Source organism: Citrobacter sp. wls708 (assembly GCF_005281255.1).
Classification (GTDB): domain Bacteria; phylum Pseudomonadota; class Gammaproteobacteria; order Enterobacterales; family Enterobacteriaceae; genus Citrobacter; species Citrobacter werkmanii.
This window is the reverse complement of the sequence record NZ_SZXE01000016.1, coordinates 57,672-115,003: the sequence shown is the minus strand read 5'-3', so window position 1 is coordinate 115,003 and position 57,332 is coordinate 57,672. Positions and strand designations below refer to the sequence as shown.

At 53.8% G+C, this 57,332-nt stretch carries 55 protein-coding genes and 1 riboswitch (2 of these 56 cut by a window edge); of the genes, 29 read left to right on the top strand and 26 right to left on the bottom strand.

The genetic code is table 11. From position 1 onward, the window contains the following. Positions 1–250: the 5' portion of a pyridoxal phosphatase gene (locus tag FDW97_RS10230; RefSeq protein ID WP_085047480.1), read on the bottom strand. It extends 569 nt beyond the left edge of the window; the window shows 250 of its 819 coding nt (coding positions 1–250); the start codon lies at positions 248–250; its stop codon lies beyond the left edge, outside the window. A gap of 165 nt (positions 251–415) precedes the next feature. Here FDW97_RS10230 and pgl point away from each other — a divergent pair, with 165 nt between their 5' ends. Continuing rightward, a complete protein-coding gene (gene pgl / locus FDW97_RS10225) occupies positions 416–1,411 on the top strand; it encodes a 6-phosphogluconolactonase (protein WP_038639009.1) in 996 nt (331 codons plus the stop codon). An 82-nt stretch (positions 1,412–1,493) separates the two neighbouring features. Here the strand turns inward: pgl and FDW97_RS10220 are convergent, their stop codons facing one another. Next, complete coding sequence (locus FDW97_RS10220) at positions 1,494–2,777, bottom strand: putative acyl-CoA thioester hydrolase (protein WP_137351002.1); 1,284 nt, start codon at positions 2,775–2,777, stop codon at positions 1,494–1,496. Positions 2,778–3,001: 224 nt separating this feature from the next. Here FDW97_RS10220 and hutI point away from each other — a divergent pair, with 224 nt between their 5' ends. The 5 genes from hutI to hutH all read left to right on the top strand — a co-directional run bounded on the left by hutI (position 3,002) and on the right by hutH (position 9,314). After that, a complete protein-coding gene (gene hutI / locus FDW97_RS10215) occupies positions 3,002–4,225 on the top strand; it encodes an imidazolonepropionase (protein WP_137351001.1) in 1,224 nt (407 codons plus the stop codon). Further along, on the top strand, positions 4,222–5,163 hold the full coding sequence (gene hutG / locus FDW97_RS10210; RefSeq protein WP_137351000.1) for a formimidoylglutamase: 942 nt from the start codon (positions 4,222–4,224) through the stop codon (positions 5,161–5,163). Before hutI ends, hutG begins: the two co-directional genes overlap by 4 nt. Before the next feature lie 86 nt (positions 5,164–5,249). Further along, positions 5,250–5,969, top strand: coding sequence for a histidine utilization repressor (locus tag FDW97_RS10205; protein ID WP_038639017.1), 720 nt, complete (start codon positions 5,250–5,252; stop codon positions 5,967–5,969). Between the two features lie 137 nt (positions 5,970–6,106). Continuing rightward, the gene (hutU, locus tag FDW97_RS10200; protein WP_121528785.1) at positions 6,107–7,792 is read left to right on the top strand and encodes a urocanate hydratase; all 1,686 of its coding nucleotides are present in this window, start codon (positions 6,107–6,109) and stop codon (positions 7,790–7,792) included. Position 7,793: 1 nt separating this feature from the next. Further along, a complete protein-coding gene (gene hutH / locus FDW97_RS10195; RefSeq protein WP_121528786.1) occupies positions 7,794–9,314 on the top strand; it encodes a histidine ammonia-lyase in 1,521 nt (506 codons plus the stop codon). A 95-nt stretch (positions 9,315–9,409) separates the two neighbouring features. On the opposite strand, the gene FDW97_RS10190 is transcribed toward hutH, so the two are convergent. After that, positions 9,410–9,886 (bottom strand): kinase inhibitor, encoded by a 477-nt coding sequence (locus FDW97_RS10190; protein WP_038639028.1) that lies wholly within the window; start codon positions 9,884–9,886, stop codon positions 9,410–9,412. A gap of 57 nt (positions 9,887–9,943) precedes the next feature. Further along, a complete protein-coding gene (gene bioA / locus FDW97_RS10185) occupies positions 9,944–11,233 on the bottom strand; it encodes an adenosylmethionine--8-amino-7-oxononanoate transaminase (protein WP_137350999.1) in 1,290 nt (429 codons plus the stop codon). A 76-nt stretch (positions 11,234–11,309) separates the two neighbouring features. On the opposite strand from bioA, the gene bioB reads away from it, so the two are divergent. The 5 genes from bioB (at position 11,310) to uvrB (ending at position 17,573) form a co-directional block, all read left to right on the top strand. Then, positions 11,310–12,350 (top strand): biotin synthase BioB, encoded by a 1,041-nt coding sequence (gene bioB / locus FDW97_RS10180; RefSeq protein ID WP_038639034.1) that lies wholly within the window; start codon positions 11,310–11,312, stop codon positions 12,348–12,350. Beyond that, on the top strand, positions 12,347–13,504 hold the full coding sequence (gene bioF, locus FDW97_RS10175) for an 8-amino-7-oxononanoate synthase (RefSeq protein ID WP_038639037.1): 1,158 nt from the start codon (positions 12,347–12,349) through the stop codon (positions 13,502–13,504). Before bioB ends, bioF begins: the two co-directional genes overlap by 4 nt. Continuing rightward, entirely contained in the window at positions 13,488–14,243 is a 756-nt protein-coding gene (bioC, locus tag FDW97_RS10170; protein ID WP_137350998.1) for a malonyl-ACP O-methyltransferase BioC, read from the top strand. The genes bioF and bioC overlap by 17 nt, the downstream gene beginning before the upstream one ends. After that, entirely contained in the window at positions 14,236–14,934 is a 699-nt protein-coding gene (gene bioD / locus FDW97_RS10165) for a dethiobiotin synthase (protein ID WP_137350997.1), read from the top strand. Before bioC ends, bioD begins: the two co-directional genes overlap by 8 nt. Before the next feature lie 617 nt (positions 14,935–15,551). Further along, positions 15,552–17,573, top strand: coding sequence for an excinuclease ABC subunit UvrB (uvrB, locus tag FDW97_RS10155; protein ID WP_038639047.1), 2,022 nt, complete (start codon positions 15,552–15,554; stop codon positions 17,571–17,573). Positions 17,574–17,665: 92 nt separating this feature from the next. Here uvrB and yvcK read toward each other — a convergent pair whose 3' ends face one another. Continuing rightward, complete coding sequence (gene yvcK, locus FDW97_RS10150; RefSeq protein ID WP_038639050.1) at positions 17,666–18,574, bottom strand: uridine diphosphate-N-acetylglucosamine-binding protein YvcK; 909 nt, start codon at positions 18,572–18,574, stop codon at positions 17,666–17,668. 289 nt (positions 18,575–18,863) lie between these two features. Continuing rightward, a riboswitch (molybdenum cofactor riboswitch) is annotated at positions 18,864–19,009 on the top strand. On the opposite strand from yvcK, the gene moaA reads away from it, so the two are divergent. The 6 genes from moaA (at position 18,997) to FDW97_RS10120 (ending at position 22,443) form a co-directional block, all read left to right on the top strand. Continuing rightward, the gene (gene moaA, locus FDW97_RS10145) at positions 18,997–19,986 is read left to right on the top strand and encodes a GTP 3',8-cyclase MoaA (RefSeq protein WP_137350996.1); all 990 of its coding nucleotides are present in this window, start codon (positions 18,997–18,999) and stop codon (positions 19,984–19,986) included. It overlaps the preceding riboswitch by 13 nt. Positions 19,987–20,004: 18 nt before the next feature. Beyond that, positions 20,005–20,517, top strand: a complete 513-nt coding sequence (gene moaB, locus FDW97_RS10140) for a molybdenum cofactor biosynthesis protein B (protein WP_003035187.1) — start codon at positions 20,005–20,007, stop codon at positions 20,515–20,517. 2 nt (positions 20,518–20,519) lie between these two features. Then, positions 20,520–21,005: a cyclic pyranopterin monophosphate synthase MoaC gene (gene moaC, locus FDW97_RS10135; protein WP_079224905.1), complete on the top strand. Its 486-nt coding sequence runs from the start codon at positions 20,520–20,522 to the stop codon at positions 21,003–21,005. Further along, positions 20,998–21,243, top strand: a complete 246-nt coding sequence (moaD, locus tag FDW97_RS10130; protein WP_038639062.1) for a molybdopterin synthase sulfur carrier subunit — start codon at positions 20,998–21,000, stop codon at positions 21,241–21,243. Before moaC ends, moaD begins: the two co-directional genes overlap by 8 nt. Position 21,244: 1 nt before the next feature. Then, on the top strand, positions 21,245–21,697 hold the full coding sequence (gene moaE, locus FDW97_RS10125; protein WP_038639065.1) for a molybdopterin synthase catalytic subunit MoaE: 453 nt from the start codon (positions 21,245–21,247) through the stop codon (positions 21,695–21,697). A gap of 41 nt (positions 21,698–21,738) precedes the next feature. Further along, positions 21,739–22,443 (top strand): Bax inhibitor-1/YccA family protein, encoded by a 705-nt coding sequence (locus FDW97_RS10120; RefSeq protein WP_038639068.1) that lies wholly within the window; start codon positions 21,739–21,741, stop codon positions 22,441–22,443. 51 nt (positions 22,444–22,494) lie between these two features. Here the strand turns inward: FDW97_RS10120 and FDW97_RS10115 are convergent, their stop codons facing one another. The 3 genes from FDW97_RS10115 to FDW97_RS10105 are packed head-to-tail and all read right to left on the bottom strand — an operon-like array spanning position 22,495 to position 25,456. Continuing rightward, positions 22,495–23,457, bottom strand: a complete 963-nt coding sequence (locus FDW97_RS10115) for a YbhN family protein (protein ID WP_038639070.1) — start codon at positions 23,455–23,457, stop codon at positions 22,495–22,497. Continuing rightward, entirely contained in the window at positions 23,457–24,698 is a 1,242-nt protein-coding gene (gene clsB / locus FDW97_RS10110; RefSeq protein ID WP_137350995.1) for a cardiolipin synthase ClsB, read from the bottom strand. Before clsB ends, FDW97_RS10115 begins: the two co-directional genes overlap by 1 nt. Beyond that, on the bottom strand, positions 24,695–25,456 hold the full coding sequence (locus FDW97_RS10105; RefSeq protein WP_087857602.1) for an endonuclease/exonuclease/phosphatase family protein: 762 nt from the start codon (positions 25,454–25,456) through the stop codon (positions 24,695–24,697). The genes clsB and FDW97_RS10105 overlap by 4 nt, the downstream gene beginning before the upstream one ends. 132 nt (positions 25,457–25,588) lie before the next feature. Between FDW97_RS10105 and FDW97_RS10100 the strand changes: the two genes are divergently transcribed. Further along, complete coding sequence (locus FDW97_RS10100; RefSeq protein WP_006685384.1) at positions 25,589–25,999, top strand: YbhQ family protein; 411 nt, start codon at positions 25,589–25,591, stop codon at positions 25,997–25,999. On the opposite strand, the gene FDW97_RS10095 is transcribed toward FDW97_RS10100, so the two are convergent. The 5 genes from FDW97_RS10095 to cecR are packed head-to-tail and all read right to left on the bottom strand — an operon-like array spanning position 25,961 to position 31,602. After that, the gene (locus FDW97_RS10095) at positions 25,961–27,067 is read right to left on the bottom strand and encodes an ABC transporter permease (protein WP_003831543.1); all 1,107 of its coding nucleotides are present in this window, start codon (positions 27,065–27,067) and stop codon (positions 25,961–25,963) included. The two genes, FDW97_RS10100 and FDW97_RS10095, sit on opposite strands and share 39 nt — an antisense overlap. 10 nt (positions 27,068–27,077) lie before the next feature. Then, on the bottom strand, positions 27,078–28,211 hold the full coding sequence (locus FDW97_RS10090) for an ABC transporter permease (protein WP_038639081.1): 1,134 nt from the start codon (positions 28,209–28,211) through the stop codon (positions 27,078–27,080). After that, positions 28,204–29,940 (bottom strand): ATP-binding cassette domain-containing protein, encoded by a 1,737-nt coding sequence (locus tag FDW97_RS10085; protein ID WP_137350994.1) that lies wholly within the window; start codon positions 29,938–29,940, stop codon positions 28,204–28,206. Before FDW97_RS10085 ends, FDW97_RS10090 begins: the two co-directional genes overlap by 8 nt. Beyond that, positions 29,933–30,928: a secretion protein HlyD gene (hlyD, locus tag FDW97_RS10080; RefSeq protein ID WP_069323206.1), complete on the bottom strand. Its 996-nt coding sequence runs from the start codon at positions 30,926–30,928 to the stop codon at positions 29,933–29,935. The genes FDW97_RS10085 and hlyD overlap by 8 nt, the downstream gene beginning before the upstream one ends. Beyond that, complete coding sequence (gene cecR / locus FDW97_RS10075) at positions 30,925–31,602, bottom strand: transcriptional regulator CecR (protein ID WP_121528794.1); 678 nt, start codon at positions 31,600–31,602, stop codon at positions 30,925–30,927. The genes hlyD and cecR overlap by 4 nt, the downstream gene beginning before the upstream one ends. A gap of 221 nt (positions 31,603–31,823) precedes the next feature. On the opposite strand from cecR, the gene rhlE reads away from it, so the two are divergent. Further along, positions 31,824–33,164: an ATP-dependent RNA helicase RhlE gene (rhlE, locus tag FDW97_RS10070; protein WP_069323207.1), complete on the top strand. Its 1,341-nt coding sequence runs from the start codon at positions 31,824–31,826 to the stop codon at positions 33,162–33,164. Positions 33,165–33,231: 67 nt separating this feature from the next. On the opposite strand, the gene FDW97_RS10065 is transcribed toward rhlE, so the two are convergent. Then, complete coding sequence (locus FDW97_RS10065) at positions 33,232–33,966, bottom strand: GntR family transcriptional regulator (RefSeq protein WP_079224891.1); 735 nt, start codon at positions 33,964–33,966, stop codon at positions 33,232–33,234. Between the two features lie 202 nt (positions 33,967–34,168). Between FDW97_RS10065 and FDW97_RS10060 the strand changes: the two genes are divergently transcribed. From FDW97_RS10060 to FDW97_RS10040, 5 genes are all read left to right on the top strand, one after another. Beyond that, on the top strand, positions 34,169–35,521 hold the full coding sequence (locus tag FDW97_RS10060; RefSeq protein ID WP_085047469.1) for an adenylosuccinate lyase family protein: 1,353 nt from the start codon (positions 34,169–34,171) through the stop codon (positions 35,519–35,521). 33 nt (positions 35,522–35,554) lie between these two features. Next, a complete protein-coding gene (locus FDW97_RS10055) occupies positions 35,555–36,976 on the top strand; it encodes a DASS family sodium-coupled anion symporter (protein WP_121528796.1) in 1,422 nt (473 codons plus the stop codon). Between the two features lie 177 nt (positions 36,977–37,153). Then, positions 37,154–39,304, top strand: coding sequence for an ATP-dependent DNA helicase DinG (dinG, locus tag FDW97_RS10050; RefSeq protein ID WP_137350993.1), 2,151 nt, complete (start codon positions 37,154–37,156; stop codon positions 39,302–39,304). A gap of 28 nt (positions 39,305–39,332) precedes the next feature. After that, positions 39,333–40,301 carry a DNA-binding protein YbiB gene (ybiB, locus tag FDW97_RS10045; RefSeq protein WP_137350992.1) on the top strand — a complete coding sequence of 323 codons (969 nt, stop codon included), beginning with the start codon at positions 39,333–39,335 and terminating at the stop codon, positions 40,299–40,301. Positions 40,302–40,464: 163 nt separating this feature from the next. Then, complete coding sequence (locus FDW97_RS10040; RefSeq protein WP_087857596.1) at positions 40,465–41,595, top strand: malate/lactate/ureidoglycolate dehydrogenase; 1,131 nt, start codon at positions 40,465–40,467, stop codon at positions 41,593–41,595. A gap of 52 nt (positions 41,596–41,647) precedes the next feature. Here the strand turns inward: FDW97_RS10040 and ybiJ are convergent, their stop codons facing one another. The 3 genes from ybiJ to mcbA form a co-directional block, all read right to left on the bottom strand. Continuing rightward, positions 41,648–41,908, bottom strand: coding sequence for a DUF1471 family protein YbiJ (ybiJ, locus tag FDW97_RS10035; protein WP_006685371.1), 261 nt, complete (start codon positions 41,906–41,908; stop codon positions 41,648–41,650). Between the two features lie 301 nt (positions 41,909–42,209). After that, positions 42,210–42,476, bottom strand: coding sequence for a DksA/TraR family C4-type zinc finger protein (locus FDW97_RS10030; RefSeq protein ID WP_085047465.1), 267 nt, complete (start codon positions 42,474–42,476; stop codon positions 42,210–42,212). Positions 42,477–42,619: 143 nt separating this feature from the next. Beyond that, positions 42,620–42,880 carry a DUF1471 family periplasmic protein McbA gene (gene mcbA, locus FDW97_RS10025; protein WP_069323210.1) on the bottom strand — a complete coding sequence of 87 codons (261 nt, stop codon included), beginning with the start codon at positions 42,878–42,880 and terminating at the stop codon, positions 42,620–42,622. Positions 42,881–43,091: 211 nt separating this feature from the next. Here mcbA and rlmF point away from each other — a divergent pair, with 211 nt between their 5' ends. Further along, positions 43,092–44,018 (top strand): 23S rRNA (adenine(1618)-N(6))-methyltransferase RlmF, encoded by a 927-nt coding sequence (gene rlmF, locus FDW97_RS10020; RefSeq protein ID WP_137350991.1) that lies wholly within the window; start codon positions 43,092–43,094, stop codon positions 44,016–44,018. On the opposite strand, the gene ybiO is transcribed toward rlmF, so the two are convergent. The 6 genes from ybiO to rhtA all read right to left on the bottom strand — a co-directional run bounded on the left by ybiO (position 44,015) and on the right by rhtA (position 50,691). Continuing rightward, positions 44,015–46,252: a mechanosensitive channel protein gene (gene ybiO / locus FDW97_RS10015; protein ID WP_038639109.1), complete on the bottom strand. Its 2,238-nt coding sequence runs from the start codon at positions 46,250–46,252 to the stop codon at positions 44,015–44,017. The genes rlmF and ybiO overlap by 4 nt on opposite strands. A 117-nt stretch (positions 46,253–46,369) precedes the next feature. Then, on the bottom strand, positions 46,370–47,092 hold the full coding sequence (gene glnQ, locus FDW97_RS10010) for a glutamine ABC transporter ATP-binding protein GlnQ (protein WP_042309588.1): 723 nt from the start codon (positions 47,090–47,092) through the stop codon (positions 46,370–46,372). Beyond that, positions 47,089–47,748: a glutamine ABC transporter permease GlnP gene (glnP, locus tag FDW97_RS10005; protein WP_006685364.1), complete on the bottom strand. Its 660-nt coding sequence runs from the start codon at positions 47,746–47,748 to the stop codon at positions 47,089–47,091. Before glnP ends, glnQ begins: the two co-directional genes overlap by 4 nt. A gap of 136 nt (positions 47,749–47,884) precedes the next feature. Then, complete coding sequence (gene glnH / locus FDW97_RS10000; protein WP_038639115.1) at positions 47,885–48,631, bottom strand: glutamine ABC transporter substrate-binding protein GlnH; 747 nt, start codon at positions 48,629–48,631, stop codon at positions 47,885–47,887. A gap of 365 nt (positions 48,632–48,996) precedes the next feature. Further along, positions 48,997–49,500, bottom strand: a complete 504-nt coding sequence (dps, locus tag FDW97_RS09995) for a DNA starvation/stationary phase protection protein Dps (protein ID WP_038639118.1) — start codon at positions 49,498–49,500, stop codon at positions 48,997–48,999. 303 nt (positions 49,501–49,803) lie between these two features. Next, complete coding sequence (gene rhtA / locus FDW97_RS09990) at positions 49,804–50,691, bottom strand: threonine/homoserine exporter RhtA (protein WP_085047462.1); 888 nt, start codon at positions 50,689–50,691, stop codon at positions 49,804–49,806. Between the two features lie 400 nt (positions 50,692–51,091). Between rhtA and ompX the strand changes: the two genes are divergently transcribed. Then, a complete protein-coding gene (gene ompX / locus FDW97_RS09985; RefSeq protein WP_003035257.1) occupies positions 51,092–51,607 on the top strand; it encodes an outer membrane protein OmpX in 516 nt (171 codons plus the stop codon). 63 nt (positions 51,608–51,670) lie between these two features. On the opposite strand, the gene FDW97_RS09980 is transcribed toward ompX, so the two are convergent. Together FDW97_RS09980 and mntS are read right to left on the bottom strand one after the other, a co-directional pair. Next, a complete protein-coding gene (locus tag FDW97_RS09980) occupies positions 51,671–53,257 on the bottom strand; it encodes a phosphoethanolamine transferase (RefSeq protein ID WP_137350990.1) in 1,587 nt (528 codons plus the stop codon). Between the two features lie 276 nt (positions 53,258–53,533). Further along, a complete protein-coding gene (gene mntS, locus FDW97_RS09975) occupies positions 53,534–53,662 on the bottom strand; it encodes a manganase accumulation protein MntS (protein WP_003831584.1) in 129 nt (42 codons plus the stop codon). Between the two features lie 186 nt (positions 53,663–53,848). Between mntS and mntR the strand changes: the two genes are divergently transcribed. Further along, complete coding sequence (gene mntR, locus FDW97_RS09970; RefSeq protein WP_038639127.1) at positions 53,849–54,322, top strand: manganese-binding transcriptional regulator MntR; 474 nt, start codon at positions 53,849–53,851, stop codon at positions 54,320–54,322. Continuing rightward, the gene (locus tag FDW97_RS09965) at positions 54,319–55,428 is read left to right on the top strand and encodes an anion transporter (protein WP_137350989.1); all 1,110 of its coding nucleotides are present in this window, start codon (positions 54,319–54,321) and stop codon (positions 55,426–55,428) included. Before mntR ends, FDW97_RS09965 begins: the two co-directional genes overlap by 4 nt. Positions 55,429–55,522: 94 nt before the next feature. On the opposite strand, the gene ldtB is transcribed toward FDW97_RS09965, so the two are convergent. Further along, entirely contained in the window at positions 55,523–56,443 is a 921-nt protein-coding gene (gene ldtB / locus FDW97_RS09960; protein WP_038643088.1) for a L,D-transpeptidase, read from the bottom strand. A 232-nt stretch (positions 56,444–56,675) separates the two neighbouring features. Here ldtB and FDW97_RS09955 point away from each other — a divergent pair, with 232 nt between their 5' ends. Beyond that, positions 56,676–57,332: the beginning of an ABC-F family ATPase gene (locus FDW97_RS09955; protein ID WP_038639134.1), read on the top strand. The gene runs 939 nt beyond the window's last position; the window shows 657 of its 1,596 coding nt (coding positions 1–657); the start codon lies at positions 56,676–56,678; the stop codon falls past the right edge of the window.

The window sequence follows — 57,332 nt, the reverse complement described above, 5'->3', positions numbered from 1 at the left end:
GATCGGATTCCAGTACCTTTTTTGCATGATAATCATACAAGTAAGTGCCGTTGCAGCAAATTGCAGGTGTATCCAGCGCCAGTGCCTGATAAAAAGGATGAATAGCAACGTGATGGCGACCTGTGACAATGATAAGTTGGTAGCCTGCTTCTCTGGCGCGTGAGAGCGCTTCAAGAGAGGATGGCAACAAGGTCTTTTTCGGGGTCAGCAAGGTACCGTCTAAATCCAGGGCAATCACGCGTGCGGTCATAGGTTTTTCCAGATTAAGGTTGAGAATTGTGTCTGCTGGAATGGTACACCGAGACGGGAGCCGGACAAAATTCTGAGTCTTGATTAAGCATTCACCGTTAAAAGCGTCTACCTTAGGCGTGTGTCAGGCAATTGCAGCCACCTGCCAACAAGCAAAGGAGTATTCATGAAACAAACCGTTTATACCGCCAGTCCTGAGAGTCAGCAAATTCATGTCTGGAGCCTGAATCACGATGGGTCTTTGACGCTGACCCAGGTGGTTGATGTACCGGGTCAGGTACAGCCGATGGTCGTCAGCCCGGATAAGCGCTATCTCTATGTCGGTGTGCGTCCGGAGTTTCGTGTTCTGGCATATCGTATTGCGCCTGATGACGGTGCGCTGACCTTTGTTGCGGAGTCTGCGCTGCCGGGTAGTCCGACGCATATTTCTACCGATCATCAGGGGCGCTTCGTGTTTGTCGGTTCCTATAATGCGGGCAGCGTCAGCGTCACGCGTCTGGAAAATGGTCTGCCGGTGGAGCTCCTGGATGTGGTTGACGGTCTGGATGGTTGCCACTCGGCCAACATCTCTCCGGATAACCGTACTCTGTGGGTTCCGGCTTTGAAACAGGATCGTATCTGTCTGTTTGACGTCAGCGATGATGGCCATCTGGTCGCGCAGGAGCCGGCAGAAGTGACCACCGTGGAAGGCGCGGGTCCGCGTCATATGGTGTTCCATCCGAATAAGCAATACGCCTATTGCGTGAATGAGCTGAACAGCTCTGTTGACGTCTGGGAGCTGAAAGATCCGCACGGCAAAATTGAATGCGTACAGACGCTGGATATGATGCCTGCTGATTTCTCCGATACCCGATGGGCGGCAGATATTCATATTACGCCGGATGGTCGTCATTTGTATGCCTGCGATCGTACCGCCAGTCTGATTACGGTGTTTAGCGTCTCAGAAGACGGAAGCGTGCTGACTAAAGAAGGCTTCCAGCCGACCGAAACGCAACCACGCGGTTTTAATATCGACCACAGCGGTAAATACCTGATTGCCGCCGGGCAAAAATCTCATCACATCGCGGTGTACGAGATTGCTGGCGAACAAGGGTTGCTGACGGAGAAAGGTCGTTACGCGGTAGGACAAGGCCCGATGTGGGTGGTGGTTAACGCGTACTAATATTGCGTCTAATGCCGGATGAGTATCCGGCACATTGCCCGGCAGAGCATGAGTCTGCCGGGTTTACATCAGAGAATGGCAATTACTGCTTAGGCTCTGCAACCACTTTGCTACCAATACCGCGGTTGTTGTATTCCCACATGCGGTTGAAGTTAGTGTCGTTCAGGTTGCGCTGGATTTCGCCTTTATCATCTTCCGTGCCGGTATTACCGGTAAAGGGATGTTTCGAGATAACGCTTTCAGCCCACGGTTTCGCCATGTTAAAGCCTTCGTTAATCACGCTGTCGCGAATAACCACCTGTCCATTGGTGTTAGAATCAACATCCAGCGAGCGGCCCAGCTGCGCCACGCCATCACCACTTGCCGTGAAGCGGCTATTGATAGCCAGGAAACCGTAGTAGATGTTTGACAGGGTAGCCGGTGCAAACACGTACGATTCCTGCTGGGTACGGGAGTTCACAACGCGGAAATCGGTGTTATCGAATACCACCGCGCCACGACCAGACACGATATCCACATCGCCTTCAATGTAGCTGTTCGTCACCAGCGTACGCGGCTGACGATCGTTTTCCAGACGGTTTTGTACGCCGCTATTGGTCACGAAGAAGGTGTTCTGGCGACCCAGGATGTTGACGTTGTTGATCTGTACTTTATCGCCATCGGTACGCAGTGCGACTGCCGGATGGTTACCTGCATCAACGCTATCACCGAGGTTGTTTTCAATGGTCAGGTTCTGCAATTGCAGACCGTTATTTTGCGACCAAACGACCGCAGAACACATCACGCCAATATTGGTGCCGCGCTTGCTCTGGCAATTATCAAACATATACCACGCTGGTTTGCCCGGCATATATTTACCGCCCGGGTTCACCGTACGACGCCAGTCAGCGGTGCTCATATCACCGTCAATGGCCTGGCCAATTTTCACATCCAGCGGTTTTTCGCCAGTACCGTAAAGCGTCAGGCTACCTGTCGCTGCCGGGATATAGACCGTGCCCTGATATTCGCCCGGCATGATCGCGATGTACTGACGTTTGTTGGTACGTTTGATGATTGCCGCATCAACCGCGGCCTGAATGCTGGTATGCGTCACGCCCTGGGTACCTGCCGGGCCAACGACAAAGTCAGGCTGCGCGGGCAAAGTAATAGCAGAAGGGCTCCACGGCGCGGTGTTTGGCGTCAGCGCGGAAAAATAGTGCGCGGCGACGAAGTTTTTCGCTTCATTGGCCGACAGAATCGGGCGCGAAGCGGTGCCAGGCGCGGTCTGATCGGAAGGAATTTGATCGGGCGGTGTAGAGCTACAGGCGGTCAGCGTCACGCCAAAAGCCATTGCCAGCGCCAGACGGGAAACTGATGATATGTTCACAGGTTGCTCCGGGCTTTGAAAGTTATCCATTGAAGCCTGCTTTTTTATACTAAGTTGAGCGAAACGGGAAGGTTAAAAGGTAAAAAGTTCTTTTTTATCGCCGTAATGCCCGGCGCGGAGAGACCTTATATCACAAATAGATAACAATTATGCTCATCCAGGTTGACAACATCCGCTGAATCAAAAATAAATGTCTATACAACCTATGACAAGTGGTGAGTCAAATGCAGCAATTCTTCCCTGATGATGTTATCTGGCGCAATGTTCGCCTGGCGACCATGGATCCTGAACGTGATAACCCGTATGGGCTGGTGGATGGACATGCGTTGATCGTCCGCCAGGGTAAGATTCGCGCTATTGTGCCGGAGTCTTCGTTATACCTCACACATGACAATACCTTTGATTTGCAGGGCCGGCTGGTGACGCCTGGCCTGATCGACTGCCATACGCACCTGGTTTTTGGCGGAAATCGCGCAGGTGAATGGGAGCAGCGGCTTAACGGTGTTTCCTACCAGCAGATAAGCGCCCAGGGGGGCGGTATTAATGCCACCGTGTCGGCGACCCGTAGCGCCACTGATGAACAACTTCTTCATATAGCGCATCAGAGAATGGAGAGGTTAATCAAAGAAGGCGTTACGCTACTGGAAATAAAGTCTGGTTATGGTCTGGATTTGCAGACAGAAGAGAAAATATTACGTGTGGTGGCAGCGCTGGCGGCGGAAGATGTGATTGAAATAAGCCCGACGCTGTTGGCCGCGCATGCTACCCCGGCGGAATACCGGGGCGATCCTGACGGCTATATTACGCTGGTATGCGAGACTATTTTGCCGCAGTTGTGGGAGCAAGGGCTGTTCGAGACCGTCGATCTGTTCTGCGAAAGCGTCGGTTTTACGCTGGCGCAGAGTGAGCGGGTGTTCCAGGCAGCACAGGCGCTGGGCATCCCGATCAAAGCGCATGTTGAACAACTGTCACTGCTCGGCGGCGCCCAGTTGGTGAGCCGCTACCACGGTTTATCTGCCGACCATATTGAATATCTTGATGAAGCGGGCGTGGCGGCGATGAGCCAAAGCGGTACGGTTGGGGTGTTGTTGCCCGGCGCTTTCTATTTCCTCAAAGAGCAACAGCGTCCGCCGGTAGAGCTGTTACGGCAATATCAGGTGCCGATGGCGGTGGCGACCGACTTCAACCCTGGCACCAGTCCGTTTATCAGTCTGCACTGGGCGATGAATATGGCTTGCGTCCAGTTTGGCTTAACGCCGGAAGAAGCGTGGGCTGGCGTCACCCGTCATGCGGCCCGGGCGCTGGGACGTCATGCCTCTCACGGTCAATTGAAGGCCGGGTTTGTGGCCGATTTTGTGGTGTGGGATGCCGAACTCCCGGTCGAGATCCTCTATGAGCCAGGGCGTAACCCGCTCTACCAACGTGTATTCAAAGGACAACCTGCATGACTAACTGGCAACCTGCTTCTCCTGCACTATGGCAGGGGCGAGATGACCGCGCCGAGTCGCCGACTGCGCTGCGCCTGTTTCAGACGATTACGCTGAGTCCGGCGTTTTCCCCGGAAATGTACTCTGAGCAGATAGCACTGCTTGGTTTTGCCTGTGATGAAGGCGTTAAACGTAATCAGGGGCGTACGGGAGCCGCCGGAGCGCCAGATGCGCTACGTAAAGCGCTGGCGAATTTAGCCAGTCACGACGGGCATCAGCGGCTGGTGGATCTGGGAAATATTGTGGCGCAGGCCCCCGATCTTGAGGGCGCGCAGCAGGCGCTACGCAAGGCGGTACAGCGCTGTCAGCAGACGAAAATGCGTACCCTGGTACTGGGGGGAGGACACGAAACCGCGTTTGCCCATGGCGCTGGCGTGCTGGATGCGTTCCCACAGGCAAAAGTGGGCATCATCAATCTCGACGCGCATCTCGATTTGCGTCATGCCGAACAGGCCACATCTGGTACGCCGTTTCGCCAGCTGGCGCACCTTTGCGATGAACAGCAACGCGGATTTCACTATGCCTGTATCGGCGTCAGTCGGGCGGCAAATACCCAGGCGCTGTGGGATGAAGCGCAGCGGCTTGGTGTCACGGTGGTGGAAGATTTGCACTGTGATTCGGCACAGGCCCAACTGGCGCAGTTTGCCTCTGGCGTGGATGTCATCTATCTGACTATCGACCTTGACGTGCTGCCGGTTTGGGAAATGCCCGCGGTGTCAGCTCCCGCCGCGCTGGGCGTACCGTTGGCGACGCTGTTGGGGCTGATTGAACCCCTTTGTCGTAGCGGTAAACTGCAGGCGGTGGATATGGTTGAATTTAATCCACGCTTTGACGATGATGGCAGAGCGGCACGCGTTGCGGCGCGATTAGGCTGGCAAATCGCGCACTGGTGGCGCTGACATGCCTGAGGGCGTTACGCTTATCAGGTTCGGGTAATGTCTGTAAACTATACCCATTCACATTTCAGCTTAAGGAAGGCACACGCATGCTCCCATCCCGTTCTGCTCCAGCTCCTTTTTACGAAAAGGTAAAACAGGAGATCAGCGAAAAGATTGCCAGCGGTATCTGGCAAGCTCACGATCGTATCCCGTCTGAAGCAGAGCTGGTGGCACAGTATGGTTTTAGCCGCATGACCATCAATCGGGCGCTGCGTGAGTTAACGGATGAGGGGTTGCTGGTGCGTTTGCAGGGGGTGGGGACGTTTGTCGCCGAGCCAAAAGGCCAGTCTGCGCTGTTTGAAATTCGCAGTATTGCGGATGAAATCAACGCGCGTCAGCATCAGCACCGCTGTGAGGTTCTGACGCTGGAAAGAACCCAGGCAAATGCGCAGCAGGCTTTAGTGTTAAACGTTAAAGAAGGCACCCCCATTTTTCACTCCATCATGGTGCACTACGAGAACGATTTGCCGGTACAAATTGAAGATCGCTGTGTGAATGCGGAGATTGTGCCGGAGTATCTGGCGCAGGATTACAGCCAGACCACGCCTCACGCTTACCTGTCGCTGATCGCCCCCTTAACGGAAGGTGAGCACATTGTCGAAGCGGTACGCGCCAGTGCGGAAGAGTGCGCGTTGCTGAAAATCAAAGAACACGATCCCTGCTTGCTGATCCGCCGCAAAACCTGGTCCGCATCATCCATTGTCTCTCATGCCCGTTTGCTGTTTCCGGGTTCCCGCTATCGCCTGCAAGGACGGTTTATGTCCTGATGTCGGGATACCAAAACCGTGATTGCTGACGCAATATAATAAAAATGTATCTTAATTGTTAAAATCACCCTTGCGGCAACTTGTATAGACAAGTATATGTTACTTATCTATCCGACGTTCGCGAGGAGTTTTCTGTCATGTCCCATAGCAAATATCGTCAGCAGGATATTCGTGCCCCGCGTGGCACTACCTTAACGGCCAAAAGCTGGCTGACCGAAGCGCCGCTACGCATGTTAATGAACAACCTGGATCCCGACGTGGCGGAAAATCCGCATGAGCTGGTGGTATACGGCGGGATTGGTCGCGCTGCACGTGACTGGGCGTGTTACGACGCCATCGTCAATGCGCTGACGCAACTGGAGAGCGATGAGACCCTGCTGGTCCAGTCGGGTAAACCGGTCGGTGTGTTCAAAACCCATGACAATGCCCCGCGCGTACTGATTGCTAACTCCAACCTGGTTCCGCACTGGGCAACCTGGGAACACTTTAACGAGCTGGATGCCAAAGGGCTGGCGATGTACGGTCAGATGACCGCCGGGAGTTGGATCTACATCGGCAGCCAGGGCATCGTGCAGGGGACGTATGAAACCTTCGTTGAGGCCGGACGTCAGCATTATCAGGGTAACCTGAGCGGACGCTGGGTGTTAACCGCCGGGCTGGGCGGCATGGGCGGGGCGCAGCCGTTAGCCGCGACGCTGGCGGGCGCATGCTCGCTGAATATTGAATGTCAGCAAAGCCGCATTGATTTCCGTCTGCGTACCCGTTACGTGGACGAGCAGGCGACATCGCTGGACGATGCGCTGGCGCGTATCGATAAGTACACCCGCGAGGGGAAAGCGGTTTCCATTGCGCTGTGCGCGAATGCCGCCGACGTTGTGCCGGAGCTGGTGAAACGTGGTATGCGCCCGGATATGGTGACCGACCAGACCAGCGCCCACGATCCGCTGCATGGTTATCTGCCGTCCGGTTGGAGCTGGGAAGAGTATCAGGCGAAAGCGGTGTCCGATCCGCAGGGTACGGTGCAGGCGGCGAAACGCTCAATGGCAACACATGTCGAAGCGATGCTGGCGTTTAGCAAAATGGGCGTACCGACGTTTGATTACGGCAATAACATTCGCCAGATGGCCAAAGAGATGGGCGTGGAAAACGCCTTTGATTTCCCCGGTTTTGTGCCAGCGTATATTCGACCGCTGTTCTGTCGTGGCATTGGCCCGTTCCGCTGGGTGGCGCTTTCCGGCGATCCGCAGGATATTTATAAAACCGATGCCAAAGTGAAAGAGATCGTGGCTGAAGATAAACACCTGCATCACTGGCTGGATATGGCGCGTGAGCGGATTAACTTCCAGGGCTTACCGGCGCGTATCTGCTGGGTCGGCCTGGAATGGCGGCAGAAGCTGGGGCTGGCGTTTAATGAAATGGTGCGCAGCGGCGAAGTGTCCGCGCCAATTGTTATTGGCCGTGACCATCTGGACTCCGGCTCCGTTGCCAGCCCGAACCGCGAAACCGAAGCCATGCGCGACGGGTCTGACGCTGTATCCGACTGGCCGCTGCTGAATGCGCTGTTGAACACCGCCAGCGGCGCGACGTGGGTGTCATTGCACCACGGGGGCGGAGTGGGAATGGGTTTCTCCCAGCATGCCGGGATGGTCATTGTTTGTGATGGCACCGATGAAGCCGCTGCGCGTATTGCCCGGGTATTGCATAACGATCCGGCTACCGGGGTGATGCGCCACGCTGACGCCGGATATGATATTGCGGTGGAATGCGCCGTCGAAGAAGGGCTGAATTTGCCGATGGTCGCTGCGACGCAGGGGAAACGCTGAGATGAATACCATGACATTAACGCCGGGCCAACTGACTTTTGCACAACTTCGTGACATCTGGCAGCAGCCGGTCCAACTAAGCCTTGATGCCAGCGCAATTGACGCCATTAATGCAAGCGTCGCCTGCGTCAATAACATTGTCGCTGAAGGCCGTACGGCATACGGCATTAATACCGGTTTTGGCCTGCTGGCGCAGACCCGTATCGCCACAGAAGATTTGCAGAATTTACAGCGCTCGTTGGTGCTTTCTCATGCGGCTGGCGTCGGCGAGGCGCTGGACGACGCGATGGTGCGTCTGATTATGGTGCTGAAAATCAACAGCCTGGCGCGCGGTTTTTCCGGTATTCGCCTGAGCGTGATTGAAGCGCTGATTGCGCTGGTGAATGCCGGGGTGTATCCGCTGATCCCGGCGAAAGGCTCAGTGGGGGCATCGGGTGACCTGGCGCCGTTGGCGCATATGTCTCTGACACTGCTGGGTGAAGGGAAGGCGCGCTGGCAGGGGGAATGGCTCCCGGCGACCGAAGCGCTGAAAAAGGCCGGGCTGGAGCCGATAACGCTGGAGGCGAAAGAAGGGCTGGCGTTGCTTAACGGGACTCAGGCTTCGACGGCTTTTGCGCTGCGTGGGCTAATTGAAGCTCAGGAACTGTTTGCGTCGGCGACGGTGTGCGGGGCGCTGACCACCGAAGCCGTTTTGGGCTCCCGTCGTCCGTTTGACGCGCGGATTCATGCCGCGCGAGGACAACGCGGACAGATTGACGCCGCGGCGCTGTACCGCCATGTGTTGACGGATTCCAGCGCGCTTTCGCAGTCGCATCATAACTGTGAAAAAGTACAGGATCCGTATTCTCTGCGCTGTCAGCCGCAGGTGATGGGGGCATGTCTGACGCAAATGCGCCAGGTGATGGATGTTCTGCTGGTGGAAGCCAACGCGGTTTCCGACAACCCGCTGGTGTTTGCCGAAGAAGGCGATGTGATTTCCGGCGGCAACTTCCATGCTGAACCCGTGGCGATGGCGGCGGATAACCTGGCGCTGGCGATTGCGGAAATCGGGGCCTTATCGGAGCGACGCATTGCGTTAATGATGGATAAACACATGTCGCAACTGCCGCCTTTCCTGGTGAAAAATGGCGGAGTTAACTCCGGCTTTATGATTGCGCAAGTCACGGCTGCCGCGCTGGCGAGCGAGAACAAAGCGCTGGCGCATCCGCACAGCGTAGACAGCTTACCGACGTCCGCCAACCAGGAGGATCATGTGTCTATGGCGCCGGCGGCGGGTCGCAGGCTGTGGGAGATGGCGGCGAATACGCGCGGCGTGATTGCCGTCGAGTGGCTGGCGGCGTGTCAGGGAATCGATCTACGTGAAGGGTTAACCTCAAGTCCATTGCTGGAGCAGGCGCGCCAGGCGCTACGCGAGCAGGTTGCCCACTATACGCAGGATCGCTTTTTCGCCCCGGATATTGAGTCCGCGACCGAACTGTTAGCGCAAGGAACGTTGTTGAAATTGCTGCCCGAATTTCTGTAGAAAATTGCCTGATGGCGACGCTGACGCGTCTTATCAGGCCTACGATCTGCTTTGTAGGCCGGATGAGGCGAAGCCGACATCCGGCCCAACAGAGATTAACTAAACATCGCCGTAATCGAGGCGCTGGCGAGCGAGTGGAAGTGAACATTAAATCCAACCATCGCGCCGCTGGCGTCCTCATCGACATCAATACGCTCTACATCCAGCGCGTGAACCGTAAAGATATAGCGATGAGTTTCCCCCTTCGGCGGCGCTGCGCCACCATAACCGGCTTTACCAAAATCCGTACGGGTCTGAATCACCCCGTCCGGCAGTGCAACCAGACCGGAACCGAAGCCTTGCGTGAGAACGCGGGTATCGGCGGGCAGATTTACAACTACCCAGTGCCACCAGCCGGAGCCGGTGGGCGCATCAGGATCGTAACAGGTCACGACAAAGCTCTTAGTCCCGGCGGGCACATCGTCCCATGCCAGATGCGGGGAAATATTATCCCCGTCATATCCCATGCCGTTAAAGACGTGACGATGCCCAAGCTTCTCCCCATCGCGCAGATCGTTACTGATTAGTTTCATACTGACTCCTCTCGTTAGCCAAAAAGTGTAGCCAGAAACCGTATAGCTTACCGCTGTTTAATCGCTAAAAAATGTTGCATGGCGCACAGCCTCATTGACGGCTTGCGTAAGGCGGCGCAACTGCTCGGGCTGGATAATGTACGGCGGCATCAGATAGATCAGCTTACCAAACGGTCGTACCCACACGCCCTGTTCGACAAAGAACTTCTGTAGTGCCGCCATATTTACCGGCTGGGGGGTTTCTATCACGCCGATGGCGCCGAGCACGCGCACGTCGGCGACCCGGCTGGAGTCTGCTGCCGGGGCGAGTTCTGTACGCAACTGCGCTTCAATGGCCGCGACCTGCGAGCGCCACTCGCCGGTGTTGAGAAGCGACAGGCTGGCGGAGGCGACGGCACAAGCCAGCGGATTGCCCATAAAGGTCGGACCGTGCATGAAGCAGCCCGCTTCGCCGTTGCTGATGGTTTCTGCGACCAGACGGGTGGTCAGGGTTGCGGAAAGGGTCATCGTTCCGCCGGTTAACGCTTTGCCGAGGCACAAAATATCCGGCGTAATATCGGCGTGTTCACAGGCAAACAGCCTGCCGGTGCGGCCAAATCCGGTGGCGATCTCATCGGCAATCAGCAGGATGCCTTCCCGGTCGCACATCTTACGGATACGCTTTAACCACTCAGGATGGTACATGCGCATACCGCCAGCGCCCTGCACAATTGGCTCGAGGATCACCGCCGCAATCTCGTGACGATGCGCGGCCATCAGGCGGGCAAAAGGCACCATGTCCAGTTCGTCCCACTCGCCGCCCATGCGGCTTTGCGGCGCAGGCGCAAACAGGTTTTCCGGCAGATACCCTTTCCACAGACTGTGCATTGAGTTGTCGGGATCGCAGACCGACATCGCGCCGAAGGTATCGCCGTGATAACCGTTACGAAATGTCAGGAAACGCTGACGAGATTCCCCTTTGGCCTGCCAGTATTGCAGCGCCATTTTCATCGCCACTTCCACTGCGACCGAACCTGAATCCGCGAGAAAAACGCACTCCAGCGCTTCTGGCGTCATGTCCACCAGTTGGCGACACAGCGCGATGGCCGGGGCGTGGGTAATGCCGCCAAACATCACGTGCGACATGGCGTCAATCTGCGTTTTCATTGCGGTGTTCAACTGCGGATGATTGTAACCGTGGATCGCCGCCCACCAGGATGACATACCGTCAATGAGCCGCTCACCGCTGGCTAAAATCAGTTCGCAACCTTCGGCCCGCGCCACCGGATATACCGGCAATGGGGAAGTCATGGAAGTGTAAGGGTGCCAGATATGGCGTTGGTCAAACGCAAGATCATCCGTTGTCATAATCGACTTGTAAACCAAATTAAAAAGATTTAGGTTTACGAGTCTACACCAAACTGACAACGAAACGTATACCAATATGGCTCATTCTTCTCGCTGGACAATGTCGCAAGTCACCGAATTATTTGAAAAACCACTGCTTGATCTTCTGTTTGAAGCGCAACAGATTCATCGTCAGCACTTCGATCCGCGGCAGGTACAGGTCAGTACGCTGTTGTCGATTAAGACTGGCGCCTGCCCGGAAGACTGCAAATACTGCCCGCAAAGTTCTCGCTATAAAACGGGTCTGGAAACTGAACGCTTGATGGAAGTGGAACAGGTACTGGACTCGGCGCGTAAGGCGAAGCAGGCCGGTTCAACGCGGTTTTGCATGGGGGCGGCGTGGAAGAACCCGCACGAGCGCGATATGCCTTACCTGGAACAGATGGTTCAGGGCGTGAAAGCGTTGGGGCTGGAAGCCTGCATGACGCTGGGAACGCTCAACGAAACCCAGGCTCAGCGCCTGGCCAACGCGGGACTGGATTACTACAACCATAACCTCGACACCTCGCCGGAGTTTTACGGCAATATCATCACTACCCGGTCTTATCAGGAACGTCTGGATACGCTGGATAAAGTGCGTGAAGCCGGGATTAAAGTCTGCTCAGGCGGTATTGTCGGATTAGGCGAAACGGTCACCGATCGCGCCGGTCTGCTGCTGCAATTAGCCAATCTGCCGACACCGCCGGAAAGCGTGCCGATCAACATGCTGGTGAAGGTGAAGGGCACGCCGCTTGCCGATAACGACGACGTCGACGCGTTTGATTTCATCCGTACCATCGCCGTGGCGCGTATCATGATGCCAACCTCTTACGTGCGTCTTTCCGCCGGGCGCGAGCAGATGAACGAGCAAACCCAGGCGATGTGCTTTATGGCCGGCGCTAACTCGATTTTCTACGGCTGCAAACTGCTGACCACGCCGAACCCGAACGAAGATAAAGATTTGCTGTTGTTCCGCAAGCTGGGTCTCAACCCGCAGCAAACGGCGGTGCTGGCGGGGGATAACGAACAGCAACAACGTCTCGAGCAGGCGCTGCGTACCCCGGATACCGATGATTACTACAACGCGGCAACCGTATGACCTGGCAGCAAAAAATTGGCGATGCGCTCACGGCGCGTCGTTGCGCTGATGCGTGGCGGCAGCGCTATGCGGTGACCCAGGGCGCCGGTCGCTGGCTGCAGGCCGACGGTCGCCAGTATCTGAATTTCTCCAGCAACGACTACCTTGGCCTGAGCCACCATCCGCAGATTATCTGCGCCTGGCAGCAGGGAGCTGAACGTTTTGGCGTCGGCAGCGGCGGCTCGGGTCATGTCAGCGGGTATTCCGTGGCTCACCAGGCGCTGGAAGAAGAGCTGGCGCAGTGGCTGGGCTATTCGCGGGCGCTGTTATTTATCTCCGGTTTTGCCGCTAATCAGGCGGTGATAGCCGCATTGATGGAAAAAGACGATCGTATTGTCGCCGACAGGCTTAGCCATGCCTCGCTGTTGGAGGCCGCCAGCCTTAGCCCGGCTGTTCTACGTCGCTTTACCCATAACGATCCGCATCATCTGGAGCGTCTGCTGACTGCCCCCTGTCCGGGGCAGCAGCTCGTGGTCACTGAAGGCGTATTCAGCATGGATGGCGACAGCGCGCCGCTCGCTGAAATCCACGCGGTGGCGGAACGACACGGTGCGTGGCTACTGGTGGATGATGCGCACGGCGTTGGCGTAACCGGTGCAGAAGGACGCGGTTCCTGCTGGCGACAGCAGGTCAAACCCGAACTGTTAGTGGTGACGTTTGGCAAAGGATTTGGCGTCAGCGGCGCGGCAATCCTGTGTTCTGACAGCGTGGCCGACTATCTGTTGCAGTTTGCCCGTCATCTGATCTACAGCACCAGTATGCCTCCGGCGCAGGCTCAGGCTCTGCGCGCCGCGCTGGCGGTGATCCGCAGCCGTGAAGGTGATGAACGCCGGGAAAAGTTAGCGATGCTGATCCAGCGTTTTCGCGCTGGGGTGAATACGCCGGGTTTAACGCTGGCGAATTCAACCAGTGCTATTCAGCCGCTGATTGTTGGCGATAACCATAAAGCTTTGCAACTGGCGGACACACTACGGCAACAGGGATGTTGGGTGACGGCAATTCGCCCGCCGACGGTGCCCGCCGGTACGGCCAGATTACGGCTGACGCTGACCCAGGCGCATGAGGTGCAGGATATCGATCGTCTACTGGAGGTGTTGCATGGCGCAGGTCAATAAACGGGCGATTGCCGCCGCGTTTGGCCGCGCGGCCACCCACTATGAGCAACACGCAGAGCTACAGCGTCAAAGTGCCGATGCGTTACTGGCGTTACTGGATGGCAGCACGTTCTCGCAGGTATTGGATGCGGGCTGTGGGCCTGGACGTATGAGTCGTTACTGGCGTGAGCAGGGGAGTGAGGTCTGCGCGCTGGATCTGTCGTCGCAAATGCTGGCTGAAGCGCAGCGTCACGATGTCGCCCACCATTATCTGCTGGCAGATATCGAGGCCATCCCGCAGGCAAGCGCGAGCTTTGACCTGGCCTGGAGTAATCTGGCCGTACAGTGGTGTAGCGACCTGCGCGGCGCGTTAAGCGAGCTTTACCGGGTGGTGCGTCCTGGCGGGACGGTGGCGTTTAGTACTCTGGCGCAGGGGTCGATGCCGGAACTTCGTCAGGCCTGGCAGGCGGTTGACGATCGGGAGCACGCCAACCGTTTTTTGCCCGTGGCGCAACTGGAAAACGCCCTGTATGGCTGGGATGTTGAATACCAGTCTCATGCCGTCACGCTGTGGTTTGATGATGCGCTGAGCGCCATGCGTTCGCTAAAAGGCATTGGCGCGACGCATTTGCATGATGGGCGCGAGCAACGTGTGCTGACGCGCGCTCAGCTGCGCCAGCTACAGTTAGCCTGGCCCTGTCAGCAGGGGAAATATCCGCTGACCTACCATCTTTTTTTAGGAGTAATTCAACGTGGCTAAAACGTATTTTGTCACCGGGACAGATACCGAAGTCGGTAAAACTGTCGCCAGTTGCGCGCTGCTCCAGGCGGCGGGACAAATGGGGTTGCGCGCCGTTGGCTATAAGCCCGTGGCATCGGGCAGCGAAATGACGGCTGATGGCCTGCGAAACAGCGATGCGTTGGCATTACAGCGCAATAGCGTTGTGGCGGCGGACTATGCGGCGATTAATCCCTACTGCTTCGCTGAACCTACCTCGCCGCATATCATCAGCGCCGACGAAGGTCGTCCCATTCTGGCTTCCGTAATGTCTGCAGGGTTACGCACGCTTGAAGCGCAGGCTGACTGGGTACTGGTGGAGGGGGCTGGTGGATGGTTTACGCCGCTTTCGCCAACGCTGAGTTTTTCCGACTGGGTCAAAACAGAACAGTTGCCGGTGATTCTGGTGGTTGGCGTTAAGCTCGGCTGCATCAATCACGCCATTCTGACCGCCCAGGCGGTGCAGCAGGCCGGACTGACGCTTGCCGGATGGGTCGCCAATGATGTGACGCCGCCCGGCAAACGTCATGCTGAATACATGGCGACGCTAAAGCGCGTGATCCCGGCACCTTTGCTGGGGGAAATTCCCTGGCTGGCAGAAGATCCTGAGCAGGCATCGACCGGACGTTATCTCGATCTCAGCATTTTGTCTTTGACGGCATCAGCTGGTTGAATCGAGAGGGGAAATAACGCTGGTCGCTATTGCAGTACGCGGACAAGAAAATGGTGAAAATGCGAGCAAGATCTCGGCTCTCCCTGGCCGCCTCGTTAGCTGATAAATATCAAAAAATAGCGATAATTTTTTTTTAGCCCAGCGGAAAAGAGAGTCAGGGTGTTTTTGCCAGGCTACAGTCCACACGGGCTGGAAGCAGTTATCCACTATTCCTGTGGATAACCTTGTGTATTAGGGTTAGAAAACACAATGTAAGCGAGAGAAGACGCGGCCTGCGACTAAATTGATGCGAAAGACGGCTTGAGAAAATAATCTTTAAATTACAGATAGTTAGATAAAAGCAATGGCTGTCGCAGAAGTGTCATGTGTTGCCATAAAACTTTCATCGGCTGGCTTGACAAATGTTAAAAAAGGCATTGGTTTGGGGATAACACATTTTTGCTGGTGTTTTATCTTGTCTGGGGGCAAATTTTGGCCTGCAGTCACGGCTATTTTGCGGGTGTAACAGAAATATTCTGGCGCGTTACTGTTTTTTCATCCAGTATATTTTACTGGCAAAATATACGACTGCGAGTAAAATTACACACCTGCCCGCCCATTGCTTCAGGTAGCTGCTCATGAGTAAACCGTTCAAACTAAATTCCGCTTTTAAACCCTCTGGCGATCAGCCTGAGGCGATACGTCGCCTGGAAGAAGGTCTGGAGGACGGTCTGGCGCATCAGACGCTGCTGGGGGTGACGGGATCGGGGAAAACATTCACCATCGCGAATGTGATTGCGGACCTACAGCGTCCTACCATGGTGCTGGCGCCTAACAAGACGCTTGCCGCGCAGCTATATGGCGAGATGAAAGAGTTCTTTCCGGAAAACGCGGTGGAATATTTTGTCTCCTACTACGACTATTATCAGCCGGAAGCTTACGTACCGAGTTCTGATACCTTCATCGAGAAGGATGCCTCGGTCAACGAACACATTGAGCAGATGCGTCTGTCGGCGACCAAAGCGCTACTGGAACGTCGGGATGTCGTTGTGGTGGCGTCGGTTTCCGCCATTTATGGTTTGGGCGACCCGGACCTGTATCTGAAAATGATGCTGCATCTGACGGTGGGGATGATCATTGACCAGCGCGCGATCCTGCGTCGTCTGGCGGAGCTGCAATATACCCGTAACGATCAGGCATTCCAGCGCGGTACCTTCCGCGTGCGCGGTGAAGTTATCGACATTTTCCCGGCTGAATCCGACGACATTGCGCTGCGCGTGGAACTGTTTGATGAGGAAGTCGAGCGTTTGTCGCTGTTTGACCCGCTTACCGGGCAGGTTGAATCGACCATTTCCCGCTATACCATCTACCCGAAAACGCACTACGTCACGCCGCGCGAACGTATCGTGCAGGCGATGGAAGAAATTAAAGTCGAGCTGGCAGACCGCCGTAAAAATCTGCTGGCGAATAACAAGTTGCTGGAAGAGCAGCGCTTAAGCCAGCGTACACAGTTCGATCTGGAAATGATGAACGAGCTGGGTTATTGCTCGGGGATTGAAAACTATTCCCGCTATCTGTCCGGACGCGGTCCAGGCGAGCCGCCGCCGACGTTGTTTGATTACCTGCCGGCTGATGGTCTGCTGGTAGTGGATGAATCTCACGTCACTATCCCGCAAATTGGCGGTATGTACCGTGGCGACCGGGCGCGTAAAGAGACCCTGGTCGAATACGGATTCCGTTTGCCCTCGGCGCTGGATAACCGTCCGCTTAAATTTGAAGAGTTCGAGGCACTGGCTCCGCAGACCATCTACGTCTCGGCGACGCCGGGGAACTATGAGCTGGAGAAATCCGGTGATGACGTGGTTGATCAGGTAGTACGACCGACCGGCCTGCTGGATCCGGTGATAGAAGTGCGTCCGGTGGCGACGCAGGTTGACGATCTGCTGTCGGAGATCCGCACGCGTGCGGCGATTAACGAACGTGTGCTGGTCACCACGCTTACCAAACGCATGGCGGAAGACCTCACCGAATACCTCGAAGAGCACGGCGAGCGGGTGCGCTATCTGCACTCAGACATCGATACCGTGGAACGTATGGAAATCATTCGTGACCTGCGCCTGGGCGAGTTTGACGTGCTGGTGGGTATCAACCTGTTACGTGAGGGGCTGGACATGCCTGAGGTCTCGCTGGTGGCGATTCTGGACGCAGACAAAGAAGGGTTCCTGCGCTCTGAACGCTCACTTATCCAGACCATCGGTCGCGCGGCGCGTAACATCAACGGCAAGGCTATACTCTACGGCGATAAAATTACCGCCTCGATGGCCAGGGCGATTGGTGAAACTGAACGTCGTCGCGAGAAGCAGCAGCGCTATAACGAAGAGCACGGTATTACGCCGCAGGGGCTGAACAAGAAAGTGGTCGATATTCTGGCGCTGGGTCAGAATATTGCGAAGACCAAGGCGAAGGGCAAAGGGAAGTCACGTGCGGGTGCGAAGTCTGACGTTGTGGAACTGGATATGACGCCAAAAGCCCTGCAGCAAAAGATTCACGAGTTGGAAGGGCAGATGATGCAGCATGCGCAGAATCTCGAATTTGAAGAGGCTGCGACGATCCGCGACCAGTTGCATCAGCTGCGCGAGTTATTTATTGCGGCATCGTAATCCTGTGCCGGATGCGGGGTAACCCCCTTATCCGGCCCACGGGGTGCTTGCGTTTGTCGGCCTGACAAGCGCTGCGCATCAGGCAAATCCACTCAGCCTAATGCCTGTACCGCTTTCTCCAGCGCGCTGTGCAGCAGCTGACGGTCATGACGGTACGGAATATCGCTGGCTTCCAGCACTTCCTGAATCACAATGCGGTCGGTAACGGCGGAAACATCTACTTTCGGGCCGACAACCACCGCGTCAATCACTTTCTTGCCAACGTACTGTTCGATGATTGCCAGCTTATCGTTAAGCGTCAGGCTGGCTGCTGGCAGGCTTAATTCGCGACCCAGGTTGCCAATGTAGACCATCCTGGCGGGTGTACGCCGTAATGCCTGCGCCAGTTCGTCGAGCAGCAGGATCGGCATCAGGCTGGTATAAAAACTGCCTGGTCCTATCAGAATCAAATCCGCTTCGGCGATTGCCTCAACCGCTTCTCGCGTGGTAGGGACTTTTGGCGACAGCATCAGTTCCTGAGGTGGGATAGTGAGCTGATCGATATTCACTTCGCCATAGACTTCATGCCCCTGATCATCAATTGCCATCAGATCCACCGGCAGCTCAGACATCGGAATTAAATGCGCATCCACCTTCAGCAGGTTGCGAATTAAATTAATAGCTTCGAGAGGCCGCACGCTGAGGTGATCGAGCGCCTTTAACATTAAATTTCCGAGGTTATGTCCGGAAAGCTCGCCATTACCGCCAAAACGGTATTCAAACATAGCGGATGCAACGCTGGGTTGGGTAATTAACTGGTTCAGGCAGTTACGCATGTCACCCCAGGCGATGCCGCCTTCAGAACGACGAATACGCCCCGTGGAGCCGCCATTATCGGTGGTGGTGACGATACCCGTCAGTCGTGAGCCTAAAGGGGAAAGTGAGGAGAGAACGCGTCCTAATCCATGCCCTCCGCCGAGAGCGACAACGCGATCTAAATCTGCCAGCGTGCGAGTGCGCATAGAGTTTCCTGATATCAATTGATCGGCGCTACAGTACCGTAAATAGCGTGTTTTCAGCAATTATCCAGTTGGCATTTGCCGAAATTAATTTTCGGCGATCTACTCCTTTCTGACGACATGCACCTGACAGCAAGATGATGTATATCAATGCAAAACTGTGGTTTTTGCTTATTCTGTAGCGAAATTGCACGATCATGTCGCTATATACGTATTTATACAGCGTAAGTGTGCTTGGCATTATCGCCATTTACACGCTAGTATCGGCATAACCACTACGTACTCAAAGTATGATGAGTATAAACACTCTAGCCTCTGCACCTGGGTCAAATGATACGGTGCTTTGGCCGTGGCAATGCTCGAACGAGATTGTCACCAGGGCGCAGGAAGAAATGACTGCGTCTCCCGTATTTGGAAAGGTGTACATGGGCTCTCAACTTACCGATGCTTTCGCGCGTAAGTTTTACTACTTACGTTTGTCGATTACCGATGTGTGTAACTTTCGTTGCACCTACTGCCTGCCGGATGGCTATAAGCCCGGCGGAGTCACCAATAACGGCTTTTTGACCGTTGATGAAATTCGCCGCGTCACCCGTGCGTTCGCCAGTCTGGGGACGGAAAAAGTGCGCCTGACAGGGGGCGAACCCTCATTACGTCGCGATTTTACCGACATTATTGCCGCTGTGCGTGAAAACGACGCTATCCGTCAGATTGCGGTAACGACCAATGGTTATCGTCTGGCGCGCGATGCCGCCGCCTGGCGCGATGCCGGGTTGACGGCACTCAACGTCAGCGTCGACAGTCTCGATGCCCGTCAGTTTCACGCCATTACCGGGCAGGACAAATTTCAGCAGGTGATGGCGGGCATTGACGCCGCCTTTGCAGCCGGTTTTGAAAAAGTCAAAGTCAACACTGTGTTGATGCGCGATGTAAACCATCATCAACTGGACACCTTCCTGGCGTGGATCCAACCTCGTCCTATTCAACTGCGTTTTATTGAACTGATGGAAACGGGGGAGGGCAGTGCACTTTTCCGTAAGCATCATATCTCAGGGCAAGTACTGCGCGATGAGCTTCTGCGTCGCGGCTGGATCCACCAGCAACGCCTGCGCAGCGACGGTCCGGCTCAGGTTTTCTGCCATCCTGATTATGCTGGCGAAATTGGTCTGATCATGCCTTATGAGAAAGACTTTTGCGCCACCTGTAATCGTCTGCGCGTTTCCTCTGTCGGCAAGCTTCATCTGTGTTTATTTGGTGAAGGCGGCGTAAGCCTGCGTGACTTGCTGGAAGATGACGCTCAGCAATCCGCGCTGGAAGAACGCATTTCAACCGCGCTGCTGGAGAAAAAGCAGACCCATTTCCTGCATCAGAACAATACCGGTATTACGCAAAACTTATCTTACATTGGCGGCTGATCGCTAAAAGGAGTTTTCATGAGTCAGGTAAGCGCTGAATTTATCCCGACACGCATTGCTATTCTTACTGTTTCCAACCGTCGCGGCGAAGAGGACGACACCTCCGGTCACTACCTGCGTGACTCGGCGCAGGAAGCGGGCCATCAGATTGTTGACAAGGCGATTGTCAAAGAGAACCGTTATGCCATCCGCGCCCAGGTTTCCGCCTGGATTGCCAGTGACGATGTGCAGGTTGTGCTTATTACCGGCGGCACCGGACTGACCGAAGGTGACCAGGCGCCGGAAGCGTTGCAACCACTGTTCGACAGAGAAGTTGAAGGTTTTGGCGAAGTATTCCGTATGCTCTCGTTTGAAGAGATCGGCACCGCGACGCTGCAATCCCGGGCAATTGCCGGGGTTGCGAATAAAACGCTGATTTTCGCCATGCCGGGGTCGACCAAAGCGTGCCGTACCGCCTGGGAAAATATCATTGCGCCGCAGCTTGATGCCCGTACGCGTCCGTGTAATTTCCACCCACATTTGAAGAAATAAGTATGTCGCAACTGACTCATATTAACGCCGCTGGCGAAGCCCACATGGTGGATGTCTCTGGCAAAGCAGAAACGGTACGCGAGGCGCGTGCTGAAGCCTTCGTGACGATGCGCAGCGAAACGCTGGCGATGATTATCGATGGTAGCCACCATAAAGGCGACGTTTTCGCCACGGCGCGCATTGCCGGTATTCAGGCGGCCAAACGAACCTGGGATCTTATCCCGCTGTGTCACCCACTGATGCTGAGCAAAGTCGAAGTCAACCTGCATGCCGAACCGGAACACCATCGTGTACGCATTGAGACGCTGTGTCGCCTGAGCGGGAAAACCGGTGTGGAAATGGAAGCGTTAACGGCGGCCTCCGTGGCGGCGTTGACCATCTACGACATGTGCAAAGCGGTGCAAAAGGACATGGTGATTGGTCCGGTGCGCCTGCTGGCAAAAAGCGGCGGCAAGTCGGGAGATTTTAAGGTGGATGCGCATGATTAAGGTTCTTTTCTTTGCCCAGGTCCGTGAACTGGTCAACACGGATGCTTTAGAGGTCACCGCTGAATTTCCAACGGTCGAAGCGCTGCGCCAGCATCTGGCGGCGCAAGGCGATCGTTGGGCGCTGGCGCTGGAGGACGGCAAGCTGCTGGCGGCGGTGAACCAGACGCTGGTCAGTTTTGACCATCCCCTTAATGCAGGTGATGAAGTGGCTTTCTTCCCACCGGTAACCGGAGGTTAAGATGGCTGAGACGCGAATTGTTGTTGGGCATGCGCCGTTCAGCGTTGGGGAAGAGTATCCCTGGCTTGCCGAGCGTGATGAAGACGGCGCCGTAGTGACCTTCACCGGTAAAGTGCGTAACCACAACCTCGGCGACAGTGTGCAGGCATTAACGCTGGAACACTATCCCGGCATGACCGAAAAAGCGCTGGCGGAGATTGTCGACGAGGCGCGTACGCGCTGGCCGCTCGGACGGGTGACGGTGATTCATCGCATTGGCGCGCTGTGGCCCGGCGATGAAATCGTTTTTGTTGGCGTGACCAGCGCGCATCGCAGTAGCGCGTTTGATGCCGGGCAGTTCATTATGGATTATCTGAAAACCCGCGCACCGTTCTGGAAGCGCGAGGCTACGCCGGAAGGTGAACGTTGGGTGGATGCCCGTGACAGCGATAAGCTAGCAGCAAAACGCTGGTAGAGTACAATTGTTGTAGGCTCATACTGATTCAGGAGATTGTCATGGACCGATTCCCACGATCCGATTCTATTGTGCAGGCGCGTTCCGGCCTGCAAACGTATATGGCGCAGGTTTATGGCTGGATGACCTGCGGGTTGTTGCTGACGGCGTTTATCGCCTGGTATGCGGCAAATACGCCCGCGGTGATGATGTTTGTCTTCTCCAGTAAAATCACCTTCTTTGGCCTGATTATCGCCCAACTGGCGCTGGTGTTCGTTTTATCCGGCATGGTGCAAAAGCTGAGCGCCGGTGTGGCAACCACGCTGTTTATGCTCTATTCGGCGTTAACCGGGTTAACGCTGTCGAGCATCTTCATCGTCTATACCTACTCGTCTATCGCCAGTACCTTTGTGGTCACCGGCGGGATGTTTGGCATCATGAGCCTGTACGGTTATACCACTAAGCGCGATCTCAGCGGTTTCGGCAATATGCTGTTTATGGCGCTAATCGGTATTGTGCTGGCTTCACTGGTTAACTTCTGGCTGAAGAGCGAAGCGTTGATGTGGGCGGTAACCTACATTGGGGTGATTGTGTTTGTCGGTCTGACCGCCTATGACACGCAGAAGCTGAAAAACATCGGTGAGCAGATCGATCTGCGTGACAGTTCTAATCTGCGCAAATACGCGATTCTTGGCGCACTAACGCTGTATCTGGACTTTATCAACCTGTTCCTGATGCTGCTGCGTATCTTCGGCAATCGTCGTTAATTCTCTGTTGCCGGATAAGGCATTACGCCGCATCCGGCACTATATACACCATCATTTCGCCATTGCCTTCTCGTTTTTCGCCCGCAGCTTTTTCGCCCGACTTTCCAGCAACAGGTAGCAAATAAGCGCCAGCAGCAGCGGAATAAAATAATAGAGGACGCGATACGCAAGCAGGGCGGCGATAATCTTGCCTTGAGAAGTATCTTCTCCCGCCAGCAACGCCATAAAAACCGCCTCCAGCACACCGATCCCCGCCGGAATATGTACGATAACCCCGGCAATACTGCTCACCAGTAGCACGCCCAGCACGAAGAAATAGTTGATATCCTGACCCAGCAACAGCCAGATAATGGCTCCCATCACCATCCAGTTGGTACTGGATATCACCATTTGCGCGATGGCAAATTTCCAGGAAGGCAGCACCAGCTTTTGGCCCCTGATGGTGATGTGGCGATGTTTAGCGAAGGCGCAAAACCACAGATAAACGACAATAATCAGCAGTAGCGCAATGCCTAAAATGCGCAGCGTACCTTCATCGATATACCAATGCGCGGGCAGCTCGACCACGCCAAAGGTAAAAATAAAGCCGCCCAGCAGAATATAGCCCAGCCAGTTGGTGGTAATACTCAGTGAAAAAATCCGCGTAATAGTGCTCCCCGGCAACCCGAGGCGCGAGTAGAGCCGATAACGCATCCCAATACCGCCCACCCAGGTGCTCAATGTCAGGTTGAAGGCGTAACAGATAAACGACACCAGCATGACCTGGCGTTTTGCCAGCTTGTGCCCACAGTAATGTCGGCCGAGCAGGTCATAGCAGCCGTAGAGTAAATAACTGACGATTACCAACCCCACGGCGCTGAGCAGGGCAGTCCGATTGTAATCCCGGATTACCGTCCAGACCTCTTCCCAATTGACCTTGCTGGCATAAATGACCAGCAACACGATGACGGCAATGAAAAATAGCCACGTGAGTATTTTTTTCGCTAACCGCCAGCGCGGATGTGCTTTGGCCATCAGGATTTTCCTCCGACATCCTCAGTTTGAATGCGATCCTGCGTTTCCATGGCAGGCTGTGCGGGCGGTTCTACCTCGGTCAGATGTGGTGTATGTGCGGGAAGCCAGCCGACCAGCGCCGGGAAATGGCGTAAAAAGTGGAACGCCAGCACGCTTTTGGTCAGATTCCACCAGGTGCGTTTGGGCAGCATGGATTCATCAACCCGCTTGCAGTCCTGCGCAATAATCGGGTTCAGGTTATCGCGCAGAGTCTGGTTAAACGCACGGTCATGAATAATGAGATTCGCTTCCAGATTCAGCGACAGGCTGAGCGGGTCAAGATTGCTGGAGCCTACCGTCGCCCAATGATCGTCCATCAGTGCTACCTTGCCATGCAGAGGTTTACGGCGATATTCATAGACATGGACGCCGCCTTTAACCAGATAGTTATATAAGAGGCGGGCGCCCACTTTCACAATCGGCATATCCGGTTCACCCTGCACGATGAGTTTTACCCGAACGCCGCGTCGGGCCGCTTTACGCAGGGCATGCAGAAAGCGATAACCGGGAAAGAAGTAGGCATTGGCAATGATCACTTCCCGCCTGGCCTGGGTAAGCATTTTCAAATAATGACGTTCAATATCATCGCGATGCTCTTCGTTGTCGCGCCAGACAAACAGCACCTGCGCTTCGCCAGGCCGATGATTTTCGACTGCGCGATGATGACGTCGCCACCAGCGGCGTACGGCGCTCTGGCCCGGCAGGTTTTCCAGTACGAATGTCAGGATGTCGGCCACGATGGGGCCTTCAACGCGTACGGCGTAATCCTGCTTGGCCTCAGGGCCGTAATCAGACATATGTTCAGCGGAATAATTGATACCGCCGACGAAAGCAACGCGGTCATCAATGACCACAATTTTGCGATGCATACGGCGAAAGAGATTGGTGCGCATGCCGAACAGACGCGGGCGCGGATCGTAATAGCGGAAAACAATGCCGGCTGCGGTTAGCTCATTAACGAAACTGTCGCTGAGGTCCGGCGAGCCATAGCCATCCAGCAGCACTTCTGCTTTAACACCGCGACGTGCTGCACTCAGCAGCGCGGCATGCAGCTGTTTTCCGACCGCATCTTCAAACCAGATGAAGGTCTCGAGGATAATTTTTTGCTGCGCCTGTTCAATGGCGCCAAACACGGCGGGGTAGTACTGATCGCCGTTTTCCAGCAGTTGAATTTGATTGCCTTCACGCCAGCCAAATTTCATAAATGAATCTCCGCACTCAGAGGGGCATGATCGGACAAATGTCGCCAGTGACGCAGCGCCAGCGTCGTTGGGGTACTGGCATTCGCGTTTTTCACATAGATCCTGTCGAGCCGCAGCAGGGGAAACTGCACCGGAAACGTCCGCGCCGGGCGACCGTGGGCGCGGGTAAAGATCTCGTCAAGATCGGCATTGGCTTTCAACGGATGATTAGCTTTTTGTCGCCAATCGTTGAAATCACCGGCGACCACGACGGGCTCACCCTCAGGTAAGGCATTCACCCAATCTGCCAGCATAGCGAGTTGGGCCTGACGGTGGGCTTCACGCAAACCGAGATGGACACACATCACGTGAACCGGGTGGGAGAGCATCGGCGGCACGATGCGGCAGTACAGGACCCCGCGTTTTTCACTCGCGCCGACCGACACATCGCGATTTTCATAATGTTCAATAGGATAGCGCGACAGCACAGCGTTACCGTGATGCCCCTGCGGATACACGGCGTTACGTCCATAAGCGAAGTCGCTCCACATGGTATCCGCCAGAAATTCGTAGTGCGTGGTGTCCGGCCAGTTTTCCACATGCAGAGGATGCACCTCGTGCGCGCCCATGACCTCTTGCAGGCACACAATATCCGCACCGACCGTTCTGACGGCCTCTCGCAGCTCAGGCAAAATAAAACGCCGATTGAAGGCGGTAAATCCTTTATGAGTATTAATGGTGAGCACATTGAATGAAAACCGTTCTGTTTGTCTGGCCATGATTCTCCCGTTGGCATCACTTTCCTGATTAAAATAGTGTAGTCGTCGTCACAAAAAGATGCGGTGTTGCGGAATTTTCCGTAAAGTCCGGTACTCTGAACAATTAGTCGAAAATCCTTCAGGAGAAAAGCCATGAGGTGGCAACAACGTGTTCGTGTCGCAACGGGTCTAAGTTGCTGGCAGATTGTGTTGCATTTACTGGTAGTGGCGTTGCTGGTAATGGGCTGGATGAGCGGCACGCTGGTGCACGTCGGCCTGGGATTATGCGTCGTTTACGGCGTAACGGTTTTATTAATGCTGGCCTTACAACGTCACCATGAACAGCGCTGGCGCGACGTGGCGGATGTGCTGGAAGAACTCACTACGACGTGGTATTTCGGTGCCGCGATGATTGTACTGTGGCTGCTGTCGCGCGTGCTGCAAAACAACGTCTTGCTGGCTCTGGCGGGGCTGGTGATCCTTGCCGGACCCGCCGTGGTGTCGCTGCTGGCGAAAGACAAAAAGCTACATCACCTTGCGTCGAAACATCGCATACGCCGCTGAGCCGGTTGTGGCCGCGATCACCAACAGCGGCCACAAACTTCCCCAGACAATCTTCAGACTCGCATCCTTCAGGTAAATCTGTTTCGTGATGTCCGTAAAATGGCGGATAGGGTTTATCCACGTCAGATTCTGCAACCATACCGGCATGTTTTCGACAGGCGAGACGTAGCCTGAGAGCAATATCGCCGGCATCATGAAGACAAATACGCCGATAAACGCCTGCTGCTGGGTGGCGCACAGCGATGAAATCAGCAGACCAAAACCGACCAGCGACAGCCCATAAATCACCATCGTGAAATAGAACAGCCCCAGTGAACCGGCAAACGGAATGTGATAAGCCCAGATGCCGATCGCCAGCACAATGGTGGCCTGAAAAGTGGCCACAATCAGCGCGGGCACTGCCTTGCCGATGAAAATCTGCCAGGTGGTGAGCGGGGAGACCAGCAGTTGATCGAGCGTGCCCTGTTCGCGCTCGCGGGCCACCGACAGCGAGGTGACGATCATCACGCCGATGGTGGTGATCATGGCGATCAGCGACGGAACCACGAACCATTTGTAGTCCAGATTCGGGTTATACCAGTTACGCACCACCAGTTCGCTGTTGTTCGGTTTTGGCTTGCCGTCCATCAGCTCCTGCTGGTACTCCTTCACGATCTGCTGCAGGTAATTGGCGGCAATTTGCGCGCTGTTCGAGTTACGTCCATCGAGGATAATTTGCATGGGCGCTTGCTGGAAGGTATCCAGATTCCGCGAAAAATTGGCCGGGAAGCGCACCAGCAGCAGCGCTTTTTGCGTGTCGATGGTGGGCTGGATCTCCTGTGGGCTTTTCAGTAACAGAACATGCGTAAAGGCGCTGGCGCGGGCGAAGCGCTGGGTAAGCTCCACCGAGTGTTTGCCATTGTCTTCGTTATAGATAGCGATAGTGGCGTTGGTCACTTCCAGCGTCGCGGCGAACGGGAACAGAATGACCTGAATCAGCACCGGTAAAATCAGAATGGCTCGCGTCTGCGGCTCGCGTAATAGCGATTGCAGCTCTTTACGAATTAATGTCCATAAGCGATGAAACATGCCCGTCCCCTTAATCCAGCCGACGTTTGGTTTTAAGCCACGTCAGGCCAATAAACATTACCGCCGAAGCGATTAAAAACAGCACGTTGATAATCAGCACCACCGGAATGTTGCCCGCCAAAAAAAGGCTTTGCAGGGTGCTGACGAAATAGCGCGCCGGAATAATGTAAGTCACCGCGCGGATAATCGCCGGCATGCTGTCTATCTGGAAGATAAACCCCGACAACATAATCGAGGGCAGGAAAGCGGCGTTCAGCGCAACCTGCGCGGCGTTAAATTGATTACGGGTGATGGTGGAGATAAGCAGGCCCATGCCGAGCGTACTGAGCAGGAACAGGCTGGTGATAAAAAACAGGATTAACAACGAGCCGCGATAGGGCACGCCAAGAATAAACACCGACACCAGCATACACAGCAGCATCGCCAGCATGCCTAAAAAGTAATAGGGGATCAGTTTGCACAGCAGCAGCTCGACGCGGGTAACTTCGGTAGACAACAGCGCTTCCATGGTGCCGCGCTCCCATTCACGCGCCACCACTAACGAGGTGAGGATCGCGCCAATCACCGTCATGATGATGGTTACCGCCCCGGGAATTATAAAGTGCTGGCTGATAGCCGCCGGGTTAAACCAGTAGCGGGTCTGCACATCGATTAACGGCTTAAATGATTCCCCGCGATCCTCAGCCCGCTGTTGCTGCCAAATCTGCCAGATGCCTTCGACATAACCCTGCACAAAGTTGGCGGTATTCGGTTCGCTGCCGTCAGTGATCACCTGAATAGGGGCTGTGTCGCCAGGTCGCGCCATTTGTTGGGCAAAATCTACCGGGATCACCACCAGCCCGCGAATGCGCCCGGCCTGCATTTTCTCAATCAATTCCTGACGGTTATCGCTGATGGTGGCGTCAATATACGGCGAACCGGTCATGGTGTGGGTGAAATCCAGCGCCTCTTCGCTCTGCTGTTCGAGCAAAATTCCCACTCGCAGCTTGCTGGAGTCGAGGTTGATCCCGTAGCCGAAGATAAACAGCAGCAACAACGGGATCACCACCGCAATCAGCCAACTGCTGGGATCGCGGACGATCTGGCGCGTCTCTTTTACGCACAGCGCGCGTACGCGTCGCCATGAGAGCGCGGAGTTACTCATGCGTATGCTCCTTATCCCAGTCATTGATGAGCGTAATAAACGCCTGCTCCATGGTGGGGTCCGGCGTGTCGTTATCGGCAGCCTTTGCTTTCAGGTCGTCCGGCGTGCCGCTGGCGATCAGTTTGCCGCGATACACCAGTCCGATGCGATCGCAATATTCCGCCTCATCCATAAAGTGGGTCGTCACCATTACCGTGACGCCTTTTTCCACCATGCTGTTGATATGCAACCAGAATTCTCGACGAGTAAGGGGATCAACCCCGGAAGTGGGTTCATCGAGAAACAGGATATCTGGCTCATGCATCAGCGAGCAGGCCAGCGCCAGACGTTGTTTAAAGCCCAGCGGTAGCTCGTCGGTAGCGTGGGAGGCGATGCTTTTCAGGCCAAATGCCTCACTCATGCGATCGATCTTCTCTTTCTGCGTCCGACCGCGCAGGCCGTAGACGCCGGAGAAAAAACGCAGATTCTGTTCAACCGTCAGGTTGCCGTACAGGGAGAATTTCTGCGCCATATAGCCCAGATGCTGACGCGCTTTGCCGGAGCTAACCTTGAGATCCATATCCAGCACCAGCGCTTTGCCGGAGGTAGGAACCAGCAGACCGCACATCATTTTAAAGGTGGTGGATTTCCCGGCGCCGTTGGGGCCTAACAGGCCAAAAATCTCGCCGCGCTGTACGGCAAAGTCTACATGGTCGGTAGCGGCAAAATCGCCAAACTTTTTGGTCAACGCTTTGGCTTCGATCACGGTTTCGCCAGGCGTGCCTTCCACGGTATGCAGGATGGCGCCCAGCGGTGACTCTGATGTTCCGGCCCCGCCGAGTAAATCGATAAAAGCATCCTCGAAACGGGGAGCGGTTTCGTTGATGGTTATCTCCGGCATACCGTTCGCGTCTTGAATCTGCTGGGCCGTGGCCTCTTTTTTCAGGATCAAACGGACGGATTTCCCCTGAATCATCCCGTCGCTGACCTGCGGCAGTTTTAACACGCGTTGCAACAGTCGGCGGTTATTTTCCTGCGGGCTGCTCATTAAAAAACTGCGTCCGGCCATTGTCTGCGTAAGCTGGGTCGGATCGCCCTGATACAGCAATTCGCCTTCGTTCATCAGCAGCACATCACGACACTGTTCGGCTTCATCCAGATAGGAGGTACTCCAGAGGATCAGCATCCCGTCGCCCGCCAGTTCATGGACCATTTGCCACAACTCGCGGCGGGATATCGGGTCGACGCCCACGCCGGGCTCATCCAGCAGCAACACTTTGGGCTCGCCCACCAGCGTACAGGCAAGCCCGAGCTTCTGTTTCATGCCTCCGGAAAGCTTGCCTGCCAGTCGTCCGGTAAACGGACCCAGCGAGGTAAATTCCAGTAACCGGGCAAAGGTTTTTTCTCGCACGTCGCCGGTGACGCTGCGCAAATCGGCATAGAGATTGAGGTTCTCCATGACCGTCAAATCTTCGTACAGGCCAAATTTCTGCGGCATATACCCCAGCACTGCATGCAGCGCGCTGTCGTCTTTGATGGGATCAAAGCCAATTACCGCAGCACTTCCGGCGTCGGGTTTTAACAAACCCGCCAGTATGCGCATCAGCGTGGTTTTGCCCGCGCCGTCCGGCCCGACAAGCCCGGTCACGTAGCCGGCATGAACGGTACAGTCGAGCGGGGCGACGGCCGGTTTTTCCATTCCGGCAAAGTTTTTCGTCAACCCATTCAGCGTAATGACGGCGTCAGTCATGCCGTGCCTCATCGCCAAACTTTATTGTTACCGGCATCCCCTGGCGCAGCGCATCGTCTGCGTCGGTCACCACAATGCGCAGACGATAAACCAGGTCGGTGCGCAGGTCAGGGGTCTCGACCGTTTTCGGGGTAAACTCGGCGGTAGGCGACACGAAGCCAATTTTACCGTGATAAGGCTTGTCCGGGCGGCCATCGGTGTAGAGCAGGATTTCGCGTCCTGGCTGCGCCTGGCTCAGATTTCGTTCGTCAACGTAGGCGCGAATCCAGACCGGACGCGTGAGTGATAGCGTCAGTACCGTGCCTCCTTCGTTCAGCATGCTACCCGGTTCAACCGCCCGGGTGAGAATCGTGCCGTCAGACGGAGAGGTTAACGTGGTGTCATGCAAATTCAGTTCAGCCTGCGCCAGCTCAGCTTGTGCTTGTTCGAGCGTGGCTTTCGCCTGCTCAATATCCTGCACACGATTACCGCTGCGATACTGGGCGAGTTTATCCTGCGCGGATTTCAGTGAGGCCAGCGCCTGGTCACGTGATGAACGGGCGTTTTCCAGATCGTTAGCGGAGATGGTGCGGCTTTTCCACAGTCCTACCTGTCGATTGTAGAAATTCTGCGCATAATCATAGGCGGCCTGCGCCTGTTTGACCGCCGCTGCGGTTTGCGCAATCTCTTCTTCACGATAACCGGCCAGCATCAGATCGTACTGTGCCTGGGCGGCGGCAACATTCGCTTTTGCCTGCATTAGCGCGTTTTCATACGGCGCGTGGTCCAGTTCGCCCAGCACCTGACCGGCGGTAATGGCGTCGCCTTCGTCAACCGCCAGCGAGGCCAGCCTGCCGCCGACGCGAAAACTCAGATTGACGCTACGGATATCGACGTTGCCGTAGAGCGTCAGACCGTTATCTTGCCGACTTTGATACCACCACGTTCCACCAGCAATCACGGCAACGAGGGCCGCGATAACCAGCCCGAGAACGACAGGTTTTTTCATGACTCCAGACTCCTTTGCGTTAAACCTTGCAGAATAAGATCGATGTGACAGGTAACGGTGTGCTCAATCAGCGCGGTTTTATCCTCATCAAATTGTGACCAGCCCGTACGCAACAGAATAGTTTCTTTCCCCAGACGAAAGGCCAGCACCTCGCCGAGTATGGCGTGGGTGTGCAGAATCATTTGGGTGTCGTTGGCATCGCGACCAGTATAGGCAGCAATCAGGCGCGTCAGGTGGGTATGCAGCGGATTGATAACCTGGTCGTGCACCAGTTGATAAGCCGCGGTGGGTGAAAGCTGTTCGCGTGAGATAAATTTGCTCAGGTTAACGGTGTCGTCCTGGGTTAACAGCATGATCATATTTTTACAGGCGCGCAGGATAAGTTCGCGCATCGCGCCACGATCGGGCTCCGGCTGAGTAAACAGACGCTCGGCTTCTTCCGCATGCGGGCGAAACTGTGAACCAATAAAATCGGCAATCCACTGGGCGCAGGCGAGGTATAAATCCTCTTTTGAGCCAAAATAGTAGGTGATGGCCGCAATGTTTTGTCCGGCCTGCGCGGCGATATCGCGCGTTGTGGCGTGCAGACCATACTCGCCAAACTGCGCCAGCGCGGCGGCAATGAGCTGGTTTTTCGCTTGTTCGCCTTTGGTTGTCATGGTGGGTGTATTCATTGCACGACTCTGATCTTAATCAATCGATTGATTAAGATTATGACTGATGTGCAACCTTGTCCAGTCCGCGAGGTTAATTGCTGTTGAAGGGATAATTTATGCGGTACATCACAAAAACTGCTACACTCCGCCCCTTCATGACATTGTGGTTTTTGTCATCTCTATTGTGTGTATCTCCCTGAAAACGACACCGGTAACGGTCAGGGCGGTTCGGAGTTGTTATGTCTTTTGATTCCCTTGGTTTGAACCCTGAGATTTTACGTGCCGTTGCGGAGCAGGGTTACCGTGAACCTACCCCTATTCAGCAGCAGGCGATCCCCGCCGTGCTGGAAGGCCGCGATCTGATGGCCAGCGCCCAGACCGGTACGGGGAAAACAGCAGGCTTTACCCTGCCGTTGTTGCAGCATCTTGTGACTCATCAGCCGCATGGTAAAAGCCGTCGTCCGGTTCGTGCGCTGATCCTCACGCCGACTCGCGAGCTGGCGGCCCAGATTGGCGAAAACGTACGTGATTACAGTAAGTATCTCAATATTCGCTCGCTGGTGGTTTTCGGCGGTGTCAGCATTAACCCACAGATGATGAAGCTGCGTGGCGGCGTAGATGTGCTGATTGCCACCCCGGGTCGTTTGCTCGATCTGGAACACCAGAATGCGGTGAAACTGGATCAGGTAGAGATCCTGGTGCTGGATGAAGCTGACCGCATGCTGGATATGGGCTTTATTCATGACATTCGTCGCGTTCTGGCGAAACTGCCGGCAAAACGCCAGAACCTGCTGTTCTCGGCAACGTTCTCTGACGATATTAAATCGCTGGCCGAAAAGCTGCTGCACAATCCGCTGGAAATTGAAGTGGCGCGTCGTAATACCGCGTCCGAGCAGGTGACTCAGCATGTGCATTTCGTGGATAAAAAACGCAAACGCGAACTACTTTCGCAGATGATTGGTCAGGGCAACTGGCAGCAGGTGCTGGTGTTTACCCGTACCAAACACGGTGCGAACCATCTGGCGGAACAACTGAATAAAGACGGCATTCGCAGCGCGGCGATCCACGGTAACAAATCTCAGGGGGCGCGTACGCGTGCGCTGGCCGATTTTAAATCCGGTGATATTCGCGTGCTGGTGGCGACCGATATTGCCGCGCGCGGGCTGGATATTGAAGAGCTGCCGCACGTGGTGAACTACGAGTTGCCAAACGTCCCGGAAGATTACGTGCACCGTATTGGTCGTACCGGCCGCGCGGCCGCCACCGGCGAAGCGTTGTCTCTGGTGTGCGTCGATGAACACAAACTGTTGCGTGATATCGAGAAGCTGCTGAAAAAAGAGATCCCGCGTATTGCAACGCCAGGCTACGAGCCAGACCCGTCTATCAAAGCTGAGCCGATTCAGAACGGTCGCCAGCAGCGTGGCGGCGGTCGCGGCCAGGGCGGAGCAGGACGTGGCCAGCAGCCGCGTCGTCAGGATGGCGGTGCGCCAAAAGCGAAACCGCGTAGCGGCGAAGGCAAACCGGCAGGCGATAAACCTCGTCCACCGCGCCGTCCGCGCAGACCGTCTTCAGCGCAGTAATTCACCTGCTGTATGGCTGTATAAACATGCTATCCGGTCTACACATTGTGTAGGCCGGCCAGGTCAATCATTCCCCTGAGCTTTGCGATTTCAGCACGATTGAGCAGGTATAGCGTCCTGCCGGATGAACAGAAATCGTCGTTTCAAAAACTTTTCCTTCCCTGTCCAGATAGCGGCGCACAATCCTCATCGCCGGAGAATCAGGTGCTACATTAAGGATTTTTGCCATCTTCTTAGGCACGCCAACTGCCGTAATCGTCTGGTGAACTTCATGACTTTTAATACCGTAGTGCGCTTCGATCAGATCGCTAATTAACGAGTGCGGATCATCGCGGATGTACGTGCGCAGCTTGGCGTAGTCCGTGCTGGCGTAACTGTCGGTCCAGCAAATTGGCGCGTCCGGGTTTTGCGCATCTTCACGGGTACTGGCAATGTGCAGCCATCGGGAACCTGGCGGACAGCCAATCAACTGGGACAACTCTATGTCCGCCACAATCTCATCGATTTTCTTGATGACGCGCAGATTGTTCCTGGCCAGCAGCAGCAGATCCTCAAGATGCGATAGCGGATGATTGACGCCGTTAGCCTTAGGTTCGCAAACGCGGGTTCCTGCGCCTTTACGCCGTGAAATCAAACCTTGCTCTGTTAATTCCCTTAGCGCCTCACGCATGGTGTGGCGGCTGACCTGCCATGTTTCGCACAGTTCCATTTCCGTAGGAAACAGCGAGCCGGGGGCAAAGGTTCCCACCGAAATTTGCTGTGCCAGTTCACGTGCTATTCGCTTGTACAGAGATTCTTTCATCGCAGTTTCATCAAAATATTAGTGATCTTTATCACGAAAATTTGTACGGACTATTCCCTACATTTCTTATGAATACTATAAATGTCCGTACATTTAAATGTACGGACATTTGGTAATGTCTGGACATTGTGGCGGCGTTTGAATATCCAACAAACCGCCGTAAACAAGCATCTTATCATTATCAGATTTTCCAGGGGGATTTATGGCTTCGAATGTACTTGATTCTGTTCTGTTCAGGGATTCTTTCGGCACACCGGCGATGCGCGCGGTGTTTGACGATCGCGAGCTGGTGCGCAAATACGTGGAAGTGGAAGTTGCGTTGGCTAAGGCTCAAGCGCGCTGTGGCGTAATACCTGAGGCGGCGGCGCAGGAAATTGCCGAGAAATGTAATGCCGACACGCTCGATTTTGATTTATTGCGCCATGAAACCGAAATAGTGGGGTATCCGATCCTACCGCTGGTGCACCAGATTTCTAAACAGGCTGGCGAGTCTGGCGGCTATGTGCACTGGGGGGCAACCACTCAGGACATTATGGACACCGCGGTAGTCCTACAAATTCGTGATGCGTTCACGTTAATTGAGACCGATATAAACAAACTTCGTGCGACGCTCGCAGACCTCGCACGTCGCTACCGTGATACGCCAATGGCCGGGAGAACCCACTTACAACAGGCTTTGCCCGTGACCTTCGGTTATAAAGCGGCCATCTGGCTGGATATGTTTGAACGCCACGCGGAACGTCTTACCCAGGCGCGTCCTCGTGTTCTGGTCGGCGAATTTGCGGGTGCAGCTGGTACGCTGGCATCGCTGGGGGATAAAGGGCTGGCGGTACAAAAAGCGATGATGGAAGAGCTTGGACTGAATGTTCCAACGTCCACCTGGCACGTCGCGCGTGATGGTTTTGCCGAAGCGGTTAACTTGTTAGCGGTGATTACTGGGTCGCTGGGTAAGATTGCCTACGACGTAATGTTGCTGGCAGCCAATGAGTTTGGCGAGCTGTATGAGCCGTTTGTTAAAGGGCGTGGCGCCAGCAGTACCATGCCGCAGAAACGCAACCCGATCTCCAGCGAACTGATGCTGGCCTGTGCTAAAGGCGTGCGTCAGCAAGCGGGACTGATGCTGGATGCGATGGTGCAGGACCTGGAACGGGCGACCGGGCCGTGGCATGCGGAATGGATTGCTATCCCGGAAAGTTTCGTCCTCAGCGCAGGGGCGTTGCATCAGGCCAATTTTATGCTGGCGGGGCTGATAGTCGATGAAGCGGCGATGAAACGTAACCTCGGTATGACCAACGGCCTGATAGTGGCTGAGGCGGTCATGATGGGACTGGCGCCGTACATCGGTCGTCAGGATGCGCATGATGTTGTGTACGACGCCTGCCGTATCGTCAACGAACAGGGGGGGCGACTGGCTGATGTGCTGAATGCGATGCCATCTGTTGCAGAACGACTGGATCCGCAGTTGATTGAGAAACTGACCGACCCGGCAAATTACCTGGGAATGGCACCCGCGATGGTCGATCAGGTGCTGGCCAAATATATGTCGCAGAAATGAAGGTTCTCGGGCTAACGGAATAAGGATATTTTTATGTCAACGAATTCTGTCGCGGGAAAATCCATTCTGGCGTTCCTGATACCGCTGGCGATTGGGGGGATAATTTGGTTTTATCCCGTACCTGATGGTCTGACGCCTCAGGCCTGGCATATGTTTGCTATTTTTGCCGCGACCATTGCCGCCATTCTTACCCAACCGCTCCCTTCGGGGGCGGTAATGTTGATTGCGCTTTGTGTGGTGATTTTTACCAAGACATTGCCAGAGGCGAAAGCGCTGTCAGGGTTTGCGTCCGGTACAGTATGGCTCATCTTCTGCGCCTATGTTCTTTCTCTGGGGTTTGTCACCTCCGGGCTCGGGAAACGTATCGCGTATAAAATGTTATCGCTATTTGGCGGCAGTAGCCTGGGTATCGCCTATTCGCTGGGGGTATCCGATCTGATTATGGCTCCGGCAATGCCGTCAGTGACAGCCCGTTCCGGAGGGATTATTTTCCCTATCACTCGTTCAATCAATGACGTATTAGGTTCGGCTCCGGGAGTAACCGGCAAGCGTATTGGTGATTTTTTAACCATGGTGTGCTTTCAGTTTACGCCCATTACCGGGGCGATATTCCTCACCGGGATGGCGGCAAATCCGCTGGTGGCGAGTCTGGCTAAATCCTCATTAGGCGTCGAGATAACCTGGGGCGGGTGGTTTGTTTCCGCTGTTGTTCCTGCGATGGTCTGTTTCTGTTTGATGCCGCTTCTGGTCTACAAGTTGCTGGATCCTGAGCTTAAACGTACGCCAGAGGCAAAAGCGATGGGTAAGCAGGCGCTCGGTGAACTCGGTGCGATGAGCAGTAACGAGAAAAAGGTCGCGTTTGGCTTTGTGTTGGCATTGGTCGGCTGGGGCACCAGCTTAATCACAGGATTATCGGCAACCTCGGTCGGACTGGGATTGGCCGCTTATCTTTTCGCCTCTGGCGCAGTCAGTTGGAAAAGCCTGCTCAATGACCATGCAGCGTGGGACACGGTAATCTGGTTTAGCGTCATTATTAGCCTGGCGACCGGTCTTGCCGATCTGGGCTTTATTAAATGGATGACGATAAAACTGGGCAGCGGTATTCAGGGATTTGGCGCGATAGAGTCCTTCGTTTTGCTGGGGATCCTGTATATTTATGTCCACTATCTCTTTGCCACGGCGACCGGCCATGTCGCTGCGCTGTATGCCCCTTTTGCGGCCACGGCGATCGCTGCTGGCGCGCCGCCGATGATGGTGGCGATCTGCTTTGGTATCTTCAGTAATCTGATGTGGGGCAATACGGAATACGGTGGTGGACCTGGCCCCATCTATTTTGCCCAGGGCTATTTTGAACGCCCGCGCTTTTACAAAATCAACCTCTGTGTGGTGACGGCAAATGTCATTATCATTTTTGCCGTGGGTATGCTGTGGTGGAAGTTACTGGGATATTATTAGCCGACGCGTTTATTCGGCCTGCAATGTACCTGACTGTAGGCCGAATAGGGTGTAAGCCGCCTTCCGGCAATTTAAGTCCGCGCGGCGAAGCGCTTTCCAGAATGGGGGAAAAAGGTACATCCAGCGCCTGAAATGTGCCACAATAGTGGCTGTTTATACAGTATTTCAGGTTTTCTCATGGCACTTACGGCTGCGCTGAAAGCGCAAATTGCCGCCTGGTACAAGGCGCTTCAGGAACAGATCCCCGACTTTATCCCCCGCGCACCGCAGCGGCAGATGATTGCTGACGTTGCGAAAACGCTCTCCGGGGAAGAAGGGCGGCATCTGGCGATTGAAGCGCCGACTGGAGTGGGGAAAACCCTGTCCTATTTAATTCCGGGAATCGCCATTGCCCGGGAAGAACAAAAAACGCTGGTGGTGAGTACCGCCAACGTCGCCTTGCAGGATCAGATCTACAGCAAAGATCTGCCGTTACTGCGCAAAATTATTCCTGACCTGCGTTTTACCGCCGCGTTCGGTCGTGGGCGCTATGTCTGCCCGCTTAACTTAGCGGCGCTTGCCAGTACCGAACCTAATCAGCAGGATCTGCTGGCTTTTCTCGACGATGACCTGACGCCAAATAACCAGGAAGAGCAAAAGCGCTGCGCCAGGCTGAAAGGCGACCTCGACACCTATAAATGGGACGGGCTGCGCGATCACACGGATATCGCTATTGATGACGGACTCTGGCAACGCCTGAGCACCGATAAGGCCAGCTGTCTGAATCGTAATTGTCACTATTATCGTGAATGTCCTTTTTTTGTCGCCCGCCGTGAGATTCAGGAAGCCGAAGTGGTGGTTGCCAACCATGCGCTGGTGATGGCCGCCATGGAAAGTGAAGCTGTTTTGCCGGAGCCGAAAAACCTGCTGCTGGTGCTTGATGAAGGACACCACTTGCCGGACGTTGCGCGCGATGCGCTGGAGATGAGTGCGGAAATCAGCGCTCCCTGGTATCGACTGCAGTTGGATCTGTTTTGTAAGTTAGTGGCTACCTGCCTTGAGCAGTTTCGCCCCAAAACCACGCCGCCGTTGGCAAATGCTGAGCGTCTGAACGGCCACTGCGAAGAACTGTATGAACTGATTTCTTCACTTAACAATATTCTTAATCTGTATATGCCTGCCACCCAGGAAGCAGAACACCGTTTTGCGATGGGTGAACTGCCAGCGGAAGTAATGGAGATATGTCAGCGCCTGGCGAAGCTCACAGAAATGCTGCGCGGTCTGGCTGAACTGTTCCTCAACGATCTCAGCGAAAAAACCGGCACTCACGATATTGTGCGTCTGCATCGGGTTATTTTGCAGATGAACCGGGCGCTGGGTATGTTCGAAGCGCAAAGCAAGCTGTGGCGGCTGGCCTCGCTGGCGCAGTCGTCAGGCGCTCCGGTGAGTAAATGGGCGACGCGTGAAGTGCGTGACGGGCAGATCCACGTCTGGTTCCACTGCGTGGGGATCCGCGTGAGCGATCAACTGGAAAGACTGCTGTGGCGCAGCGTACCACATATTATCGTTACCTCCGCCACACTGCGCTCGCTCAACAGCTTTTCGCGTCTACAGGAGATGAGCGGCCTCAAAGAAAAGGCCGGTGACCGCTTTGTCGCGCTGGATTCTCCGTTTAATCATGTTGAGCAAGGCAAAATTGTTATTCCTCAGATGCGCTACGAACCGTTGATAGAGAACGAAGAGCAGCATATTGCGGAAATGGCTGCCTATTTCCGCGAACAGCTGGAAAGCAAAAAGCATCAGGGCATGCTGGTGCTGTTTGCCAGCGGTCGGGCGATGCAGCGTTTTCTTGAGCACGTCGCCGATCTACGTCTGCTGTTGCTGGTCCAGGGCGATCAGCCGCGATATCGTCTGGTGGAGCTACACCGCAAACGGGTACAAAACGGTGAGCGTAGCGTGCTGGTGGGTCTGCAATCTTTTGCCGAAGGTCTGGATTTGAAAGGCGACCTGCTGACGCAGGTGCATATTCATAAAATCGCCTTTCCGCCAATCGACAGCCCGGTAGTGATCACCGAGGGTGAGTGGCTGAAAAGCCTGAATCGTTATCCTTTCGAAGTACAGAGTTTACCGGCCGCATCGTTTAATTTAATCCAGCAGGTCGGGCGACTCATCCGTAGCCACGGCTGCTGGGGGGAAGTGGTTATTTATGACAAGCGTTTATTGACCAAAAACTACGGCAAGCGTTTACTGAATGCGTTACCCATATTTCCGATAGAGCAACCTGCTGTGCCAGACGTTATAGTAAAACCAAAAGAAAAAGCGAAACCCACGCGCCGCCGCAGGCGTTAACGATGTGAGCAACAGCAAGGAGTTATCGATGGATTACCGCAAAATCATCAAAGAGATTGGGCGAGGGAAAAATCACGCGCGTGACCTGGATAAGGATACTGCTCGCGGACTGTATACCCATATGCTGAACGGCGATGTACCGGAGCTTGAGATGGGCGGCGTACTGATTGCGCTACGTATTAAAGGCGAGGGTGAAGCGGAGATGCTGGGCTTTTACGAAGCGATGCAGAACCATACTATTCGCTTGACGCCGCCGGTTGCTAAACCCATGCCCATTGTTATTCCCAGCTATAATGGCGCACGCAAGCAGGCGAATCTGACTCCGTTGCTGGCAATTTTACTGCACAAGCTGGGCTTCCCGGTAGTGGTGCACGGCGTCAGTGAAGATCCAACCCGCGTGCTGACAGAAACCATTTTCGAACTGATGGGCATTACGCCAACGCAGCATGCGGCGCAGGCACAGGCAAAACTCGATGGTCATGAGCCGGTGTTTATCCCGGTGAGCGCGCTGTGTCCTCCGCTGGAGAAACAGCTGGCGATGCGCTGGAGAATGGGCGTGCGTAACAGCGCGCATACGCTGGCTAAACTCGCCACGCCGTTTGCTGAAGATGCCGCGCTGCGTCTTGCCAGCGTGTCGCATCCGGAATATGTATCGCGCGTGGCGAAATTCTTTAGCGACATCGGTGGCCGTGGCCTGTTGATGCACGGTACAGAAGGCGAGGTGTATGCCAACCCGCAGCGCTGTCCGCAGATAAGCCTGATCGATTCATCCGGTGTGCGAGTGTTGCAGGAGCGTCAGAGTGAGATGCCCGACGAGCCGGTACCGCTGCCAGTGGCAAAAGATCCGGAAACTACCGCGCGCTGGATTGAACGTTGTCTGGCCGGTAGCGAGCCTGTTCCGGCCTCGTTGAAAATTCAGATGGCCTGCTGCCTGGTCGCAACCGGCGAATCTTCCTCGCTGGCTGAAGGCCTTGCTCGCGTCGGGCAAAGCTTCTAATTTTCTTGTTCCCCCCGACAGGTCATTTACCAGGCCTGTCGGTTCATCCTTTGCATCAACGTGAAATTTCTGCACGTTTATTGATCTCCTGACTGCCGTGGCGCAGCATAGTTTGTTGAAAAATAAGAAACACAACAAACACGCGACACAACAGGAGATAACAATGAACAGTGGACATCGCTTCCATGTGCCAACGCTGCACGCCTTTATTCAGGCCGTTTTTCACCAGATGGGGAGTAACGAGCAGGAAGCGCGGCTGGTGGCCGATCATCTGATTGCCTCTAACCTCGCCGGGCACGACTCCCACGGCATCGGCATGATCCCAAGCTATATTCGCTCCTTCTCGCAGGGACATCTGCAGATCAACCGTCATGCCAAAGTGGTTAAAGATGCGGGGGCGGTGATTACGCTTGATGGCGATTGCGCATTTGGTCAGGTGGCGGCGCACGAGGCAATGACGCTTGGGATTGAAAAAGCGCGCCAGTACGGTATCGCCGCCGTGGCGTTACACAATTCGCACCATATCGGACGCATTGGTTACTGGGCGGAACAATGTGCGGCGGCAGGTTTTGTCTCGGTACACTTTGTGAATGTGGTGGGCATCCCGATGGTCGCGCCGTTCCACGGCCGCGATAGCCGTTTTGGCACCAACCCTTTCTGCGTCGTTTTTCCGCGTAAAGATACTTTCCCGTTGTTGTTGGACTATGCAACCAGCGCCATCGCTTTTGGCAAAACCCGCGTGGCATGGCATAAGGGGGAACCGGTGGCTCCCGGATGTCTGATTGATGCCGAAGGAGCGCCGACAACCGATCCTGCTGTGATGCAGGTCTCTCCGCTGGGGTCGTTGCTGACCTTCGCTCAACACAAGGGTTATGCGTTGGCGGCGATGTGCGAAATTATGGGCGGCGCGCTTTCTGGTGGTAAAACCACACATGAGGAGAGCCTGCAGACCAGTGCGGACGCCATCATTAACTGTATGACCACCCTTATTATTAACCCGGAACTGTTCGGCGCGCCGGATTGCGATAACCAAGTCGCGGCATTTACTGAGTGGGTAAAAGCGTCCCCACATGCCGATGACGCCCCGATCCTGTTGCCAGGTGAGTGGGAGGTGAATACTCGTGAGGAAAGGCTGGAACAAGGTATTCCGCTGGATGCCGGAAGCTGGCAGGCAATCTGCGAGGCGGCGTTGCAAATAGGGATGCCCGACACCGTGTTACAGGAATTCCGTCAACGGCTGAAACACCAGGCAAAAAAAAGCCCGTCCAGTGGCGGACGGGCAAACAAAGGGTAACAAACAGGGTCAATGAGGGTTGGAGCATTGGGTCGTACAGGTAATCTTTCGGTTATTTATAGATAACCGCGGTGCCGCTCATTTTGTCGTTGCCGACAGCAGAGGTGATGTTGTAGCCCGTTGCGCCGGCAGCGGCGGCTTTCTCAGCCAGTTTTGCTTCCAGACCGTCCAGCGTGGTGGCGCCATCAGCAGATACCACACCAATTTTATTCATGCTTTGTGCCTGAGTGGAGGAAACCGGCTCGGCAGCGAAAACGCCAAATGACAGGGTAGAAAGGGCGATGGCGGCAACGGCAAATTTAATATTTTTCATGATTAATCTCTCGCAGGTTTGTTCTGTTAGTCAGTGTTCTGGTAAGAAGACGTTGTTTCGTCGATGTGAGAAGTATCACGTTTTTTTATGCGAGAGAAAATCGAATAGAATTGACGGCGTCAATCAAAAAAATTGAATGACAAATAACTTATTGAATATTAATAAATTCGAAAGAGGGATTTACAGTTCTTGTCGCTGCGCTTTACAGTGAAAGCGACAACGGCACATTTTGCTACACAGCATGCGAAAAAGCGTGCTCGTAAAGGAAATTATCTGCGCTGAAACGTTTGGTAAAGATAAGTCAACGTAACTGGCTGTCTTTCGAACCTCTGCGATTATATCCTGAAAATGCTGAGCTATGTGAATCTTTATCCTGCTGACAGGCTATGCATAAGCGTACGCCTGGCACTGCCTCACGTCTGGCCTGCGGGATAGGATTACCGCACTCTTCGCATTCATACAGACTTTCCCCGCTCGGTAATTCACCACGGGCGCGGGCAACAGCATCTTCAATAGTATTGTTGATCTGCTCGTTAACTGCGTCGTCATTTGCCCATCCGGATGCCATATGTACCTCCTGTTATTGTCTACAGAATAAGTATAGCGAATATGATGGCTGAAAAACGACCACACATCAGCGGTATCAGATTTCGGACCATTCGCGCAGGAAACTGCATTCGGGATGAATGCAGTTGGGCTGAAGTGGAGGGGTTACTTATAGATAGTGGCGCTACCGTACATCTGGTTTTTACCGCCTGCAGAGTTAACGACAAAGCCTTTTGCGCCTTGTTCTTTTGCTTTCTCTGCCAGCTTGTCTTCGAGATCGCTCAGGTTAGTGGCGCCGGTAGCGAATACTGTACCTGAGGCCTGGAGCTGACCGGTTGCTGGGCTGGTGTTGGGTTGTGCGGCAAAGGACGCAAACGTCATACCGGTTAGTACGGTAGCGGCAAGTAATGTGAGGCATTTCTTCATGGTGATATCCTCTGAGAAACAACAGGTGGTGCCTGATAAGTTTAGGCCGCCAGCGGAAGACATTAACCGCAAAAAACTGGTGATAACATGTCTGTTTTTTGAACAATCGGTAAGGCAACGTCCAGGCATAAAAAATCAAATATCCTTGTTGTGTGTGTTTACCGCGTGGCGTTATGCGGGTATCTTACGCCGCTGTTAAAAGGAGAATGCTATGTCCCCCCAGAAACCGGGATTACACCCGCGTAACCGCCACAATGGCCGTTATGATCTTGCGACTTTATGCCAGGTTACACCCGAGTTGACGCAATTTCTCACCCTCACGCCCGGCGGTGAGCAGAGCGTTAACTTCGCCAATCCGCAGGCAGTGAAGGCGCTCAATAAAGCACTGCTGGCGCATTTTTATGCGGTGAAAAACTGGGATATTCCAGACGGTTTTCTGTGTCCGCCAGTTCCTGGTCGTGCGGACTACATTCACCATCTGGCCGACCTGTTAGGTGAAACGACAGGAACTATTCCGGTAAATGCGAGCGTGCTGGATGTAGGGGTTGGGGCAAACTGCATTTATCCGCTGATTGGCGTGCATGAATACGGCTGGCGATTCACCGGTAGCGAAACCAGTAGCGAAGCGTTTAACAGCGCTCAGGCGATTGTTAACGCCAATCCGGGGTTGACTCGCGCAATTCGTTTGCGCCGGCAAAAAGATGCAGCGTCAATCTTCACCGGTATCATTCATAAAAATGAGCAGTATGAAGCCACAGTATGTAACCCGCCATTCCATGGTTCTGCGGCCTCAGCCCGCGCCGGAAGCGAACGTAAGCGTCGTAATCTGGGTCAGGACAAAGATGATGCGCTGAACTTTGGCGGACAGCAGCAGGAGCTGTGGTGTGAAGGCGGCGAAGTGGCGTTCATCAAGAAAATGATCGCCGAAAGCCAGGCCTTTGACCGTCAGGTGATGTGGTTTACCACGCTGGTTTCGCGCGGTGAGAATTTACCTCCGCTGTATCACGCATTAACGGATGCGGGCGCGGTGAAAGTGGTTAAGAAAGAGATGGCCCAGGGGCAAAAGCAGAGCCGCTTTATTGCCTGGACCTTTATGGATAACGATCAGCGTCGTCGTTTTATGGCGCGTAAACGCTAGAGCGTTGGCTCCCCTGGCGGCAGTTGTTCGCTTGCCGCCGACGGAGGGCCATTCACCGGTGCAGGCAAGACCTGATACGTCTGTACCGGGGCGCGTACGTTGGCCAGATCGAAGTGTTTTTTCACCTGGCTGTCGAGCGCGAAACGTACCGTCCACTGTTTCAGCGGCAGGGTCGTAAATGAGACCCGTAGCGTGAAAGCCGTATTGGTTAACCCCACGATCCCGGCAAACGACGGCTCGCCGATAATAAGCCCGCGAATATCGTCCTTTTCCATCAGCTCAGCGACAGCGTCTTTCAACGCCTGATTGGCTTTATCCGCATCTTCATGACGGTCGACATCGTAATTGGCGACGACTGAGCCAATGCCACGCACAAAGTTGGCGAAGGTGGTTATCGATGACCAGGGAATGATATGGTACGCCCCGGTATCCTGACGCACCCCCACAGAACGAATGGACATCCTTTCAACCGTACCGGTGAGTGGACCGATAGTGACTAAATCCCCGGTGTTCATACCATTTTCGAACTGAATGAAGATCCCGGTGATAATGTCTTTTACCAGCGTTTGCGAGCCAAAAGAGATCGCCAGCCCCAGCGCCCCGGCACCGGCCAGCAAGGGGGCGATGTTGACGCCAATTTCGGACAGCACAATCATGATGGTAATAGTGCTGATAATCACCGCCAGCGCATTGCGGAACAGCGTTAACAGCGTGCGGGTACGGGCACTGGGCAATGGGCGACCGTGTATATCGGAAGCCAGACGATTTTCAATCAGGCTGGCAAGGATCGTCCAGCCAATGGCGGAGAAGAAAAGAATCAGCGCGATACGAATCAGGATATCCACCGTTTTCTCTCCGGCGCCGTAATGCAGCCAGTTCCAGAAGTCGAACAATCCCCAGGCATTGAGCAGCAGCATCACCGCGACGCACACCGTCAGGATCCGGGCCACGCTTAACGCCGTCGACAGCCAGCCATTCAGCCGTTTTTGTAATTCCGGGTAGCTGCGCTGGGTATGTGGCGACAGGGTAATCGTTTTGGCTATCCAACGCGAAAGCATGCCGGAAACAAAGGCGGCAATGCCGATAATCACCAGGCTGCGTAACGTTGCGCCCATCATGAATTTCAGACTGTTTCCAGGGTCAAACAGCGAGAAGAAAAACAGCACAATGAAGTAAGCGCTGGCCAGCCAATGCCATACCAGCGCGAAGGCGCGGATGAACAGGCTGAAAAAGGCTAGCGATCTTTCCGCCAGATTGAGCAAATGCTGCGTGATCTCTTTCTTATTTCTGAAAATCAGATACAGCGCCCATAGCGTGATACACAGCATGATGATGACGTTTGCCATCGCACCGACCTGCACGTTAACCTGATTTGAGATAATAGGAACGGCAACAATCAGTCCGTAACCAATCAGGCTGCTTAATGAACTCAAACGGCGATTCCAGTAGCGCGCGCCGTCATCCTGAATGTTAAACGGGCGTAGCTCCGCTACCGTCGGGCAAAATATCAGACGTAAAATCGCTTTGAAGAACTCAATCAACGCAAAGGCATTGAGGAACAGACTTTGCTGGAAAGCGATGGTGCGGCTCCCGGCGTTCATTCGATCGCTCAGAATCTGCCCTATAAACAACGTTAGCGCCAGCAGTAATAAATCGATAATAAATGCGCCGACGATCATTGCCGGAAGCTGTAGCCAGTTGCTGCGTTCGCGGTTTTTCCGTCGTGCCCATTGCCCCATTTTGCGATACAGCGGCAGCGCGCACAGGCGGATCAGCCAGTAAAACCCAAACACTGACGCTGCCAGCATTAAAAAATGGGTCAGGGCATTGGTGAAGGTTTGCGGGTTAAAGGTTTTATGCGGGGCGTCGGTGATGTTGCGGTAAAGCTGGGCAAAGCGGTCGGAAAGAACTTCACTATAGTGACGACTGACATCTGTCACGTTTTCCAATACCGTTTTTTCTTCAGTTAGCGTGGGGGGGACAATCACCGGCACGGGTTCGGGAGGAGGCGTTGCCGCGACTTTGCGCAATTGACCAATCAACTCCTGGCGCGATGCTTCATTGTCCAGTACGTCAGCCAGCGCGGCGTAAGCGGCTTTCTTTTGCTCAACATCAGGCTCTTTTGCGGGGGTGGCTTGCGGGTCGGCTGAAGTCGAGGTTGTGACGCCGGGTATTGTCACCGCGTGAGACGGTATGCTCAGCAGACAAAAGAAGACCAACAGGATCCAGCGCATGACTCCTCCCATGAGAAAATAAATTCAAAAGGATAAGTATAGATGCCAGAGCGTAAGAGAATGGAAATGAGAGGATTCTGGTGAAAACCTCCCTTCGGGCGAAGGGAGGTCAATGCATCAGGAGACGTGCTGCAAGAACTCCTGTAAACGCTGGCTGGGTGGATTTTCAATCAGGGCTTGCGGATTACCGTCTTCGGCAATACGTCCCTTATCAATGAAAATCAGACGTGAGGCCACTTTTTCGGCAAAGCCGATCTCGTGGGTCACAATCACCATGGTCATTCCTTCTTCCGCCAGATCCTGCATGACTTTCAGAACTTCGTGACGCAGTTCAGGGTCAAGCGCCGAGGTTGGCTCATCAAACAGCATCATTTTCGGCTTTACTGCCAGTGCACGGGCGATAGCCACACGCTGTTGTTGACCGCCGGACAGTTCAGAAGGGTAGTGATGCGCGCGCTCGGCCAGGCCGACCTTCGCCAGCAATTCTTTCGCCAACTTCTCTGCCTGTTCTTTATTCGCCCCGCGTACGCGCTGCGGCCCAAACATGACGTTTTCCAGCGCCGTCAGGTGGGGGAACAGGTAGAACTGCTGAAACACCATCCCGGCTTCCTGGCGAATTAACCGCTCATCGACCTTGGGATCGTTGACTTTCAGACCGTCGACGATCAGATCGCCAGAGGTTATCTCTTCCAGCTTGTTAATGCAGCGCAGCAGAGTAGATTTACCGGAACCGGACGGCCCGATGATGACCACGACTTCGCCCTGCTTAATGTTCAGATCAATATTGTGCAGCACCTGGGTAGGACCAAAGTGCTTAGAAACGTTTTTAAATTCAATCACAGGATTTTCATCCTTCTTTCCAGACGACGCAGAATGAAGCTCAGCACCAGCGTAATGATCAGATAGAACACCGCAACGGCGCTCCAGATTTCCAGTGCGCGGAAGTTACCGGCAATGATTTCCTGGCCCTGGCGGGTCAGTTCAGCGACGCCAATGACGATAAACAGCGAGGTATCTTTAATGCTGATGATCCACTGGTTGCCCAGCGGCGGCAGCATACGACGCAGCGCGAGAGGCAAAATAACGTGACGGATAGTCTCTGTACGTGAAAGTCCAAGCGCCAGTCCGGCTTCACTGAATCCTTTATGGATTGAGAGCACCGCGCCGCGGGTGATTTCCGCAATATAGGCACCGGAGTTGATCATAATGGTGACAACGGCGGCGCTAAAGGGGTCAATACGTAAATCGTTAAACGCCATTGGCAGAGCGAAGTAGATAAACATCACTTGCACAACGATTGGTGTACCGCGAATGACTTCGATAAACACCAGCGCTACGTGGTTGGCTATCCAACCGCCGAAAGTACGCGCAAACCCTGCTGCAAGCCCGATTACCAGGCCGCCAGCCAGACCGAGGATCGAGATCCATAAGGTCATTTTGGCGCCTTCAATCAAAAGCGGGATGGCGGGCCAGATGGCACTCCAGTCAAACTGCATATGTCGTTCCTGTTACCGTGGTGTAAATATTCAAATGCCCGTTTTGCCAGATACGCTGTGCTTATCCGGTTACAGGTCTCAAAAATCCTGGGAAAGGCCCGGTATGCATCGCGCCACCGGGCATCACTGCCAGTTATTATTTAGGTTCAGTACCGAACCATTTTTTGTAGATCTCGTTATAAGTGCCGTTCTCTTTCAGCGTTTTCAGCGCGCCGTTCACTTTCTCACGCAGGTCATTGCTGCCTTTCGGGAAGGCGATACCGTACTGCTGAGCTTCCAGCGAGTCACCTACGGCTTTGAACTGGCCGTTACCCGCGGTTTTGATGAAATAAAGAATGTTTGGCGTGTCATGCAGCACGGCGTCTGCGCGGTTGGTGCCCAGTTCCATATAGGCGTTATCGATATTTGGGAACTGACGCAGGTCTTTGGTTTTGATGTTAGCTTTTGCGTAATCAACGGAACCGGTGCCGCTCTTCACTGCAACGACTTTACCATCCAGGTCTTTCACGCTTTTAACGTCGTTATTATTCGCTTTGACCATCACTAACAGACCGCTTTTGTAGTAGCCGTCAGAGAAGTCGATCGCTTTTTTACGCTCGTCGGTGATGGTGATACCCGCCAGTGCCAGGTCGACGTTTTTGGTTTGCAGAGCAGGGATGATGCCGCTGAAATCCATTGGTTTCAGTTCATAATCCAGCTTCAATTCTTTGGCGACGGCAGCCCACAGATCCACATCAAATCCAACGTATTTGTCACCCTGTTTGAATTCAAATGGAACAAACGCGGTGTCAGTTGCGACAACCAGTTTCTTATCTGCGGCATGGGAGGACACCGCAAAAGCCAGGGTAAGTGCAGCCAGTGAAACTTTTAATACAGACTTCATAGGATTTCCTTTTATATCCACGGGGCGATCCCCTGCGAGAACATATGGCTTAATGAAAAAATCGTGCCACTTTTGCAACTCATTGTTTTAAAAAGAAGGTATTTCTTTTCTCTGCACAATAAGTAGGGCAAAGCGGATAATCTGCACTATTTTGGGGCACTCATTTGGTGCGTACCTGACACGGTGCAAACGGTATGACTATTTAGCGTAAAAATTGTTGATAAAACAATCTTTCGTTAACGATTGTGTGAGGTGATTATTACAATTAATTTACTTTGGAGTGACGAATGATCAATGTTATGCACCATAGATGTGCAAAACCCCCGCCGGAGCGAGGGTTTTATAGGTAATTCTTATGCCTACAGTTATTCAATGTTGGCTTCGATAAACCACAGGAATTTGTCGAGATCGCGTGACGCAGCGGTGAAGATATCCGCTGTATCTTCGTCTTTTGCTTCGCTAATGGCTTTACGTACGCTATTGGCGACCACTGCATAACGATCGGCCAGCTCTTTTAAGTGGTCCTGTACGCTATGGATATCCAGCGGATAGCTTTTCAGCGGCGTTTTGCTGTTAATGACCTGGGTTGTACCCAATGCCACACCGCCTAACTGTACGGCGCGCTCAGCCATGGTATCGAGATGATCGGTCAGGGCAGTACGGAAGCCATCCAGCATTTCATGGACAGCAATAAAGTTCGCGCCGCGCATGTTCCAGTGAGCCTGTTTAGTGATCAACGACAGGTCGATGAACTGGATCACTTGCTGATTCAGCAGTTCTACCGTTGCTTTCTTTTCGCTGTCTGTCACATCGTTGCGAGTATAAACGAGGGCGGATGCTTTTGTTTTTACCAGTTTTGCGGTACTCATATTTTCATATCCTCTTGATATTTATGTCCCAACTCTTCAACGGAAATAAGTATAGCGCTAATTTTGGATTTATTTTTCCGGTGTTACCTATTACTTTAATAGCGAAGAGATGAGCGGATAATAAAAATATATTGAAATCATGAGGATACATGGTTTTATTGTCATGCAGTGTTATTTTTATGTTAATGTGGAAATTAAAAGAAATAGGCGAATGAGAAAAATCTATTTATTAGAAAAATTATCACGCAGATTTACAATTGGATATTCTGCATGATTATGCAAACCATGCAGAATATTAAGGGGTTAATTCACGTCAACTTGCTTAATTTGCGGTTCTTTGCGAATAGTGAGTGTAGAACCCATTGATGCGGCAATAATCGCCCCCAGGGCCAGCGTCTGGATAAGCGTTAGCGTTTCACCGAGGAAGATCATTCCCGAAACCGCAGCCAGCGCGGGTTCCATGCTCATTAACGTACCAAAAGTCCGCGTTGGCAATCGCGTTAGTGCGATCATCTCTAATGAGTAGGGGAGCGCGGTGGAGAGTACGGCCACGGCCAGGCCCAACGGCAGTATTGACCAGTGCCACAGGGCATCGCCGGCCTGAACTGCGCCAATGGGAACAAAAATCAGCGCGGCGATTAATGAACCAACCGCTACGGTTGCCGGACCATGTTCCGCGCCGGCACGCTGCCCGGTGAGAATATAAACGGCCCAACAGGCGCCAGCTCCCAGCGCCAGCGCTGCGCCGGTTAAATCCACATGAGAAACGTCCTGGCCAAGCGGTAACAGGAACCAAAGCCCAAGAACGGCCAGCGCGACCCAAATAAAATCTACAGGGCGTCGGGATGAAAACAGCGCCACTGCAAGCGGGCCGGTAAACTCCAGCGCCACGGCAATTCCCAGCGGGACAGTCTGAATAGACAGATAAAAGAGGTAGTTCATCCCGCCAAGAGACAGACCATAAAACAGCAGCGGCAGGCGCTGTTCTTTGGCAAAACGTAAACGCCAGGGTTTAAAGAAGGCGATAAGGATGAGCGTGCCCAGTGCGAGGCGCAGCGCGGTAACGCCAGGCGCACCGACGAGAGGGAACAGCGATTTTGCCAGAGATGCTCCGCTTTGAATGGAGGACATAGCAATAAGCAAAACTAAAATAGGTAACCAAACTGGCGCTTTTCGTAACGACCCCGGCATCCTTTCTCCTGACAAATGATGGTTACATCTCTTCATCTGCGCGGCGTTGCGACGCGGATGGCAAAATGTATAGAAAAGTAAAACAGCGAGTGTAATGGAAATACACTCAACTGGTTGAGTATTGGTTGAAAAAAAAATTCTTCAGATCCGTACAATGGTACGAAATTGGTGGATTAATAATCTGCGTGATTAGGAATTATCTGGATGAATGTGTCGTATTGTGCGCGCAATAATGGCTCATTAGCTTAAAAAAGTGGTGTAAATTGAAAGGTATAGCTGGTTTGTGAAATGTTTTGTTACATGAAAGAGCCCGTTAGACACCGCGAATCGCAAAGAGTTTCCCATCAATTTTTGTTATATTTAAAACTTAGGATTTACTTGAAGCACATTTGAGGTGGTTATGAAAAAAATTGCATGTCTTTCAGCACTGGCCGCTGTTCTGGCTTTCTCCGCAGGTACTGCTGTAGCTGCTACTTCTACCGTTACTGGTGGTTACGCTCAGAGTGATGCTCAGGGCGCAGCGAACAAAATGAACGGTTTCAACCTGAAGTATCGCTACGAGCAGGACAATAACCCGCTGGGTGTAATCGGTTCCTTCACTTACACTGAAAAAGACCGTACCGATGCTTCTGGCGACTACAACAAAACCCAGTACTACGGCATCACTGCGGGTCCGGCTTACCGTCTGAACGACTGGGCAAGCATCTACGGTGTAGTGGGTGTTGGTTACGGTAAATTCCAGAACGCAGCATCTCCGGCTGACAACCACACCACCAGCGACTACGGTTTCTCTTACGGTGCTGGTCTGCAGTTCAACCCGATCGAAAACGTTGCTCTGGACTTCTCCTATGAGCAGAGCCGTATTCGTAGCGTTGACGTTGGCACCTGGATCGCTGGCGTGGGTTACCGCTTCTAATCACTTCGGTGATATAAAAAATCCGCCTTTTGAGGCGGATTTTTTTTGCGTGTAATTTAGAGATTAACGAGATTTGGTCTCAAAGATATCGGTACCCAGATGGTTGTAATCCACCTTCTGCAGTTTGAAGTTGGTGATATACACCGGTCCGGCTTTCTTCTCTGAGATAAAACGGTAGCTGTTGGTAATTTCCTTCGCGCTGATCCCCGTCCATTGAGAGAAAAAGCTGAGGAAATCATTGGCAGAGCGACGGGCTTTGATCACCCGATGCGCTTTATCATCACTCGACAGCACCATAAAAGGCACCTGGAAATTCTGCTGGAACCGATCGTCATGCGCCAGGTACTGCACCTCTTTTCCCCGCTCTTTAAAGGCGAGGCCATGATCGGAGAAATAGACCATCGAGAAGCTATTGCCGCTGTTACGTAATTGCTCGTAAAGCTGGCGCAGCAGGTCATCCGTCTGCGTCATGGTGTACAGATAGCAAGATGTCTCTTTTGACTGAACGAAGGTCTCGTATTTTCCTTGCGTACGGTCGCAGGCCTGCGGATGTGAACCCATTAAATGCAGCACGATGAGCTGCGGCTGAGTGCGCTCGGTTGCCAGCACCTGGGCGGTCATCTTTAACAGTTCTTCGTCACGGGTATTTTTATCCGCTTCGAAATCACCATTTTTGAGGAAGTGCACTTCATCAGCCCGCTTTGCGATACTGGCGATAGCCGTATCGTATTCACCAATCTGCCCCTGATTGGAAAACCACCACGTCTGGAATCCCGCGCGGTTAGCCAGAGTGACAAAGTTATCCTGGAACTGCGGCTTATTATCAACTACCCGATTAAGCGTTAAGCCAAGCGATTTTTGCGTTGAACCGCTTGCGGCAATGTAATCTGCGAACAGATAGCCGTTAACGGAACTGGCAAACGGGGTGTTATCCCAGTGACCGCCAAACGCGCCTAATGCATCGCGGCGGGCGCTTTCACCAATGACCACGACATAGGTGTGATACTTTGGCTTCACGGCGGTTACTGTCCAGTTGTCTTTCACACTCGACAGCTTCGCCATGCGCTCCTGTTCATCGAGCACTTCGTTATTATTGACGATCACGTCTTTGGCGAAGCGGAAAACCGGATAACCGGTGTCCTTAAGCTTGAACACGCCGCCCCAGGCCAGGTTTTGTACCGGGGTAACAAAAAACGCGACGACACTAAACAACAAACACAAACTGTCGTACTTATTCCAACTGCGCTTCTGCGCTTCTTTTTTACGGCGTACGGCGATAACGCCGAGGGCAAAAATAAATACCCCAACCAGATAATTGTACCAGGGGAAGATGGTCAGGATCTCGGTGGACTCTTCCATATTGGTTGAATGCAGCGCCAGCAACGTATTGAAGTTAGGCGAACCGTAAGCCTGACCAAACGGAAAGTACATTGCCGCAATAAGTGAGCAAATGCCGATCAGCACTTTCTGCGCGCGCGGCGCGCTGCGCCACAGCAGTATTAATATACAGGTGAAAGCAACGCTGTAGAGCAAGCTAAGCGGATAGCCCAACGCCAGGTTGATCAGCATAGACTGTAAGAAATAGAGGCCAGTCCACGGACTAATGGCCCGGCTACGAGCAATGATTGAATCTTTGAGGGTTAAATTCATACGCCACTAATGCAAAAACGCCATGTGCTTACCCTGGCGTTAAGGGTCATTGCCTGCCTGAGAGAGCGAGAAGAGGGATAGGGTCCGCCTCCGCGAGCCGCAATATACGCAGGGCTGCGAAAAGATAGAGTGTGCATGAGAGAAGGTCAACTACTACAAGGAAATTGTTTTGCGAGAGAGGTGGCAAAACTGACAAAAAGCAGGGTTATTGGGACGAAAAACACTACTGTACCCAGATGACAGCAGGGAAAGGAAGCGGCGTACCGCGACGCCGCATTATTTTTCTGAAGGTTTATCCTGCTCTGGTTTGCTGTTGATCATGTCACACAGCATAGAGATCAGCATCAACCGTACTTTAAAGGGAGAATGGCTAAACACGCGTATACACCTCTTAAATTCATTCATATACACCTCCTGACTTCACGATCCCATCAGTCCTTGAGGGATGTCTTTATTATATACAGATATAGCACAGGCTATATTATATAGCTATTGCTAAAACGTTAATTTTTTGTGCCCACGCAACTCTGGTTTACAATGAGCGCTCTCTAATCAGATGCCGTTAACGCGTCACAGTAACGAGGAAGCAGAATGAGTCGTCGCGCAGGTACGCCAACAACAAAAAAAGTGACGCAATTGGTGAATGTCGAAGAACACGTTGAAGGATTTCGTCAGGTCCGGGAGGCGCATCGCCGCGAGCTGATTGATGACTACGTAGAGCTGATTTCCGATCTCATTATTGAGGTAGGTGAAGCGCGCCAGGTTGACATGGCTGCCCGACTCGGGGTTTCCCAGCCGACGGTTGCCAAAATGTTGAAGCGCCTTGCTTCCGTCGGGTTGATTGAAATGATCCCCTGGCGCGGTGTGTTTTTAACCGCAGAAGGCGAACGTCTGGCCCAGGAGAGCCGGGAGCGTCATCAGATTGTGGAAAATTTCCTGTTGATGTTAGGTATCAGCCCGGAAATTGCCCGCCGTGACGCAGAGGGAATGGAGCACCACGTCAGTAAGGAAACGCTGGAGGCTTTTAGCCGTTTTACGCAACAGCAAGGATCTGGCTCTGAATGAGTTTTCCTTTACTACGCGCCTTGCAGCGCGATCGTTTTTTCCAGCTGTTAATCATCGTCGGGGTTGTACTGAGCGTGTTCACGCCATTTACGCCCCGTTCCTGGCCTGGAGCGATTGACTGGCACACCATTATTACGCTTAGCGGCCTGATGTTACTGACCAAAGGCGTTGAATTAAGCGGTTACTTCGATGTGTTAGGGCGCAAGATGATCCGCCGCTTTCACACTGAACGCCAATTGGCGATATTTATGGTGCTGGCGGCGGCGCTGCTGTCGACGTTTCTGACCAACGATGTGGCATTGTTTATTGTTGTCCCGCTGACCATCACCCTGAAAAAATTGTGCGCCATTCCGGTGAATCGCCTGATTATCTTTGAGGCGCTGGCGGTAAACGCCGGATCGTTGCTGACGCCAATCGGCAATCCGCAAAATATCCTGATGTGGGGGCGCTCCGGGTTGTCATTTACCGCGTTTACGTGGCAAATGGCGCCGCTCGCGGGTGCCATGATGCTGACGCTGGTGGTGCTGTGCTGGTTCAGTTTCCCGAACAAAGCATTGCACTATCATACCGGGACGCGCGCGCTGGACTGGCAACCACGCCTGGTGTGGAGCTGTCTGGCGCTGTATATCATCTTTCTGACGGCGCTGGAGTTAAAACAAGAGCTGTGGGGTCTGGCGATTGTGGCGGCGGGGTTCATGGTTCTGGCGCGTCGCGTCATCCTCAGCGTGGACTGGACGCTGCTGCTGGTATTTATGGCGATGTTTATTGATGTGTATTTGCTGACGCAGCTACCGGTATTGCAGGGGATAACGCACCAGATTGGCACGCTCTCAGCGCCGGGTCTCTGGTTGACGGCCATTGGCCTGTCGCAGTTTATCAGTAATGTTCCTAGTACGATTTTGTTGCTGAACTACGTTCCGCCGACGCTGCTGCTGGCCTGGGCGGTTAATGTGGGTGGGTTTGGTCTGCTGCCGGGATCGCTGGCGAATCTTATCGCTTTACGCATGGCAAACGATCGACGGATCTGGTGGCGTTTTCATTGGTATTCGTTGCCGATGCTGATATGGGCGGCGCTGGTAGGGTATGTTTTGCTGCAGATGATGTAATTGATATGGTGTGCCGGATGGCGGCTGGCGCCTGATCCGGCCTACTGCGTTGGTAGGCCCGATAAGCGTAGCGCCATCGGGCATGTATAGCAGATTAGTTCAGACGAACCGGCATACCAGAACGGTTCTGTACCGCCTGCTCAACGACGGACTGATCGACATCAGATTGACCGGTGACGCTGGTAATGCTCTTGTTCAGCGTAATCGGTACGATTTCCCCGCCTTCAAACTGTGCTTCCGTGGTGGACAGCGGGTTGTGTACCTCGATGTAGCGGCTGCCGTCTGGTTCGGTAGTGGCTTTCACCGGCTCATCGATAAACTGTACGCGAGTGCCGACCGGCACATTTTCAAACAGGAATTTGATGTCGTCGTTACGCAGACGGACACAACCGTGGCTGACACGTAAGCCAACGCCGAAGTTAGCATTGGTGCCGTGAATAGCATACAGACGGCCGATATACAGTGCGTACAGCCCCATCGGGTTATCCGGGCCTGCCGGAACCACGGCTGGCAGCGGTTCGCCCGCAGCGCGGTATTCCGCATGCATTTTCGCCGTTGGCGTCCAGGTTGGGCCCGCTTTCTTACGTTCTACTTTGGTGGTCCAGTTGATTGGCGTGTCTTTGCCTAACTGGCCGATACCGATCGGCAGAACGATAACGGTGTTGGTGCCTTTCGGGTAGTAGTACAAACGCATTTCAGCGCTGTTGATAACAATACCTTCATGCACGGTATCCGGCAGGATCAACTGCTGAGGAATGTTCAGTACGGTGCCGCCCTTCGGCAGGAAAGTATCCACGCCAGGGTTCGCTTCCAGCATGTTAGACAGACCCATCTGATATTCTGCCGCAAAATACTCCAGCGGTTGGGTATTGCCTTCAGGAATGGTGATGACCTGGTTTTGGCCAATCAAACGGCTACCATCGGTAGGCAGCGGGTACGTGACGGCTGAGGCAGTGTTGCAAAAACCAACTACCGCAAGTGCCGCCGCGAAAAGCGTTGTCAATTTCATATTCATCTTCATGTATGCGAGATTCAGTGCCAGGCAGGCGAGTGGGTTGAGATTTATGTAGTGTTGGGCACGCATTATATGTGCAATCTGAGCAACAAGGAATTCGGATGTGTACTAAATCACATTTTTTTCCTTTTGCTTTCACTTTCCCCCTTCAGCATGAAGGGGCGATCTTATCGTAGACTTATGGCATAATAAGCGGTTTGTCACATATTTCTTTCTCTTTCAGGATACGCCAGTGTTAGTTTCCAGCAACGTCACCATGCAGTTTGGCAGTAAGCCGCTGTTTGAAAATATTTCCGTCAAATTTGGCGGCGGCAACCGTTACGGCCTGATTGGCGCGAACGGTAGCGGTAAATCCACTTTTATGAAAATTCTCGGCGGTGATCTCGAACCGACGCTGGGTAACGTTTCCCTCGATCCGAATGAGCGCATCGGTAAGCTGCGTCAGGATCAGTTCGCCTTTGAAGAGTTCACCGTGCTTGACACCGTGATCATGGGGCATGCTGAACTGTGGGCAGTGAAGCAGGAGCGCGATCGTATATACGCGCTGGCCGAAATGAGTGAAGAAGACGGCTATAAAGTGGCTGACCTCGAAGTTCAGTACGGTGAAATGGACGGTTATTCTGCTGAAGCGCGTGCGGGCGAACTGCTGCTGGGCGTGGGTATTCCGGTAGAACAACATTACGGCCCGATGAGCGAAGTCGCACCCGGCTGGAAGCTGCGTGTGCTTCTGGCGCAGGCGCTGTTCTCTAACCCGGACATTTTGCTGCTCGACGAACCAACGAACAACCTGGATATCGACACCATCCGCTGGCTGGAGCAGACGCTGAACGAACGTGACAGCACCATGATCATCATTTCGCACGACCGTCACTTCCTGAACATGGTCTGC

Bases quoted from the DNA above. Each gene is read 5' to 3' on its own strand.
- pgl (WP_038639009.1), top strand. From the start codon at position 416: ATGAAACAAACCGTTTATACCGCCAGTCCTGAGAGTCAGCAAATTCAT.
- moaD (WP_038639062.1), top strand. From the start codon at position 20,998: ATGATTAAGGTTCTTTTCTTTGCCCAGGTCCGTGAACTGGTCAACACG.
- hutI (WP_137351001.1), top strand. From the start codon at position 3,002: ATGCAGCAATTCTTCCCTGATGATGTTATCTGGCGCAATGTTCGCCTG.
- FDW97_RS10040 (WP_087857596.1), top strand. From the start codon at position 40,465: ATGAACAGTGGACATCGCTTCCATGTGCCAACGCTGCACGCCTTTATT.
- moaC (WP_079224905.1), top strand. From the start codon at position 20,520: ATGTCGCAACTGACTCATATTAACGCCGCTGGCGAAGCCCACATGGTG.
- FDW97_RS10120 (WP_038639068.1), top strand. From the start codon at position 21,739: ATGGACCGATTCCCACGATCCGATTCTATTGTGCAGGCGCGTTCCGGC.
- FDW97_RS10115 (WP_038639070.1), bottom strand. From the start codon at position 23,457: ATGGCCAAAGCACATCCGCGCTGGCGGTTAGCGAAAAAAATACTCACG.
- glnH (WP_038639115.1), bottom strand. From the start codon at position 48,631: ATGAAGTCTGTATTAAAAGTTTCACTGGCTGCACTTACCCTGGCTTTT.
- ldtB (WP_038643088.1), bottom strand. From the start codon at position 56,443: ATGAATATGAAATTGACAACGCTTTTCGCGGCGGCACTTGCGGTAGTT.
- bioF (WP_038639037.1), top strand. From the start codon at position 12,347: ATGACCTGGCAGCAAAAAATTGGCGATGCGCTCACGGCGCGTCGTTGC.
- FDW97_RS09965 (WP_137350989.1), top strand. From the start codon at position 54,319: ATGAGTTTTCCTTTACTACGCGCCTTGCAGCGCGATCGTTTTTTCCAG.
- mcbA (WP_069323210.1), bottom strand. From the start codon at position 42,880: ATGAAGAAATGCCTCACATTACTTGCCGCTACCGTACTAACCGGTATG.
- hutH (WP_121528786.1), top strand. From the start codon at position 7,794: ATGAATACCATGACATTAACGCCGGGCCAACTGACTTTTGCACAACTT.
- bioC (WP_137350998.1), top strand. From the start codon at position 13,488: ATGGCGCAGGTCAATAAACGGGCGATTGCCGCCGCGTTTGGCCGCGCG.
- hutU (WP_121528785.1), top strand. From the start codon at position 6,107: ATGTCCCATAGCAAATATCGTCAGCAGGATATTCGTGCCCCGCGTGGC.
- FDW97_RS10205 (WP_038639017.1), top strand. From the start codon at position 5,250: ATGCTCCCATCCCGTTCTGCTCCAGCTCCTTTTTACGAAAAGGTAAAA.
- yvcK (WP_038639050.1), bottom strand. From the start codon at position 18,574: ATGCGCACTCGCACGCTGGCAGATTTAGATCGCGTTGTCGCTCTCGGC.
- FDW97_RS10065 (WP_079224891.1), bottom strand. From the start codon at position 33,966: ATGAAAGAATCTCTGTACAAGCGAATAGCACGTGAACTGGCACAGCAA.
- glnP (WP_006685364.1), bottom strand. From the start codon at position 47,748: ATGCAGTTTGACTGGAGTGCCATCTGGCCCGCCATCCCGCTTTTGATT.
- bioB (WP_038639034.1), top strand. From the start codon at position 11,310: ATGGCTCATTCTTCTCGCTGGACAATGTCGCAAGTCACCGAATTATTT.
- FDW97_RS10095 (WP_003831543.1), bottom strand. From the start codon at position 27,067: ATGTTTCATCGCTTATGGACATTAATTCGTAAAGAGCTGCAATCGCTA.
- mntS (WP_003831584.1), bottom strand. From the start codon at position 53,662: ATGAATGAATTTAAGAGGTGTATACGCGTGTTTAGCCATTCTCCCTTT.
- FDW97_RS10105 (WP_087857602.1), bottom strand. From the start codon at position 25,456: ATGGCCAGACAAACAGAACGGTTTTCATTCAATGTGCTCACCATTAAT.
- ybiJ (WP_006685371.1), bottom strand. From the start codon at position 41,908: ATGAAAAATATTAAATTTGCCGTTGCCGCCATCGCCCTTTCTACCCTG.
- moaE (WP_038639065.1), top strand. From the start codon at position 21,245: ATGGCTGAGACGCGAATTGTTGTTGGGCATGCGCCGTTCAGCGTTGGG.
- bioA (WP_137350999.1), bottom strand. From the start codon at position 11,233: ATGACAACGGATGATCTTGCGTTTGACCAACGCCATATCTGGCACCCT.
- FDW97_RS09980 (WP_137350990.1), bottom strand. From the start codon at position 53,257: ATGAATTTAACCCTCAAAGATTCAATCATTGCTCGTAGCCGGGCCATT.
- moaA (WP_137350996.1), top strand. From the start codon at position 18,997: ATGGGCTCTCAACTTACCGATGCTTTCGCGCGTAAGTTTTACTACTTA.
- dinG (WP_137350993.1), top strand. From the start codon at position 37,154: ATGGCACTTACGGCTGCGCTGAAAGCGCAAATTGCCGCCTGGTACAAG.
- cecR (WP_121528794.1), bottom strand. From the start codon at position 31,602: ATGAATACACCCACCATGACAACCAAAGGCGAACAAGCGAAAAACCAG.
- FDW97_RS10085 (WP_137350994.1), bottom strand. From the start codon at position 29,940: ATGACTGACGCCGTCATTACGCTGAATGGGTTGACGAAAAACTTTGCC.
- hutG (WP_137351000.1), top strand. From the start codon at position 4,222: ATGACTAACTGGCAACCTGCTTCTCCTGCACTATGGCAGGGGCGAGAT.
- FDW97_RS10190 (WP_038639028.1), bottom strand. From the start codon at position 9,886: ATGAAACTAATCAGTAACGATCTGCGCGATGGGGAGAAGCTTGGGCAT.
- uvrB (WP_038639047.1), top strand. From the start codon at position 15,552: ATGAGTAAACCGTTCAAACTAAATTCCGCTTTTAAACCCTCTGGCGAT.
- FDW97_RS10100 (WP_006685384.1), top strand. From the start codon at position 25,589: ATGAGGTGGCAACAACGTGTTCGTGTCGCAACGGGTCTAAGTTGCTGG.
- hlyD (WP_069323206.1), bottom strand. From the start codon at position 30,928: ATGAAAAAACCTGTCGTTCTCGGGCTGGTTATCGCGGCCCTCGTTGCC.
- clsB (WP_137350995.1), bottom strand. From the start codon at position 24,698: ATGAAATTTGGCTGGCGTGAAGGCAATCAAATTCAACTGCTGGAAAAC.
- ybiO (WP_038639109.1), bottom strand. From the start codon at position 46,252: ATGCGCTGGATCCTGTTGGTCTTCTTTTGTCTGCTGAGCATACCGTCT.
- mntR (WP_038639127.1), top strand. From the start codon at position 53,849: ATGAGTCGTCGCGCAGGTACGCCAACAACAAAAAAAGTGACGCAATTG.
- FDW97_RS10090 (WP_038639081.1), bottom strand. From the start codon at position 28,211: ATGAGTAACTCCGCGCTCTCATGGCGACGCGTACGCGCGCTGTGCGTA.
- rhlE (WP_069323207.1), top strand. From the start codon at position 31,824: ATGTCTTTTGATTCCCTTGGTTTGAACCCTGAGATTTTACGTGCCGTT.
- rlmF (WP_137350991.1), top strand. From the start codon at position 43,092: ATGTCCCCCCAGAAACCGGGATTACACCCGCGTAACCGCCACAATGGC.
- FDW97_RS10030 (WP_085047465.1), bottom strand. From the start codon at position 42,476: ATGGCATCCGGATGGGCAAATGACGACGCAGTTAACGAGCAGATCAAC.
- rhtA (WP_085047462.1), bottom strand. From the start codon at position 50,691: ATGCCGGGGTCGTTACGAAAAGCGCCAGTTTGGTTACCTATTTTAGTT.
- FDW97_RS10060 (WP_085047469.1), top strand. From the start codon at position 34,169: ATGGCTTCGAATGTACTTGATTCTGTTCTGTTCAGGGATTCTTTCGGC.
- FDW97_RS10055 (WP_121528796.1), top strand. From the start codon at position 35,555: ATGTCAACGAATTCTGTCGCGGGAAAATCCATTCTGGCGTTCCTGATA.
- ybiB (WP_137350992.1), top strand. From the start codon at position 39,333: ATGGATTACCGCAAAATCATCAAAGAGATTGGGCGAGGGAAAAATCAC.
- moaB (WP_003035187.1), top strand. From the start codon at position 20,005: ATGAGTCAGGTAAGCGCTGAATTTATCCCGACACGCATTGCTATTCTT.
- ompX (WP_003035257.1), top strand. From the start codon at position 51,092: ATGAAAAAAATTGCATGTCTTTCAGCACTGGCCGCTGTTCTGGCTTTC.
- dps (WP_038639118.1), bottom strand. From the start codon at position 49,500: ATGAGTACCGCAAAACTGGTAAAAACAAAAGCATCCGCCCTCGTTTAT.